Annotated in this window: 50 protein-coding genes and 1 tRNA gene (2 of these 51 running past the window's edge); 22 read left to right on the plus strand and 29 right to left on the minus strand. The window is 69.1% G+C overall.

Going from position 1 to position 57,671, the window contains the following annotated elements:
• A protein-coding gene (locus AOM45_RS31115; protein ID WP_030466633.1) for a Xaa-Pro dipeptidyl-peptidase crosses the window boundary here: on the minus strand, positions 1-526 show its beginning. It extends 1,325 nt beyond the left edge of the window; the window shows 526 of its 1,851 coding nt (coding positions 1-526); its start codon is at positions 524-526; its stop codon lies beyond the left edge, outside the window.
• Positions 527-628: 102 nt separating this feature from the next.
• Here AOM45_RS31115 and AOM45_RS31120 point away from each other — a divergent pair, with 102 nt between their 5' ends.
• The 4 genes from AOM45_RS31120 to AOM45_RS31135 all read left to right on the plus strand — a co-directional run bounded on the left by AOM45_RS31120 (position 629) and on the right by AOM45_RS31135 (position 7,584).
• Positions 629-1,567, plus strand: coding sequence for a maleylacetate reductase (locus AOM45_RS31120; RefSeq protein WP_051783014.1), 939 nt, complete (start codon positions 629-631; stop codon positions 1,565-1,567).
• Positions 1,568-1,659: 92 nt separating this feature from the next.
• Positions 1,660-2,952 (plus strand): alpha/beta hydrolase, encoded by a 1,293-nt coding sequence (locus tag AOM45_RS31125; protein ID WP_030466635.1) that lies wholly within the window; start codon positions 1,660-1,662, stop codon positions 2,950-2,952.
• Entirely contained in the window at positions 2,949-5,402 is a 2,454-nt protein-coding gene (locus tag AOM45_RS31130) for a rhomboid family intramembrane serine protease (RefSeq protein WP_051783015.1), read from the plus strand. Before AOM45_RS31125 ends, AOM45_RS31130 begins: the two co-directional genes overlap by 4 nt.
• A 64-nt stretch (positions 5,403-5,466) precedes the next feature.
• A complete protein-coding gene (locus AOM45_RS31135) occupies positions 5,467-7,584 on the plus strand; it encodes an ATP-binding protein (protein WP_030466637.1) in 2,118 nt (705 codons plus the stop codon).
• A gap of 308 nt (positions 7,585-7,892) precedes the next feature.
• Here AOM45_RS31135 and AOM45_RS31140 read toward each other — a convergent pair whose 3' ends face one another.
• The 5 genes from AOM45_RS31140 to AOM45_RS31160 all read right to left on the minus strand — a co-directional run bounded on the left by AOM45_RS31140 (position 7,893) and on the right by AOM45_RS31160 (position 11,931).
• Positions 7,893-8,501, minus strand: a complete 609-nt coding sequence (locus tag AOM45_RS31140; protein ID WP_030466638.1) for a LysE family translocator — start codon at positions 8,499-8,501, stop codon at positions 7,893-7,895.
• 52 nt (positions 8,502-8,553) lie between these two features.
• The gene (locus AOM45_RS31145; protein ID WP_030466639.1) at positions 8,554-9,039 is read right to left on the minus strand and encodes a GNAT family N-acetyltransferase; all 486 of its coding nucleotides are present in this window, start codon (positions 9,037-9,039) and stop codon (positions 8,554-8,556) included.
• Entirely contained in the window at positions 9,027-9,608 is a 582-nt protein-coding gene (locus AOM45_RS31150) for a DUF4232 domain-containing protein (RefSeq protein WP_162185629.1), read from the minus strand. Before AOM45_RS31150 ends, AOM45_RS31145 begins: the two co-directional genes overlap by 13 nt.
• A gap of 83 nt (positions 9,609-9,691) precedes the next feature.
• Positions 9,692-10,363: a response regulator gene (locus AOM45_RS31155; protein WP_030466641.1), complete on the minus strand. Its 672-nt coding sequence runs from the start codon at positions 10,361-10,363 to the stop codon at positions 9,692-9,694.
• Positions 10,360-11,931 (minus strand): ATP-binding protein, encoded by a 1,572-nt coding sequence (locus AOM45_RS31160; RefSeq protein WP_035909648.1) that lies wholly within the window; start codon positions 11,929-11,931, stop codon positions 10,360-10,362. Before AOM45_RS31160 ends, AOM45_RS31155 begins: the two co-directional genes overlap by 4 nt.
• A 141-nt stretch (positions 11,932-12,072) precedes the next feature.
• Here AOM45_RS31160 and AOM45_RS31165 point away from each other — a divergent pair, with 141 nt between their 5' ends.
• The 3 genes from AOM45_RS31165 to AOM45_RS31175 are packed head-to-tail and all read left to right on the plus strand — an operon-like array spanning position 12,073 to position 15,030.
• Positions 12,073-13,053 carry a Bug family tripartite tricarboxylate transporter substrate binding protein gene (locus tag AOM45_RS31165; RefSeq protein ID WP_030466643.1) on the plus strand — a complete coding sequence of 327 codons (981 nt, stop codon included), beginning with the start codon at positions 12,073-12,075 and terminating at the stop codon, positions 13,051-13,053.
• The gene (locus tag AOM45_RS31170; protein ID WP_030466644.1) at positions 13,050-13,541 is read left to right on the plus strand and encodes a tripartite tricarboxylate transporter TctB family protein; all 492 of its coding nucleotides are present in this window, start codon (positions 13,050-13,052) and stop codon (positions 13,539-13,541) included. Before AOM45_RS31165 ends, AOM45_RS31170 begins: the two co-directional genes overlap by 4 nt.
• Positions 13,534-15,030 carry a tripartite tricarboxylate transporter permease gene (locus AOM45_RS31175; RefSeq protein ID WP_030466645.1) on the plus strand — a complete coding sequence of 499 codons (1,497 nt, stop codon included), beginning with the start codon at positions 13,534-13,536 and terminating at the stop codon, positions 15,028-15,030. Before AOM45_RS31170 ends, AOM45_RS31175 begins: the two co-directional genes overlap by 8 nt.
• Here the strand turns inward: AOM45_RS31175 and AOM45_RS31180 are convergent.
• Together AOM45_RS31180 and AOM45_RS31185 are read right to left on the minus strand one after the other, a co-directional pair.
• A complete protein-coding gene (locus AOM45_RS31180; RefSeq protein ID WP_030466646.1) occupies positions 15,027-15,617 on the minus strand; it encodes a TetR/AcrR family transcriptional regulator in 591 nt (196 codons plus the stop codon). The genes AOM45_RS31175 and AOM45_RS31180 overlap by 4 nt on opposite strands.
• Before the next feature lie 9 nt (positions 15,618-15,626).
• Positions 15,627-16,418 (minus strand): SDR family NAD(P)-dependent oxidoreductase, encoded by a 792-nt coding sequence (locus AOM45_RS31185; RefSeq protein WP_030466647.1) that lies wholly within the window; start codon positions 16,416-16,418, stop codon positions 15,627-15,629.
• Positions 16,419-16,528: 110 nt separating this feature from the next.
• On the opposite strand from AOM45_RS31185, the gene AOM45_RS31190 reads away from it, so the two are divergent.
• Positions 16,529-19,513, plus strand: a complete 2,985-nt coding sequence (locus AOM45_RS31190) for an AfsR/SARP family transcriptional regulator (RefSeq protein WP_059362789.1) — start codon at positions 16,529-16,531, stop codon at positions 19,511-19,513.
• Here the strand turns inward: AOM45_RS31190 and AOM45_RS31195 are convergent.
• Together AOM45_RS31195 and AOM45_RS31200 are read right to left on the minus strand one after the other, a co-directional pair.
• Positions 19,485-20,222 (minus strand): hypothetical protein, encoded by a 738-nt coding sequence (locus AOM45_RS31195; protein WP_156093707.1) that lies wholly within the window; start codon positions 20,220-20,222, stop codon positions 19,485-19,487. The two genes, AOM45_RS31190 and AOM45_RS31195, sit on opposite strands and share 29 nt — an antisense overlap.
• Before the next feature lie 80 nt (positions 20,223-20,302).
• The gene (locus AOM45_RS31200) at positions 20,303-21,106 is read right to left on the minus strand and encodes a calcium-binding protein (protein ID WP_156093708.1); all 804 of its coding nucleotides are present in this window, start codon (positions 21,104-21,106) and stop codon (positions 20,303-20,305) included.
• Positions 21,107-21,253: 147 nt separating this feature from the next.
• Here AOM45_RS31200 and AOM45_RS31205 point away from each other — a divergent pair, with 147 nt between their 5' ends.
• Positions 21,254-21,610 carry a helix-turn-helix domain-containing protein gene (locus AOM45_RS31205; RefSeq protein ID WP_030466651.1) on the plus strand — a complete coding sequence of 119 codons (357 nt, stop codon included), beginning with the start codon at positions 21,254-21,256 and terminating at the stop codon, positions 21,608-21,610.
• Positions 21,611-21,803: 193 nt separating this feature from the next.
• On the opposite strand, the gene AOM45_RS31210 is transcribed toward AOM45_RS31205, so the two are convergent.
• The 5 genes from AOM45_RS31210 to AOM45_RS31230 form a co-directional block, all read right to left on the minus strand.
• On the minus strand, positions 21,804-22,394 hold the full coding sequence (locus tag AOM45_RS31210; protein ID WP_030466652.1) for a ClpP family protease: 591 nt from the start codon (positions 22,392-22,394) through the stop codon (positions 21,804-21,806).
• Positions 22,391-23,005 (minus strand): ClpP family protease, encoded by a 615-nt coding sequence (locus AOM45_RS31215; RefSeq protein WP_030466653.1) that lies wholly within the window; start codon positions 23,003-23,005, stop codon positions 22,391-22,393. The genes AOM45_RS31210 and AOM45_RS31215 overlap by 4 nt, the downstream gene beginning before the upstream one ends.
• 62 nt (positions 23,006-23,067) lie before the next feature.
• Complete coding sequence (locus tag AOM45_RS31220) at positions 23,068-23,271, minus strand: SMP-30/gluconolactonase/LRE family protein (RefSeq protein WP_030466654.1); 204 nt, start codon at positions 23,269-23,271, stop codon at positions 23,068-23,070.
• On the minus strand, positions 23,268-24,035 hold the full coding sequence (locus AOM45_RS31225; protein ID WP_201780099.1) for a hypothetical protein: 768 nt from the start codon (positions 24,033-24,035) through the stop codon (positions 23,268-23,270). Before AOM45_RS31225 ends, AOM45_RS31220 begins: the two co-directional genes overlap by 4 nt.
• A gap of 54 nt (positions 24,036-24,089) precedes the next feature.
• On the minus strand, positions 24,090-24,914 hold the full coding sequence (locus AOM45_RS31230) for a cellulose-binding domain-containing protein (RefSeq protein ID WP_201780100.1): 825 nt from the start codon (positions 24,912-24,914) through the stop codon (positions 24,090-24,092).
• 235 nt (positions 24,915-25,149) lie between these two features.
• Here AOM45_RS31230 and AOM45_RS31235 point away from each other — a divergent pair, with 235 nt between their 5' ends.
• The gene (locus AOM45_RS31235) at positions 25,150-25,914 is read left to right on the plus strand and encodes a GntR family transcriptional regulator (protein ID WP_030466657.1); all 765 of its coding nucleotides are present in this window, start codon (positions 25,150-25,152) and stop codon (positions 25,912-25,914) included.
• Here AOM45_RS31235 and AOM45_RS31240 read toward each other — a convergent pair.
• The 8 genes from AOM45_RS31240 to AOM45_RS31275 all read right to left on the minus strand — a co-directional run bounded on the left by AOM45_RS31240 (position 25,878) and on the right by AOM45_RS31275 (position 37,540).
• Positions 25,878-27,176 (minus strand): hypothetical protein, encoded by a 1,299-nt coding sequence (locus AOM45_RS31240; RefSeq protein WP_030466658.1) that lies wholly within the window; start codon positions 27,174-27,176, stop codon positions 25,878-25,880. The genes AOM45_RS31235 and AOM45_RS31240 overlap by 37 nt on opposite strands.
• Entirely contained in the window at positions 27,173-27,556 is a 384-nt protein-coding gene (locus AOM45_RS31245) for a PTS sugar transporter subunit IIA (RefSeq protein WP_030466659.1), read from the minus strand. The genes AOM45_RS31240 and AOM45_RS31245 overlap by 4 nt, the downstream gene beginning before the upstream one ends.
• A gap of 9 nt (positions 27,557-27,565) precedes the next feature.
• Positions 27,566-29,173, minus strand: coding sequence for a PTS system mannose/fructose/sorbose family transporter subunit IID (locus tag AOM45_RS31250; protein WP_030466660.1), 1,608 nt, complete (start codon positions 29,171-29,173; stop codon positions 27,566-27,568).
• A 6-nt stretch (positions 29,174-29,179) separates the two neighbouring features.
• Positions 29,180-29,656, minus strand: coding sequence for a PTS sugar transporter subunit IIB (locus AOM45_RS31255; RefSeq protein WP_030466661.1), 477 nt, complete (start codon positions 29,654-29,656; stop codon positions 29,180-29,182).
• Positions 29,657-29,795: 139 nt separating this feature from the next.
• Positions 29,796-31,718 (minus strand): tachylectin-related carbohydrate-binding protein, encoded by a 1,923-nt coding sequence (locus tag AOM45_RS31260; RefSeq protein WP_030466662.1) that lies wholly within the window; start codon positions 31,716-31,718, stop codon positions 29,796-29,798.
• Between the two features lies 1 nt (position 31,719).
• The gene (locus AOM45_RS31265) at positions 31,720-33,642 is read right to left on the minus strand and encodes a tachylectin-related carbohydrate-binding protein (RefSeq protein WP_030466663.1); all 1,923 of its coding nucleotides are present in this window, start codon (positions 33,640-33,642) and stop codon (positions 31,720-31,722) included.
• Positions 33,639-35,576 carry a tachylectin-related carbohydrate-binding protein gene (locus tag AOM45_RS31270; RefSeq protein ID WP_030466664.1) on the minus strand — a complete coding sequence of 646 codons (1,938 nt, stop codon included), beginning with the start codon at positions 35,574-35,576 and terminating at the stop codon, positions 33,639-33,641. Before AOM45_RS31270 ends, AOM45_RS31265 begins: the two co-directional genes overlap by 4 nt.
• A gap of 20 nt (positions 35,577-35,596) precedes the next feature.
• Entirely contained in the window at positions 35,597-37,540 is a 1,944-nt protein-coding gene (locus tag AOM45_RS31275) for a tachylectin-related carbohydrate-binding protein (RefSeq protein ID WP_051783018.1), read from the minus strand.
• 532 nt (positions 37,541-38,072) lie between these two features.
• Between AOM45_RS31275 and AOM45_RS31280 the strand changes: the two genes are divergently transcribed.
• Genes AOM45_RS31280 through AOM45_RS51220 form a run of 7 tightly spaced genes read left to right on the plus strand, consistent with a single transcriptional unit; the run spans position 38,073 to position 48,170 of the window.
• Positions 38,073-39,020, plus strand: coding sequence for a vWA domain-containing protein (locus AOM45_RS31280; RefSeq protein ID WP_156093709.1), 948 nt, complete (start codon positions 38,073-38,075; stop codon positions 39,018-39,020).
• Positions 39,017-40,585, plus strand: a complete 1,569-nt coding sequence (locus AOM45_RS31285; RefSeq protein WP_035909651.1) for an Hsp70 family protein — start codon at positions 39,017-39,019, stop codon at positions 40,583-40,585. The genes AOM45_RS31280 and AOM45_RS31285 overlap by 4 nt, the downstream gene beginning before the upstream one ends.
• Entirely contained in the window at positions 40,582-43,119 is a 2,538-nt protein-coding gene (locus tag AOM45_RS31290) for a fibronectin type III domain-containing protein (protein ID WP_030466668.1), read from the plus strand. Before AOM45_RS31285 ends, AOM45_RS31290 begins: the two co-directional genes overlap by 4 nt.
• Before the next feature lie 8 nt (positions 43,120-43,127).
• Positions 43,128-44,231, plus strand: a complete 1,104-nt coding sequence (locus tag AOM45_RS31295; RefSeq protein ID WP_051783020.1) for a TRAFAC clade GTPase domain-containing protein — start codon at positions 43,128-43,130, stop codon at positions 44,229-44,231.
• The gene (locus AOM45_RS31300) at positions 44,228-46,438 is read left to right on the plus strand and encodes a GAP1-N2 domain-containing protein (protein ID WP_030466670.1); all 2,211 of its coding nucleotides are present in this window, start codon (positions 44,228-44,230) and stop codon (positions 46,436-46,438) included. The genes AOM45_RS31295 and AOM45_RS31300 overlap by 4 nt, the downstream gene beginning before the upstream one ends.
• A gap of 11 nt (positions 46,439-46,449) precedes the next feature.
• Positions 46,450-48,036, plus strand: a complete 1,587-nt coding sequence (locus tag AOM45_RS31305; RefSeq protein WP_156093710.1) for a TRAFAC clade GTPase domain-containing protein — start codon at positions 46,450-46,452, stop codon at positions 48,034-48,036.
• Positions 48,033-48,170, plus strand: a complete 138-nt coding sequence (locus AOM45_RS51220; protein WP_156093711.1) for a hypothetical protein — start codon at positions 48,033-48,035, stop codon at positions 48,168-48,170. Before AOM45_RS31305 ends, AOM45_RS51220 begins: the two co-directional genes overlap by 4 nt.
• On the opposite strand, the gene AOM45_RS31310 is transcribed toward AOM45_RS51220, so the two are convergent.
• Complete coding sequence (locus tag AOM45_RS31310) at positions 48,148-48,636, minus strand: nucleotide exchange factor GrpE (protein WP_081901975.1); 489 nt, start codon at positions 48,634-48,636, stop codon at positions 48,148-48,150. The two genes, AOM45_RS51220 and AOM45_RS31310, sit on opposite strands and share 23 nt — an antisense overlap.
• A gap of 108 nt (positions 48,637-48,744) precedes the next feature.
• Here AOM45_RS31310 and AOM45_RS31315 point away from each other — a divergent pair, with 108 nt between their 5' ends.
• A complete protein-coding gene (locus AOM45_RS31315) occupies positions 48,745-50,076 on the plus strand; it encodes a TIR domain-containing protein (protein ID WP_081901976.1) in 1,332 nt (443 codons plus the stop codon).
• Complete coding sequence (locus AOM45_RS31320; protein WP_051783023.1) at positions 50,073-51,395, plus strand: TIR domain-containing protein; 1,323 nt, start codon at positions 50,073-50,075, stop codon at positions 51,393-51,395. The genes AOM45_RS31315 and AOM45_RS31320 overlap by 4 nt, the downstream gene beginning before the upstream one ends.
• Positions 51,396-51,552: 157 nt before the next feature.
• Here the strand turns inward: AOM45_RS31320 and AOM45_RS31325 are convergent.
• Positions 51,553-51,626, minus strand: a tRNA-Leu gene (locus AOM45_RS31325).
• Positions 51,627-51,679: 53 nt separating this feature from the next.
• Positions 51,680-51,961 carry a metal-sensitive transcriptional regulator gene (locus AOM45_RS31330; protein ID WP_030466675.1) on the minus strand — a complete coding sequence of 94 codons (282 nt, stop codon included), beginning with the start codon at positions 51,959-51,961 and terminating at the stop codon, positions 51,680-51,682.
• 325 nt (positions 51,962-52,286) lie between these two features.
• On the opposite strand from AOM45_RS31330, the gene AOM45_RS31335 reads away from it, so the two are divergent.
• A complete protein-coding gene (locus AOM45_RS31335; RefSeq protein WP_030466676.1) occupies positions 52,287-52,628 on the plus strand; it encodes a histone-like nucleoid-structuring protein Lsr2 in 342 nt (113 codons plus the stop codon).
• Between the two features lie 118 nt (positions 52,629-52,746).
• Here the strand turns inward: AOM45_RS31335 and pabB are convergent, their stop codons facing one another.
• From pabB to AOM45_RS31350, 3 genes are all read right to left on the minus strand, one after another.
• On the minus strand, positions 52,747-54,732 hold the full coding sequence (pabB, locus tag AOM45_RS31340) for an aminodeoxychorismate synthase component I (protein ID WP_030466677.1): 1,986 nt from the start codon (positions 54,730-54,732) through the stop codon (positions 52,747-52,749).
• Between the two features lie 96 nt (positions 54,733-54,828).
• Positions 54,829-55,689: a hypothetical protein gene (locus AOM45_RS31345; RefSeq protein WP_030466678.1), complete on the minus strand. Its 861-nt coding sequence runs from the start codon at positions 55,687-55,689 to the stop codon at positions 54,829-54,831.
• Entirely contained in the window at positions 55,686-56,183 is a 498-nt protein-coding gene (locus AOM45_RS31350; RefSeq protein ID WP_030466679.1) for a SigE family RNA polymerase sigma factor, read from the minus strand. The genes AOM45_RS31345 and AOM45_RS31350 overlap by 4 nt, the downstream gene beginning before the upstream one ends.
• A gap of 181 nt (positions 56,184-56,364) precedes the next feature.
• On the opposite strand from AOM45_RS31350, the gene AOM45_RS31355 reads away from it, so the two are divergent.
• Together AOM45_RS31355 and AOM45_RS31360 are read left to right on the plus strand one after the other, a co-directional pair.
• Positions 56,365-57,552: a metallophosphoesterase gene (locus tag AOM45_RS31355; RefSeq protein ID WP_308202621.1), complete on the plus strand. Its 1,188-nt coding sequence runs from the start codon at positions 56,365-56,367 to the stop codon at positions 57,550-57,552.
• Positions 57,553-57,659: 107 nt separating this feature from the next.
• A protein-coding gene (locus AOM45_RS31360) for a type III PLP-dependent enzyme (RefSeq protein WP_030466681.1) crosses the window boundary here: on the plus strand, positions 57,660-57,671 show its 5' portion. The gene runs 1,155 nt beyond the window's last position; the window shows 12 of its 1,167 coding nt (coding positions 1-12); it begins with the start codon at positions 57,660-57,662; its stop codon lies off the right edge, out of view.

A 57,671-nucleotide genomic window follows, 5' to 3' on the forward strand; every position in this document is an offset into this window, starting at 1 on the left:
TGGTCGCACTCCCGGTCAGGGTCGTGTAACCGGTGCGCCGGCCGTTGAGCCAGTCGATCACGGCGGTGCCGGACGCGATCTCCGACTGGCCGCCGACGTCGACGCAGCCGCGCGACCGGTTCGTCCCGAGGAAGTCGACGAGCACGACGGCGTAGCCGCGCGGCACGAAGTAGTTGTCGTAGAAGAGCGGGAACTTCACCGGCACACCGGCGGAGTCGTAGGTCTTGACCTCGCTCTCGTTGCCGCGCCCCGTGCTCTGGTAGTAGGGACTGGCCTCCATGATCACGGGCACGCGCCCGGTCGTGGACGGCCTGATGATGTCGGCGGCCACCCGGTCGCGGGTGCCGTCGCCGTCGAGGTCGAGGCCGGAGTCGACGTAGACGGTCTCGCGGACCGCGTCGGCCATCGAGTGGATCGGGGCGGACACGCCGCCGGACAGGGTGAACGCCGGTGTCGCCGCTGTGGCAGGGATTGGCGTCAAGGTCAGGGCCCCTGCTAACGCCACTACAACACGAACACGCTTCATGAAGTTTCACGCTAAGGAGTGACGAAGTCACCCGTCAGAGCCAAAAGGATTGATCCTAGCCAGGTTGCGGCGGCGACACATCGCGGCGAATAGTCGACCTTCGTGAGCTTCACCTTCGAACCCGCGCGCACACGCGTCGTCTTCGGCCGCGGCACCGCCGCCTCCGTGCGCGAGGAGGCCGGACGGCTCGGCGCGACGAGGGTCCTGCTGATCGCCCGGCACGGCGGCGACAAGGTAGCGGCCGAGCTCGGTTCCCTGCTCGCGACGCGGTTCACGGGCGCCGCGATGCACACGCCGGTCGAGGTCACAGAGCGCGCGCTCTCGTCGTTGCACGAACACGGTGCGGACTGCGTGGTGTCGGTCGGCGGCGGATCGAGCACGGGGCTGTCGAAGGCGCTCTCGGTGCGCGCTGGCGTGCCGCAGATCATCATTCCCACGACCTACGCCGGGCCCGAGGTCACGCCGGTGCTCGGCGAGACCTCCGGGGGACTGAAGAAGACCCGGCGCGACGCCGCGATCCAGCCGGACACGGTGATCTACGACGTCGACCTGACGCTGGACCTGCCGCTCGACGTCACGGTGACCAGCGCGTTCAACGCTCTGGCGCACGCCGTCACCGCGAGAGGCAACGAGAACCCGTTGATCGACGCCATCGCGACGAAGGCCATCGAGGGCGTTTTGCACGCTTTGAGCGGAAACCCGTCCACTGTGGATGCGCGGACGGAGTTGTTGTGCTCGGCTTGGCTCGCGGGCACCTGCCTCGCCTCCGTCCCCATGGGACTGCACCACAAGCTCGCACACGTTTTGGGCGGTACGTTCGGATTGCCGCACGCCGCCACACACACGGCGTTGCTCTCCCACACAGCACCGTCCGACCTCGCTGAACGCATTCACGACACGGCCGTGCGCTTCGGTGTGGCAACATCACTGCGCGAGCTGGGGATGGCCGAGTCCGATTTGTCCCGTGCTGCGGAGATCGCCGAGCACCCCGACGCGCTGCGGGTGCTGACGAACGCGTGGCGCGACGCGCCATCCGGCTGAGCGGTTGTCAACCTTTAGGCTGATGTTCACGCCTCTGAACTAAGACGAACCTCCGATGCACGATGCTGAAGGGTTCCTGAAGAATCAGAGGCATGCTCAGCCCGTTGGATCTGTCGCTGATAAACGGACCGATCCCGAAGGCCGCCACCGTCGCGGCCGCTCTCGCACTGACCTATCTCGCGATCAGGAAGAACCGGACCTGGTGGGTCCGTGTGCTGCCGATCGTCGTGCTGGCGTGCGCGCTCGCTGTCACCGGGCTGACGCTGGTCATCAACCACCTGTGGAAACCGTGGCCCGAGCCGATGCCGATCATCCTTATGGTGTGGCTGGGCGCGGCACTGGTGGCCGTCAGCCTGGGCGTGGCACGGCTGCGCCCGTCGCGCTGGTACGGGCGTGTGCTGACCGTGGTCGCGGCCGTCGCCGTCATCTCCGGCGCGCTGACGGCCACGAACGCGTACTACGGGCTGTACCCGACGTCACGGGCCGCGCTCGAGGTGTTCAACAACCCGAGCGTCGACCTGCCGGACAGCGTCCCGGTCGCAGAGGAGCTCGTGGTGCCTCCCGGCAAGAAGCTGGCCGAGGTCTGGAGTCCGGCGGACCTGCCGGAGAAGGGCACGCTGTCCGAGACCGAGATCCCGGGCGCGCTCAAGGGCCGTCCAGCCTGGGTCTACCTGCCGCCCGCCTACGCCGTGAAACCACGCCCGCGGCTGCCGGTGCTGGTCCTGCTGGCAGGTCAGCCGGGGTCACCTCGCGACTGGTACGACGCCGGCCGGATCTCCGACAACATGGACGAGTTCGCGCGCGCCCACAACGGTCTCGCGCCGATCGTCGTGATGCCGGACTCGCTCGGCTCGCTCACCGCGAACCCGCTGTGCCTCGACTCGAAGCTGGGCCAGTCGGAGACGTACCTGACCCGCGACGTACCCAAGTGGATCAAGGAACGGCTCACCGTCGACGAACGCCGTGAGGCGTGGACGGTCGCAGGACTCTCACAGGGCGGCACGTGCTCTCTTCAGCTCGCAGTGCGCGCGCCTGACGTGTACGGAAACTTCATCGACCTGTCCGGCCAGCGCGAGCCCACGCTCGGGACGCGCGCCGAGACGGTCAAGGCCGCGTTCGGCGGCGACGAGGCGGCATTCCGCCGCGTCAACCCTCTCGACATCCTCGCCAAGCAACGGTTCCCGCAGCTCGCGGGCGTGATCGTGGCCGGCAAGGACGACGGTGTCTACCGCCCGGCGGGAGCCGAGGTGTTCGAGGCCTGTCGCAAGGCCGGAATGGACGTGCTGTGGAAGGAACTGCCGGGAGGACACGACTGGAACGTGTGGCGGCCGGGCCTGTACGGCTCCCTGCCGTGGCTCGCGCAGCGAACAGGACTGGTCAGATGATCACGCGGCTGTTCCGCACCGCTCCCCTGACGTGCGCGTTCCTGATCGTCTTCTGGACGGTCGGGGCGCTGACCGGCGCGATCGGCAAAACGAACGACGAGCTGCTCGCACGCGTCGGGTTCGGCACCGAGAGTCCGTTGTGGACCGTGTTCACCTCGGCGCTGTGGTCGATGGACCTGCTGGGCTACGTGGCGACGACCGTCGTGCTGCTGGTGTTCGGGGTGCTGGCCGAGCGCTCGTTCGGCGCGCTGCGGACCGCGGCGATCTTCCTGTCCTCGCACGTGATCGGCTCGTTCCTCGGCCTCGGGGTGGTGCTGATCGGGCGGGACGTGCACTGGTCGTGGCTCGAGTCGCTCGTGGGCGAGGTGGCCGCGGGGCCGTCGATCGGCGGGGTGGGCCTGGCGCTCGCGCTGACGTTCCGGATGCCGTCGCCGTGGAGGCGTCGCGTACGCCTGATGATGATCTTGTCGGTGCTGGTCCTTACCCTGTACTCGGGTTGGCTCGAAGATCTGCTCCGACTGTCCGGTGGCGTGGCCGGGCTCGTGATCGGGGCGTTGTTCCTGAGGAGCGGCGCGGCGCACAAGGCGCGCTCGTTCCAGGAGACGCGTGTGCTGGTGGCGTTGCTGCTCGCGGCGTCGGCGCTCGGACCGGTGGTGGCGATGATGTCGCCGTCGCCGAACGGGCCGCTGTGGTGGTTCGCGGACGTCGTGGCGGTCGCGCAGCCGGTGCAGGACGACGTCGACGCGGTCTGCGGCTCGGACGCGGTCGAGCTGTGCCGGACGATGATGATCCAGCTGTCGTACGGCCGGTTCCCCGCGCTCGTGATGTCGCTGCTGCCCGCGTTGCTGCTGCTCGTGCTGGCGGAAGGGCTGCGCCGCGGCCGCCGGTTCGCGTGGTGGTCGGCGCTGGTGTGCAACGTGGCGTACGGCTCGTTCATCGGGTGGTACGTCGTGGACGCCGCGCAGATCCCGGACATCGGCGCGTTGGAGGTCGTGTTCTCGTTCAGCATTCCGATGCTGGTGCCGCTCGCGATCACGATCGTGCTGTTGCTGACGCGCGACCACTTCGCCGTGCGTCTGCCTCGGCACGCCGTCAGGAAGTTCTGGCGGTTCACGGTCGGCAGCGTCGCGTTGCTGTCGGCGCTGTACGTCTTCGGCGGGTACCTGGTCCGCGACCAGTTCACGCCGGAGCCGGGTTTCGCCGCGCTGCTCGCGGACCTGCCGACGCGGTTCCTGCCGCCGGGCTACCTGCTCGGCCTGGTGCCGCTGCAGTTCTCGGCGGAGGGCTTCCTCGGCGCGTTGCTGTTCGAGTACACGGGCGTGGTGTTCTGGCTGATCGTGCTGGCCGGTCTGCTGATGGCGTCGTGGCGTGCGTGGCCGTCCTCGTGCGAGAAGGAGGCGGAGCACGCGCGCGAACTGATGCAGCGCTACGGCGGTTCGTCGTTGTCGTACATGACGACGTGGCGCGGCAACCAGTACTGGTTCACGCCCGACGGTGAGACCGCGATCGCGTACCGGGTGGTGGCGACGATCGCGCTGACCGTCGGCGATCCGATCGGTCCGGCGCGCGTCGAGGCCGTGCGCGGGTTCGCGGAGTTCTGCGCGCGCAACGGGTGGACGCCGTGCCTCTACAGCGTGGGGGCCGAGACGAGGGAGGCGGTGGAAGGTCTCGGGTGGTCCGCGGTGCAGGTCGCCGAGGACACCGTGATCGAGCTGGACACGTTGAGCTTCACGGGCAAGAAGTGGCAGGACGTCCGCACGGCGCTGAACAAGGCCGCGAAGGCCGGCATCACCGCCGAGTGGTGCACGTACGCCGACGCGCCGTTCGCGATCACCGACCAGATCCGGTCGATCTCGGCGGAGTGGGTGGCGGACAAGGGCCTGCCCGAGATGGGCTTCACGCTGGGAGGCCTGGAAGAGCTCACCGGCGACGGTGTGCGCTGCCTGATCGCGGTGGACGGCGACCGCACGGTGCACGGCATCACGAGCTGGCTGCCCGTGTACGCCGACGGTGAGGTCATCGGGTGGACGCTCGACTTCATGCGCCGCCGCACGCACGGTTTCCGCGGCTCGATGGAGTTCCTGATCGCCTCCGCGGCGCAACAGCTCCAGGCCGAGGGCGCGCGGTTCCTGAGCCTGTCGGGGGCGCCACTGGCACGGTTGGACCGCGGCGAACGTCCGCGGGCGTTGCAGCGCGTCCTGGATCTGACCGGACAGGTGCTGGAGCCGGTGTACGGGTTCCGCTCGCTGTTCGCGTTCAAGGCGAAGTTCCAGCCGAAGTACCGGCCGATGTTCATGGCGTACCCGGACTCGGCGGCACTGCCACGCATCGCGAACGCCGTGAGCCGCGCGTACCTCCCGCACCTCAACGCGCGCCAGGGACTTCGCCTCGCGACCAAGATGATCATCCGCACCCGTGGACGCGTGGCCACAGCCGGTCGAACTCACTAGACCGAAAGGGTGGAGAGGTGATGCTCGTCCTCACACCGGAGCGCCGCTGAGCGAAGATGCGCCGATGACCGTGCGGGGCGATCTGCCTGCCCAGACCACGACGTTCATCGGCCGCCGTGCCGTGCTCGCCGACACCGAGGGGCTCCTCGGCCGAGCCCGGCTGGTCACGCTGGTGGGCGCCGGGGGCATCGGGAAGACGCGCATCGCCGAGGAGACCGGCCGTGCGATGGCGCGGACTTCGGCGTTCCAGCACGGTGTCCGGGAGGTGCGGCTCGCGGACCTGAAGGATCCCGCGCTGCTCGCCAGGACTGTCGCGGCCGAGCTGCGCATCATCGACAACTCGCAGGACTCCGGGCTCGGCCGGCTCGTGGAGTCGTTGTACGACAAGAACTTGCTGCTCGTTCTGGACCACTGCGAGCACCTGCTGGACGCGGTTCGGCATCTCGTGCACCACTTGTTGCGGGACTGCGAAGGGCTGAGGATCCTCACGACGTCGCGCGAGCCTCTGGGTGTCTACGGCGAGCACCTGCTGCGGGTGCCGCCGATGAGCGACGAGGACTCCTCGGAGCTGTTCCTGGAACGGGCGGGCCAGGGCGTCCCGCCGCGGGTGAGCGGATCACCTCTGGCGATCGACCTCGTGGCCGCGCGGCCGGATGAGGCGCTCGCCGACGACGTGACGCTCGAGCAGGTGCTCGACTGGACCGCTGCACGCTGCACGGCCGAGGAACGACAGCTGTGGGCGACGCTGTCGGTGCTTCCCGCGGACTTCGACCTCGCCGCGGCAGAAGCGGTGGCGGGAACGGACGTGCTGGAGCCGTTGTCGGCACTCGTGCGCGCGTCGATCGTGGTGGCGACAACGAGCCCCGTCACCGGACACACTCGTTACCGGATGTTGGGCAGCGTCTCGGAGTTCGGTGCTCGTCTGCTCGTGGACGCCAACGAGCCGCTACGACGACACGCGCTGTACTACAGCACGTTCGTCGACGAAGCGGCCCGCTCGTGGTTCTCGCCGGACGAGGTGGTGTGGCTGGGCCGGGTGCGCGAGGAGTGGCCGAACATCCGTGCCGCCATCACGTGTGCGTTGAAGACCGCCGAACTGGCCGAGACCGGCGCGACGATGGCGATGAACGTGCAACGCACGCGGTTCACGTCCGTCGCGGGCCTGCTCGGCCAGGCCTGGGACCTGCTGGCGATGGCCCGTGAGGTGATCACCGAGGCACCGTTGCGGACGTCGCTGCTGGCGCACTGCGCGTTCGTGGCCCAGGCGCGCGGCGACATGGCAGCCGCGACCGTCCTGATCACCGAGGCAAGCGCGCTGCCCCGGTCACCGATCACGGACCTGAACCTGGTCTTCGCCGAAGCCACGCATCTCTTCTTCGTCGAGGGATCACCGGACTGCGTGCCGTTGTACGCCCACGTCGTCGAGCTCTGCCGCCAGTACGCGTCGCCGGGTGACACGTACTTCGCCGAGCTGATGCACGCGATGGCGACGTGTTTCCTGCTGGACGTCGAGGCCGCGGACAAGGCCACGACCAGACTGGCCGAGCACGACGACGTGCACTGGTCGCGCGCCTGGGCGTTGTGGCACGAGGGTCTTTACGAACTGCTGCACGGCGATCCGGCACAGGTGCATCCACTCGCGGTGGAGGCGTTGCGGATCCAGCTGGCGCTCGGCGACACCTGGGGCCCGGCGTTCAGCCTGTGGTTGCTCGCCTGCGCGTGCGCCGAACTCGGCGCGTTCGACCGCGCGGCACGGCTGCTCGGTGCGTTGCGGTCGCAGGAACGGGTCACGCGGATCTCGCTGAGCACCATGCGCCCGTTCCACAAGTTGCTGGAACGCACCGACCGCACCGTCCGCCGCGCGCTCGGCGACGACTACCCGGTCATCACGACGCTGGGCGCGGACCTGCGGCAGGAACAGGCCATGGAGTTCGCCCTCGAACCGGTGCCCGACTCGGAACGCCGCCCGGCCAAGCCCGCATTGCCAGGAGGGTTGAGCAGGCAGGAGTTCACCATCGCGGGACTGGTCGCCGAGGGGCTCACGTCGAGGCAGATCGGTGCCCGGCTGTTCATCTCGCCGCGGACGGCGGACCGGCACGTGGTCAACATCCGCGTGAAGCTGGGACTGCCGAACCGGATGGCGCTCGCGGCGTGGCACCGTTCGGCGACCGGCGAGGCCTAGCACGCCGGTTTCAGACCCAATGCCACGACCACGGACGCGGTGAGGCTGTCCAGCAGAACCTGTTGCCGCAAAGGGAAAGTGCGGGCGCGACCAGGATCGGCAGCCGCACCAGGCCGGATGGCGACGCGGGCCGCACCTCAGCCGGGCTGACCGGCAGGCATGAACTGCAGCAGCAACGACACAGGTAGAAGACGCCGACCTCGGGTTGAGCACGATTCAGGCCCACGCACAACGATGCACCACACACACGGCGCCCGCCGGGTTCCCCCAAAATCAATACTAGCGAGGAGGTCTGACAGGTTGCGGGATCAGCGCGCGTCCGCAGCCGTTTTCAGCCCGAACGCGATCAGCGCCGACGCGGACAGGCGGTCGAACAGAACCCGTTGGCGCAGCAGGAAAGCACGGGCGCGACCTGCCGCCGTGATCAGGATCGGGAACCACACCAGGCCGATACCGAGGTGGATCGCCACGAGCACGCCGCCCCACGCGGGCTGTCCCACGGGCAGGAACTGCGGCAGCAACGAGATGTAGAAGACGCCGGGCTTCGGGTTCAGCAGGTTCGTCAACAGTCCGACGCGGACGGCCGCGCGCACCGAAGGCACGGGTGCGGGTTCGTCCAGTTCGACCGGACGCCGCGACTTCCACAACGCCTTGACGCCCAGGTAGATCAGGTAGCCCGCGCCCAGCCAGCGCACGATGTCGTAAGCCAGTTCGGACGCCTGCAACAGAGCCGTCAGGCCGACCAGGCCCGCGGTCGCCCACACCAGGCATCCCAGCGTGCTGCCCACCACCACGCCCATCGCGGCACGGCGGCCGACCAGCAGCGCCGTTCGCAGCACCAGCAGGGTCTCCAGGCCCGGCGTCACCACGGTCAGCAGCGCGACGAACGTGAAGCTCAGGAGTGCGGTGGTCGACATGCCGTCATGAGAACACGAGAACGTCCCACCACCGGAAGAATTAACACGCCGGTCACGGGCGCACGGCCTTGGTGTAGCGGTGCGCGGGGACCGGGATCGGGCCGTCCGGGTGGGGTGCCTGGTGGCCGAACAGACCTTCGTCGGTCCACCCCTGCCGCTCGTAGAAGCGGCGTGCCCGCACGTTGCCCGCGACGACCGCGAGCCAGGCGCTGGCGTGCCCGTTCGCCGCCACCTCCTGCTCGGCGGCGGCCAGCAACGCCCGCGCGACACCGGAACCGCGGTGGTCGGCGGAGACGTAGACCTGCTCGACCTCGTCGCCGACGACCATCACGAACCCGGCGACCTCGCCGTCCACCGTCGCAACGGTGGTGTGCTGGACGTGCTCCAACGCGCGTGGCTCGAACGTCGTCTCCGGCCGTGCGTCGACGAGCTGCTGCGGCACGTTGCCGAGGTGCGCGTCACACCAGCCGGGGTACCAGATCCTGGCGACGGCCCGGGCGTCCTCCGGCGTCGCTCGCCGCACGGCTACCGGTGCCACGCCCGCACGCCCAGACGCCCGGTGCTGCCCAGGTCGATGAGGATGCCCCGCTCCTGCGACGCCGGGAGCAACGACTGCCACGTGCCACCCGGCCCGGCCGCGATGTCGACGTGGCTGCCGACCTGCGGCGGGTCCATCGAAGTGTGCGTGTTCCGCCACATGAACGCACTCTGCGCGCGCTCCCCCGGCTGGACCGTGACCGGCTGCGGCGGGTCGTCGAAGCCCTCGACCGACGCGATCCCGCCCGAACCGTGAACGATCTCGGTGTCCAGCTGCTGCCACTTCTCGTCGAGCAACTTGACCTGCGGGTATCCGTTGAGCTCGACCGGCCGCGTGCCGCAGTTGACGACCTCGACGGACATCACGCGCAGGCCCGCCGCCACGTCGGTGTACCCCGCGCTGAACCGCACACCGGTGTCGCACGACGGTTCGTCCGAGGTCGGCGTGGTCAGCGAGAGCGGTCGCGCGCGGACCGGATCCGGGACCGGCAGGGCCTCCGGACGTGTGCCGCACGCGACCAGGCCGACGAGCGCAGCCAGCAACACGAGAATCCTGCCCCCAGTTCTCATGTCCTCGATCATGCCATCTGGCCCGTGCAGAACTCGATCCACGCCCGATGAGCAGGCACGCGATGGGACCGAAGAACGGAACCTCAGGTCAGCCGGTACCCGTGCGCCGGCCGGTTCGCCATGCCGTAGCGCGGCTGCACCTCCGCCTTGCCGATCGTCACCAGGTGCTCCAGGTACCGGCGCGCGCTGACGCGGGACAACCCCGCCTTGTCGCCGACCTCCTGGGCCGAGAGGTCGCTGTCGCAGTCCCGCAACGCGTCGATCACGAGCCGCAGCGTGACGGCGGACAGCCCCTTCGGCACCACCTGCGGGCGCGGGCGGTGGTGCATCAGCTGGTCGACCTCGTCCTGGTCCAGCACCTGCCCGAGCCGCTGCACCTCGATGCGCTGGGCGAGGTACTCCCGCATGCGGTCCATGAACGCCGTGCGCGTGAACGGCTTCACGAGGTAGTTGTCGACGCCCCTGGACATGGCCTGCCGCACGGTCTCCCGTTCCCGCGCGGCCGTGACCGCGATGACGTCGACCGGCGGGCCGTTGCGGGCGCGCAGCCTCGCCAGCACCTCGAGCCCGGACATGTCCGGCAGGTGGATGTCCAGCAGCACCAGGTCCGGTCGCAGCGCCTCCACGGCACGCAACGCCTCGCCGCCGCGGTGGGCCTCGCCGACCACCTCGAACTCCGGCATCGCCTCCAGGAACCCGCGGTGAATCGCGGCCACGGCGAAGTCGTCGTCGACCACCAGCGTCCGCACGCTCATCGGTTCCCCGTTTCCGGCAGCCACACCTCGAACGACGCGCCGCCGAGCTCCGAGTCGGTGATCGCCACCCGGCCACTGCGCCGGGTGACCACCCTAGACACCAGGGCAAGTCCTATGCCCCTGCCGTGTGCGCCCTGGACGTCCTTCGAGCTCACGCCCAGGTCGAAGATCCTGCCGCGTTGCGACTCCGCCACGCCCGGCCCGTCGTCGTCCACGACCACCCGCACCCCGCTGGCCGACGAGCGGACCAGCACGCGCACGGTGCCGCCGGTCTCCACGGCGTCCACCGCGTTGTCGACCAGGTTGCCCAGCACGGTCAACGCGTCGTCGCCCGCGCGGGTGTCCACCGAACTGTCCGGGTCGAGCCTCAGCTCCACACCGCGTTCGTGCGCGGTCGAGGACTTCGCCAGCAGCAACGCCGCCAGCGCGGGATCCGCGTTCGCGCCGTCGATGATGTCCGCGGTGACCGAACCGGCGCCGCCGACCCGTTCGATGTAGGCGACGGCGTCGGCACCGCGGTCGAGGTCCAGCAGGCCGCCGATGACGTGCAGGTGGTTCGAGAACTCGTGGGCCTGCGCGCGCAGCACCTCGGTGACGGTGCGCTGGCCGTCCAGTTCGCGCAACGCGTCGTGCAGCTCTGTCCTGTCCCGCAACGTGAGCACGACGCCGACGGCACGGTCGTGGGTCTTGGCCGTCATCCTGTTCGCGACCAGAACCCGTTCTCCCGCCAGGACGAGCCGGTCCGCCACGTCGTCGTGGTCGCGCGCCAGGTCCAGCAGGCCGTCGTCGAGCACCTCCGCCGCGGGAAGTCCGCTCGGGTCGTCCACCAGGCCGAGCAGGCGCATCGCCTCGTCGTTGACCAGCGCCAGCTTCTCCTGGTCGTCAACGGCGACAACGCCTTCGCGGATGCCGTGCAGCATCGCGTCCCTGGTCTCCAGCAGCTGCGCGATCTCCGCCGGTTCGAGCCGGAACGTGCGGCGCCGGACGTGCTGCGTGACCAGGGCCGCGCCGAGCACGCCGACCAGTGCCGCGGCGGCCAGCCAGCCGATCAGCTCCGGCAGGTCCTCCGCGAGGTCGTCGGACAGCTGGCTCTCCAGGACGCCGACGGAGGCCATGCCGATGATCCGCCCGTCCTTCGCGCGCACCGGAACCTTGGCGCGCAACGACGTGCCGAGCGTGCCCGTCTCCGTGCCGACGAAGACCTCGCCGGACAGGGCGGCGCTCGGGTCGGTGGAGACGCGCTCGCCGATGCGTGCCGGATCGGGGTGGGCGTAGCGGACGCCCTGCCGATCGGTGACGACCACGTACGTCACGCTGGACGCCTTGCGGATCAGTTCGGCCAACGGCTGAATGGTCGCCGCGGGGTCACTGGAATCGAAGGCCTCGACAACGGTCGGTAACTGCGCCACGCTTTCCGCGACGGACAACATCCTGTCCTTGTAGGCCTCCCTGATCCGGTCGCTCTGCAGTTTGGCCGCCAGAAAACCTGCCGCGCAGGTCGTCACCAGCACGATGACCACCTGCAACGCCAGCACCAAGGCACCGAACGAGACAGATCGACGGAACATGGATGGAATTCTGACTCATCATCTGTGAAACAGGTCACGAACTAAACGACCAATACGGACCTTACGACCGAACCCTTACGAGCCCGTCGGCAGTTACCTAGCGTCCCCGCCCAACGTTCGCAACGAAGCGAGGAGTGCTCGATGGGTACGGGCTGGAGACGAGCGGTGGCGGTCACCGCTGTCGGACTGGTGCTCGCCGGATGTGGGCAGGGCGCGAAGAGCGCGGGCGGCGGTGACTCCATCGCGAAGCTGGAGATCATGGCTCCTGCCGACCCCGGTGGTGGCTGGGACCAGACCGCGCGGTCGATGCAGTCGGCGGTGAGCGGGGCCAAGCTCGCGAACTCCGTCCAGGTCAGCAACGTCGGCGGCGCGGGCGGCACGGTCGGGCTGCAGAAGCTCGCCAACGAGAAGTCGACCTCGTTCCTGATGATCACCGGCCTGGTCATGGTCGGCGCCGTGGAGACCAACTCGTCCAAGGCGCGGCTGGAAGAGACGACACCGATCGCGCGGCTCACCGCCGAGGACGAGGTGCTCGTCGTGCCGGCGGACTCGCCCTTCAAGACGACCGACGACCTGCTCGCGGCCGTGGCCGAGAAGGGCAAGGGCGTGTCGATCACCGGCGGTTCGGCCGGCGGCACCGACCACATCCTCGCCGGCATGCTGCTCAAGGCGAAGGACATCTCGCCGGACAAGCTGAACTACGTGCCCTACTCCGGTGGCGGTGAGTCGCTGGCCGCGTTGCTGGGCAAGAAGGTCGACGCCGGCATCTCCGGTGTGGGCGAGTACCGCGAGCAGATCAAGGCGGGCAAGCTGCGCGCGCTCGGCACGTCCGGGCCCAACCAGGACGCGACGCTGAAGGTGCCGACGTTCAAGGAGCAGAACCTGGGCGTCGAGCTCATCAACTGGCGCGGGGTCGTGGCGCCGGGCGGGATCACGCCCGAGGCCAAGGACCGGCTGACCAAGCTCGTCACGGACATGCACGCGAGCCAGCAGTGGAAGGACGAGCTCAGCAAGAAGGGCTGGACGGACACGTTCCTGACCGGCAGCGAGTTCTCCACGTTCCTCAACAAGGAGATCGGCCGCATCCGCCCTGCGCTGCAGAACATCGGGCTCGTGAAGTGATCTCTGAGAAGGTCGAGGAGTACGCGTTCGGCGGTCTGGTCGCGGCGATCGGGGCGTTCACCCTGATCGACGCGACCACGATCGTCGCGCGTGACGACAACGCCGTCGGCCCGCGCGCCTTCCCTTACGCCGTGGGGATCCTGCTCGTCGTGACGGGCGTGGCGGCGATCATCGCGACGGCACGCGGGAAGCTCGGGCAGGCCGAGGAGGGTGAGGACGTCGACTCGGACGTCCGCACCGACTGGGTCACCGTGGGCAAGCTCGTCGCGTTCCTCGTCGCGCACCTGGTTCTGATCGACCTCGTCGGCTGGCCGGTCGCGGCGGCACTGCTGTTCTTCGGTGCCGCCTGGACGTTGGGCGCGGTCTGGTGGCGCGCGCTGCCGATCGCGGTGGTGCTGGCACTGGTCGTGCAGGTGGTGTTCGCGTCCGGTCTCGGACTGTCGCTGCCCGCCGGGATTCTCGAAGGGGTGCCGTTCCTCGATGGATAGCATCACCGCTCTGCTGGAGGGTTTCGCCACCGCCGCGCAGCCCGCCTACCTGCTCTACGCGCTGCTGGGCGTCACGCTCGGCACCGCCGTCGGTGTGCTGCCGGGCATCGGACCGGCGATGACGGTGGCGTTGCTGCTGCCGTTGACGTACTCGCTGGACCCGACGGCCGCGCTGATCATCTTCGCGGGCATCTACTACGGCGGCATGTACGGCGGCTCGACGACGTCGATCCTGCTCAACACACCCGGTGAGTCCGCGTCCATCGTGACTGCCTTAGAGGGCAACAAGATGGCGAAGGCCGGACGTGGTGCGGCGGCACTCGCGACGGCGGCGATCGGGTCGTTCGTGGCGGGCACGATCGCCACGGTGCTGCTGACGTTGCTGGCACCCAGCATCGCGGACATCGCCGTGCAGCTCGGCCCTGCCGACTACGTGGCACTGATGGTGGTGGCATTCACGACCGTGGCCGCGCTGCTCGGATCCTCACCGTTGCGCGGGCTGGCGTCGTTGGGGCTCGGGCTGTTCATCGGCCTGGTCGGCACCGACACGTTGTCCGGGCAGCAGCGCTTCACCCTCGGGGTGACGACGCTGGCCGACGGGATCGACGTGGTCGTGGTGGCGGTCGGGGTGTTCGCGGTCGGCGAGGCGCTGTACGTGGCGTCGCGGCTGCGGCACGGGCCGATCGAGGTGATTCCCGTCGGTGGCAAGTGGTTCACGCGGGACTTCTGGGCCCGCTCGTGGAAGCCCTGGCTGCGCGGCACGTTCATCGGCTTCCCGATCGGCACCGTGCCGGCCGGCGGTGCGGACGTGTCGACGTTCCTGTCGTACGCGGCGGAGAAGAAGCTCTCGAAACGGCCGGAGGAGTTCGGTCGCGGCGCCATCGAGGGCGTGGCGGGTCCGGAGGCGGCCAACAACGCCGCCGCGGCAGGCGTTCTCGTGCCGCTGCTGACGCTGGGCCTGCCCACGACCGCGACGGCCGCCGTGATCGTGGCGGCGTTCCAGAGCTACGGCATCCAGCCGGGACCGTTGCTGTTCACCAACAACTCGGCGATGGTGTGGGCGCTGATCGCGTCGCTGTACATCGGCAACCTGATGCTGCTCGTGCTGAACCTGCCGCTGGTGAAGATCTGGGTGAAGGTGCTGCAGATCCCGCGGCCGTACCTGTACGCGGGCATCCTGCTGTTCGCGGCGCTGGGCACCTACGCGGTGAACTTCGTCGTGGACGACCTGATCGTGCTGCTGGTGATCGGTGTCGTCGGGTTCTTCATGCGGCGGCACGGGTATCCGGTCGCACCGCTCGTGGTCGGGTTGATCCTCGGGCCCATGGCGGAGGAACAGGTGCGCCGCACGCTGCAGATCAGCGAAGGTTCGCTCAGCGCGTTGGTCACGAGTCCGTTCGCGGCGGTCGCGTACAGCATTCTCGTGGTGCTGCTGGTGACGGCGGTCGTGCTCCGGTTGCGCCGCAAGAAGACCGAGGTGACCGTCTAACCTCGCACGGCGGCAAGCGCTTGTTCGTACAGCTCGAACGGATCAGCCTTGCCGCCGTGCCGGACCCACAGCTCCGACGCCGCGTCGACGCACGCGAACACCGTGACGATGACGCCCATCGCACGCGGATCCGGCAGCTCGCCCGGCTCGATGCCCATCCGCTGCTCGACGACGGGCACGAGCGCCCGCTGCCACTTCAACCGCTTCTCGAAGTACCTGGCGCGCAGCGGCGGGTTCGTGAAGATCAGCCTGGAGATCTCCAACAGCCGTTCCGGCTCGTGGTCCGACGCGGTGACGATCGTGACGAACCCGGCCTTCAGAGCGTCCCAAGTGGACACTTCGGCGGGCTGGGCCGCCACGGTGGACACCAGCAGGTCGCCCAGCGCGTCCTGGTCGCCGCAGACGAGGTCTTCCTTGGTGCCGAAGTACCGGAACAACGAACGCTGCGAGACGCCCGCCCTCGTGGCGACCTGGGCCATCGTGGTCGACTCGTAGCCCTGCTCGGCGAACAACGTCAGCGCCGTGTCGACGATCTCGGCCACCACGGCCTGACGCGACCGGTCCCACAGCGTCGCCGGCTTCTCCATGACCCCACTCTATCGGCGCTGCGCCATTCGCCCGACCATCCTGGCGTTCAGCGCGCGCGAGGCCAGGTGCCGCGAGGCGAACGCCAGCGTCCGGTTCATCCTGCCCGGGATGACGGTGGGAGGCGTGACCCGGCGGTCCAGTGCGCGCAACGCCGTCGCGACGACCTCGCCTGCGGTCTGCATCGGCATCCCTCCCGTCATCTCCTCACTGCCCGCGACCTCGAAGAACTCCGTGCGCGTCGCGCCAGGTGAGAGGGCCATGACCCGCAGACCCGTGCCACGCGACTCGACCCACAGGCCCTCGGTGAAGTTCACCACGAACGCCTTCGTCGCGCCGTAGACCGACATCCACGGACTCGCCTGGTAGGCGGCCATGCTCGCCACGTTCACGAGGAAGCCGTCACCGTTGGCGCGCAACGACTCGATGAACGCCCTGCTGATCTCGACGACGGCGTTGACGTCGACCGCGACCTCCTGCCGCAACCGTTCGGGCTCCTCCTCGTGGAACGGCCCGTAGTTCCCGAACCCGGCGTTGTTGATGACGCTGGTGACGCCGAACCCCGCGACCTCTCGCGCCAGCCGCTCACCGATGCCCGGTTGCGCGAGGTCCGCGGCCACGACGTGCACGGTCACGCCGTGCGCCGCCCGCAGCGCTTGCGCCAGCTCTTCCAGCCGGTCCTTGCGGCGCGCGACGAGCACGAGGCTCGATCCGCGCGCCGCGAGCTGCCGCGCGAACTCCGCGCCGATGCCCGCGCTCGCCCCGGTGACCAGCACCGTTTGCTTCCCGAAGTCGACTCCCATGCTGCCACCGTACGCCAGACTGGCAGTCACTGCCAACCTGTCGTTATCTGCCCAAATACGTCTGTAACGTTGCCTGAGGTGCGACGATCTTGGGGCGTGGGAGGACAACGGTGATCCGGCGGCCCCGGTTGGAGGGGCTGCTCTGCACGACGAGGCTCACGACGCTGGTCGCACCAGCCGGTTACGGCAAGACGACGCTGCTGACCCGGGCGCACACCGACCGTCCGGTCGTGTGGCACACCTGCCAGGAAGGCCATCGGCTGGTGCAGCCGATGGCGTCCGCGCTGGCAGCCGGGTGGACCAGCGTTCCCGCCGTGTCCGGAGAGGACGAAGCCGGGCGGGCGCACGCCGTCGCGGGACTGCTGGCCGACGCGTGGCCGGAGGACGTGCTGATCGTGCTGGACGACCTCCACGTGCTGAGACCGGAAGATCCGGCCTCGGTGTTGCTGGAAGCGCTCTGCCTCCAGCTGCCGCCGAGCGCCCGGCTGGTGTTGTCCGGACGCACCCCGCCGCCGTTCTCGTTGCGGCGCCTGAAGGTCGACGGCGAGCTGACCGAGATCACCGCGGCCCAGCTCGCGTTCACCCCCGAGGAGACAGCTGTGGTCGCCGGCCACGACGTGCAGGACGTCACCGGCGGCTGGCCGATCGCGGTGCGGCTGGTCGCGGAGACGGGCACCGTGGAGGAGCTCGGCGATCTGGTCGAGGAAGTCGTTGGCAGAGAACCGGAACAGACGCGGGAGCTGCTCAGGACCGCCGCCGCGTTCGACCGGTTCACGGTCGACCTGCTGATCTCGTTGGGGCACGAGGAAGCCGGGGCGGTTCTGCCGCAGCTCGCGCGGCGCGGGTTGTTCGTCGAGCACGTGCGCGCCGAACCGGGGTGGTTCGCGCTCGTGCCGCTCGCGCGGGAGTTCCTGGAACCGGCGGTGGACGTGCACGCGGAGGCGGCGCGCTGGTTCGCGTCCCGCGGTGAGTACGTGCGTGCGGTGGATTCCCTTGCCGCGCTGGAGGATTGGCCCGGTGTGACGGCATTGCTCGGCGACGTGCTGCGAACGGCGGGCGCGGACGCCGTGCTGACCGCGACCCGGCGAGTGCCGGAAGACCTGCGCACGGCCGAGGTGTGGCAGCTCGAAGGCGTCGCGCACCAGTTGCGCGGCGAGTGGCGGCAGGCGGCCGACCGGTTCACCCGCGCCACCGAGGACGGGCTGACCGCGGAGCTCGCGTGGCGGATGGCGTGGATCCAGCACCTGCGCGGCGGGCCGCAGGACGCGTTGAAGATGTGCGACGACTACGTTCCCGACGGCTCGGACCCCACCGCGGAGTCGATGGTCCTGAGCACGGCCGCGAGCGCGCACTGGGCGCTGGGTGATCTGGAAGCCGCGTCGGCCAAGGCTTCGACGGCGCTGGAGACGGCGACCGGTGACGCCGCGATCGGCACCGCGCACACCGTGCTCGCGATGGTCGCCGCGGCACGGGGAAAACGCGACGAGCTGACCGAGCACTACGACATCGCGCTGGACCACGCGCAGAAGGCCGGCGACGTGCTCGGCGTCATCCGCATCCGCTCGAACCGCGCGTCGCACCACGTCGAGGCGGGTGAGCACCGGGCGGCGTTGCAGGAGATCGAGGAGATGCTGCCGCTCGCGGACGTCACGGGGTTCGCGACCTACCGGGCCATCGGGCTGCACAACCGCGGCGAGGCGTTGCTCGGTCTCGGCAGGCTGGACGAGGCGGCGGCCGACTTCCACGCCGCGCAGCAGGTTTTCGACCAGGCGGGCAGCTGGCTCGCCGCCGCACCACTGGTGTACCTGGGCGAGGTGCACCGGTTGCGCGGCGACCGCGCGCTCGCGGGGTTCGCCTTGCAGGAGGCGTTGCGGCTCGCGTCGGCCAAGAACACGGTGCCGCACCTGGTGCTGGCGCACGTCGGGCTCGCCGAGCTGTTCGCCTGCGACGATCCCGAGCTGGCACGTGAGCACGCCCGCAAAGCGTTGGAGCTGGGCGAAAGCGTGTCGGCGCTGCTGGTGCTGGCACGGCTCGATGCGGCCAAGGACCTCTGTCAGGAAGCGGCGGAGATCGCGACCAGACGCGGTGACAGGGCGGGGTTCGCACGGGCGTTGCAGCTGCGGGGAGCCCTGGAGAACGACTCGGTGCTGCTCGACCAGGCGCTGGCGCTGTGGCGCGAGATCGGCGACCCGCTCGGCGAGATTCGCGTGCGCACGGCACAGGCGGCGCTGGTCGGTGGTGCGGCGGGAGAACAGCTGGCCGGTGAGGCACGGCAGCAGGCCGCGGATCTCGGTGCGCGGGTGCTCGCCGAGGCCGCCGCGGCCGTTGCCGAGACGTGCCGGAAAGCGAGCAGGCCTGCGTTGTTCATCCAGACGCTGGGCGGGTTCCGGGTGCTGCGCGACGGCGAACCGCTGCCGCCCGCCGCGTGGCAGTCGCGCAAGGCGAGGGACCTGGTGAAGATCCTCATCGCGCGGCGCGGACGGCCGATCACCCGTGAGGGATTGGGAAACCTGCTGTGGCCGGACGAGGAACCGGAGAAGGTCGCGAACCGGCTGGCGGTGGCGCTGTCCACGGCGCGCAGCGTGCTGCGGGCTGGGACGGGAATCGTGGCGGAGGGTGACGCGATCCGGCTCGACCCGGACGTGCTGCCCGTCGACGTGGTCGCGTTCCTCGCCGACGCACGCGCCGGACTCGCTGCGGCGCAACGGAACTCGTCCGAGGCGCAGTCACTGCTGGCGGCCGCCGAGTCCGCGTACCACGGCGACTTCCTGGAGGAGGACCCGTACGAGGACTGGGCGGCGCGGTTGCGCGAGGAAGCCCGGTTGATCTACCTGCAGGTGGTGGCGGTGCTCGCCGCACGGGCCGAGTCCGGTGGGGAGTACGCGCTGGCCAGCAGGTATTGCCTGCGCGTACTGGAACGCGACCCGTACGACGAGCCGGCGCACCTGATGCTGGTGCGCGTCCTCGCCGCCGCAGGGAGCCACGGCGAGGCTCGGAGGTGCTACCAGACCTACGTCACCCGGATGCGGGAGATCGAGGTCGATCCGCGGCCATTTCCCGGAGTTTTCATCGGGAGCACACGACGTAGGGCGTGATCGACCAGCGGATGGCCTGGCCCTGCGCGTCCGTTCCCTCACCGGAGACGACCGCGCCGGGGCCGGCCGGGACGACGTCGTCGATGATCGCGCCCGCGACCGCACCGCCGGCGCTGACGACCTGCTCGTCGTCCTGACACGCAACGGACTTCGAGGCCGTCTTGGTCGTCACGACGGTGGGGGTGCCGCCACGCAGGACGAGTCCCGGCCGCGTCCCGCAGATCACGTGCGCCGTGACGTCGGTGTTGCCGGACGTCTCGATCACGCCGCCCTTGAGGTTGTTCTTGGGCGCCATCTTGGTGAAGTGCCCGCCGCCGGTCTCTCCCCCGACGCCGAGCGCCTTCTGGTTGCCGGGGCAGGCCGCCTCGGCGTTCTTGGTGCCGCTCTTGGACACCAGCGTGAACTCGCCGGGCGCGCAGGTGGCCCGCGCTGTCACCGTCCACGACTGCACGGTCCCCGCGCCGTGCTCGACCGCGGTGACCTCGACGCTCGTGAGGTCGTCGCTCGGCCGCACCCGCGTGATCGTCGTCCGCTCACCGGTCACCGAACCCCCGGTGCCCACGACCTTCGTGCCGTCCGGGCAGGCGACCGAGACGGTCTTGCCGCTCGACGTCGCCACGCTGGTCGCGTGGACAGCCACGACCTCGTCGCTCTCGGCGTGCGGACTGGTCAAGCTCAGCACGAGCAGCGCCGTGCTCATCACCTTCACGTCCATCCCCCTTCGGATCCGCGGGCCGTCTCAGCCCGCGGACCCGAAGGATGCCGCGCTCGCTTAAAGCCGTCTTAAGGTCAGGGGCAGCTGATCAGGGTGTCGCCGTCCTCGGCGTCGAGGCAGGTGTCCACGCCGAGGCCGCCGTTGAGCGTGTCGTTGCCCGCGAGGCCCCAGATGAGGTCGTTGGCGCCCAGCGCGACGATGTTGTTGGCCGCCGCGCTGCCGACCAGGTGGTCGACGAAGTTGGTGCCAGTCAGGTTCTCGACGTCGCTCGCGACGAAGTCCTTCAGCGCCAGCGTGTCGTAGCCGTCGTCCGTGCCGGAGCCGATGGTCACCGAGACGCCCGAGTTCGGGTGCAGCGAACTGCCGCTGTTGTAGTCGACGCGGTCCACGCCGGCACCGCCGTAGACGTTCACGCCACCGCGCTTGGGCCGCAACGTGTCGACGCCGTCACCACCGCTGATCGTGCCCTTGGCGCGGGTCTCGATGACGTCGTTGCCCTCCTCGCCGTACACGTAGGCCGGCATCGCGTCGGCGTTCGTGTTGTCGTAGTTGATCGCGATGCGGTCGTTGAGGTCACCGGCGTTGACCCGGACCGACGTGATCAGCTTCGTGGCACCGGTCTCGTAGGTGCAGTACACGGTCGTGCCGCTGAGCGAACAGCCGGCGCCGACGGCCAGCAGGTCACCGGAGTCGGTGACGCTGAGCCGGTGGTTCGCGGTGTCCAGCGCGACCACGACGTTGTTCGTCTTGCCGGCCTCGGCGTCGATGACGAGCTGGTGGTTGTTCACGTACACGGTCGTGTGCGGCGCGGCGTGCGCGACAGCGGGCATGGCGATCGCGGCGAGCGTGGCGGCGCCCAGACCGATGAGCATTCTCATTGCTGTGTCTCCCCTTGGCGGTCGTTGCCGTGCGGGGAACAGCCTGCTCAGAGCTCTTTCGGTCACCTTCGGGTGGTTTTAGGGCCGTCTTTCTGCTGACAGCAGAACCCCCCTTTGCCACGGTCCCGCTGCTGTCACCATGACGACATGGCGGAGATCCTGGACTTCAAGCGCACTCCCGAACCGTTGTGGCGTGAGGCCCTGGGCCGGAAGCTGCGCGAGACCAGAGAGGACCGGGGCGACCGCCTGGTCGACGTGGCCGAACGGGCAGGCATCTCGGTGCAGTACCTTTCCGAGATCGAACGCGGCCGCAAGGAACCGTCGAGCGAGATGATCGCCGCGGTCGCGGGCGCGCTGGAGATCGACCTGGCCGACCTGCTCATCGGTGTCGCAGGCCAGGTCCGCCACCTCCGCGTGCAGCAGGTCAGCCACTTCCACACCTCACGTCCGACCGGCCGTCCGTCGGGACCGGTGGCGATGGGCGCGGTGTTGATGGTGGCCTAGCGTTCGGCGACGTTTTTGGCGGTGGGCGCCCCCGGTTCGTCTGGAGGCATCGACCCGCGTGGGACAGGCTTTGCCCGCCGTCAGAAGCCGTGGCCGCGTCGGAGATCCGCCCACCCCGCCACCAAGCCCGCTGCCCCTCCTCACAGCCACGCCGTGCCCAAGCCCGCCCACCCCCAGGCTGGGCGGGCCGCACCTACGCCCGCTGGTCCAGCACCCGGTCCGCGAGCCCGTACTCGACGGCACCCGGCGCGTCGAACACGCGGTCCCGGTCGGTGTCGTGGCGCAGTTCGTCCACGCTCCGGCCGGTGTGCCGGGCCAGGATGTTCTCCAGCTGCGTGCGCACCCGCACCACCTCGTCCGCCGCCAGGATGAGGTCGGGGATCGTGCCACGCCCCTGCGCCGCCGGCTGGTGCAGCACAACCCGCGAGTGGGGCAGGACCGACCGGCGTCCTTCCGCCCCCGCCGCGAGCAGCACGGCGCCCGCCGCCACTGCCTGACCGACACACGTCGTGGCCACCGGCGCCTTGATGTAGCGCATCGTGTCGTACAGCGCGAGCATCGCGGACGGATCGCCGCCCTCGCAGTTGATGTAGAGGTTGATCTCCAGGTCCGGGTTGTCCGCCTCCAGGTGGAACAGCTGCGCGATCAACGCGTTGGCCACGCCCGAGTCGATTCCGGTGCCGAGGTAGACGATCCGCTCGGACAACAGGTGCGAGTAGACGTCCATGACCCGCTCGCCGCGTGCGTCGCGCGTGATGACGTTGGGAATCGTGTAGCTGCTCATGCGACGGCCCCCGAGTGAAGTCCCAGCTTGTGCATGCGGACGGGCACGACCTGCCCGAGGTCGCTGACGACGTGGTCGATGAACCCGTACTCACGCGCCTGCGCCGTGGTGAACCACCTGTCGTGCAACGAGTCGGTGAAGATCCGGTCGAACGGCTGCCCGGTGTCCTCGGCGATGAGCCCGAGCACGGTGTCCCTGGTGTGCCGCAGGTCGTCCGCCTGCACCTCCACCTCGACCGCGGAACCCCCGATGCCCGCACTCCCCTGGTGCATCAGGATCCGCGCGTGCGGCAAGGCGAACCGCTTGCCCTTGGTGCCCGCCGACAGCAGGAACTGCCCCGCGCTGCACGCCAACCCGAGCGCCAACGTCGCCACGTCGCACGGCACGAGCCGCATGACGTCGCGAATGGCGAGCATCGCGGGCACCGAACCACCCGGCGAGTGGATCCACAACGCGATGTCCTGCCGCGGATCCTCACTCGCCAGCGACAGCATCTGAGTCGCCAGCACCGTGCCGTTGTCGTCGTCGAGCGCACCGTCGAGAATCAGCACCCGCTGACCGAAGAACCGTTCTCGCAGCCCTGGGCTGAAGAGCTTCTCGTTGTTCGTCATGGCACCGACGATGCCGGTCGGCGCGGAGGGTGCGCCGCTTTCTCTGCTGTGGGCAGATCAGCTCACAGCAGCCCTCCGTCGCGGATCGGAGCGACCGCGCCCACCGGGACCGGGAGGTGGGCGATCTCCCGGAACAGGGCGGGGACGTCGCCGGGCGTTTCCAGCACGCGTCCGGCCAGGAGGTCGACCACGACCAGCCTGCCGTTGATCCAGCGCGCCCCTTCGCCGAGTTCGAGTTGCTCGAAGTTCCACTGCGTCAGCGTCATGCCTGTCCTTCCACGAAGGCGGTGATGGTCAGGCGCCAGCGCACGGTTCCCGACGCGGGCACGACCGCGACCGGACGGGTGGGGTCGTCGCGGTCGAAAGTCCTGCCCAGCATGGGTTCCACGCCGACGCTGCGGTACGGGTCGCCTTCCGGCCAGCCCCGCAGGTTGCGCCACAGGGCGATCGACACGGGTTGATCGGCGCACTCGACGCGCAGGTCGAGCTGATGATCTCCATCCACCACGCGGATCTGGCCGTGCTCGACGATCGCGCCGACAGCCGTGCCGTCGTCTGGGCCGAGATCGGCAAGCCCCGCAGGCCATTCGTCGTGCGCCGGTGTCGGATCGGTGATCAGTACCGGAGTGCCGTGAGGTGCGACGAGACGAGCTGAAACACCGACGTCCAGCAACGCGTGCGCCGCCCACACGAACCGGTAGCCCGGCTCTGCGGTCAGCTCGTAGTCCGCGACGACGGCGCCGTCCCGCGAGCCGATCACCCGGCGGAGCGTGAAGTCCGGACAGTCCACACCGGTCTCGTGCCACGGCCGGCTCCAGGCGTCGCCGTGATCAGGCGTGCCGCGGACGGTCGGGACGCACTCCTCCAGACCACCCGCGTCGACGAACGGATCACCCGGCGCGACGTGGCAACGAGCGGGGGCGGCGCGGTGCCACAGCCACTCGCGGTGGGCCGTGCGCAGCGTTGTCCAGCGACCGCCGAGGTCTCGATCGACTTCGGTGTACAGCGGCACCGCCGTGATGACCCGCACGTTCCACCTTCAGCAAGACCAATCAGTTAATTACTAATTTATCTTGCCGCACCTTCAGCCCTTCGCACAGACCGTTCCGTTGAGCGTGAACGACGCAGGAGCCGCGTTCCGGTCGCGCAACGACCCGAGGAAGCCGATCTCGACCTCACCGCCGGGCGCGATCGTCGCCGTGTAGAACACGTTGGTCGCGGTGACGGCCGCACCTCGCTGCGACGACGTCGCGTTCCACATGTTCGTCACCGTCTGGCCGTCGCCGAACGACCACCGCAACGTCCACCCGTTGATCGCGGCGGGACCGGTGTTCCTGATCCTGATGCCACCCTGGAAGCCGCCCGGCCACTGTCCGCTGACCCGATACGTGACGGTGCACGGCGGCACGGACGGTGCAGGCGAGGGCGAAGGCGGCGGTGGAGGCGGAGGCGGCGGAGTCACGACCGAAGACGTGGTGGTCACGACCGGCTTCGTCGGCTGCACGCGTTTCGGAGGCGGCGTGGTCGTCGTGACGTCCAAGCCCTCACAAGGACTTCCCCACAGACCGCGGTTCTCGCGCGCCGCGGCAACTTCCGCATCGGCGAACGCGCCGGCCGCACCCTGCGCCCGCAGCACACCCTCCCGCACGGCGAGCAACGCGTAGTCGGTGCCGTCCTCGAGCCACAGGTTCACCTCGCCGGGAATGAGGGACGAGACCCGGACAGGCCTTCCGAGCAAGGTCTTCCTCGCGAACGCGACCGCCGCGGCGGCCCAGCACTCCGCGGGTGCGGCGAGCAGCGAGATCCGGACGCGGTCGCCGCCGTCCAGCTCGACCGTGCGGGCGTCGATCACCTCGCGGACGATCACGGGCATCTGCCGCGCGTCGGTGACCAGGGTGGGCGTGGGCACGACAGACTTCACAGGAGGAGCCGGACTCTCCACAGTGCACGCACACGTGAGGAGAACCATGAGAAAAGACAAGGACTTCCGCAGCACCAGAAGCTCCCGACGCGTCGTTGAAACTTTGACGACCGTAGCGCCCCAACGGCGTTGCTCAATCCGCCGTTCGGCCTTGATCAACTAGGCAGACGGAGCCTCCGACCGGCCGCGACCATTTCACCGATCAGTGAGGCATAATGGCAAAGTGCCACGGCCCAAACACGTCCCCGCGGACGATCTGAATCTGCCCGACGCGCTGGCGCCGGACCGCCCCAAGGGCGACCAGCTCAGGGAGATTCTGGAGACCGTCGCGACCGACGCCGGGCCTGGCAGGCTGATTCCGTCGGAACGTTTTCTGGCCGAGCACTACCAAATCTCCAGAAGCACGGTCCGGCTGGTGATAAACCGGTTGGTGGCGGACGGGCAACTGTACCGCCAGCACGGCAACGCCACCTTCACGGCGGAGCGTCCGCCCAGGCAGATCGACATGCTGACCTCGTTCACCGAGGACATCAAGGCACGCGGCGCGGTACCTGGAACAAAGGTGTTGCTGGCACTCGTGGAATCCGCGGGCGCACAGATCGCGGGCCGTCTGAACATTCCTCCGGGTGCGCCGATTTTCCGCCTGGAACGACTCCGTCTGGTCGATGACGAACCATTCGCGCTGGAACGCACGAACCTTTCGCTCGACCAGTTCCCCGGAATCGACGAGCTCGACTGGGCCGCGATGTCGCTGCACAAGACGCTCGAAGAGCGGTTCGGCGTCGTTCCGGAGTGGAATGACACGGCCATCAGCGCCGAATTGCCGCAGCCACCGGACGCCGCGCTGCTGCAGATCGAGCCGAGCCAGCCGTGCCTCGTGCTGAGCGGCACGCTGCACTCGGCGGACGGCCGGGTGATCGAGGCGGGACGTTCGCTCTACCGGGCCGACCGCTACACCGTGTTCACCACCGCGCGCCGCTCGCGGTGAGCGTGCAGCAGCTCCGCGCAGCGATTCACCACCACGTCGGCTGAACCCTGTTCCACCAGCGCGATGTAGGACTCGTAGAGCCCGTCGCGGTAGGCGTCGTGGTCCGGCAGGTAGCCGAAGTAGCCGTTGGTGTAGCCGATCACCCTGGTGTGCGCGAACGGGCTGGCCGCCCTGATCCGCAGCGCGATCGAGGAGAACAGCTCGAACGGCGTGTGCAACCAGGCGATCTCACCCAGCGACACGACGGTGACCGGTATTTCCGCCTCCCCGGCCAGACCTTCCGCGGCCAGGGTCGAGAGCATCAGCGTTCCCTCGTACCGGGTGCGCGCGACGCGGACGGCCGGGTCGTTCTCCCCGCCTGACAACACCTTCCGCCACCCGAGTTCCGCCCCTTCACGCAGCCGCCGGCACTCCGGGATCGAGGGCAACGCGCGGTAGGGCAGGCGCAACGTGGTCCGCGTCAGCCGGACCGGGCCGTCGACCGGACGCCCGGACGGCAGCAGGCGCGTGATCGACTCGGCGAGCAGGCCGCCGAGCGCCGTCATCTCGGCGTAGCCGCGGCCGCGCCGGACGAACCGTGAGCTGGCGTCGCCCGCCGCGCCCTGCAGGAACGCGACCACCGGGGCGTGCGCGGCCAGCTCGCGGCGGGCGACCCCCGGCCAGTCCGCCGACCAGGCGAGGTTGTCGGGACCGAGAACGGTCGGGTGGCTCGCGTAGTCGAAGAGCATGGCCGCCACACTGCCGTCGAGGTGGTGCAACGTGAGCACCCCCACCGATCCGTCGTGCGGTCCGTCGTGCCGGTGCCGGTTCGCACCGATCCGCGCGGCCATCCCCTCGTTCCAGCGCGCGACCACCGGTGTCCGCTGTGGACAGAGCTGGCGCGCAGCCTCCCGCACCTGGTCCACCAGGCGGCCGACCAGCTCGGGTTCCAGCTCGGCAGGCAGTCCCGGGTGGATCGACCCGGTCCACCCGTCCGGCCCGGAATGCGTGTGTGAGGCGCACACCAGCACGCGCTCGGCGGGCACGCCCGTCTCCGCCGCGACCGCGGCGGTCAGTGCGTCGGTGAGCGCGACGTCGGCCGCCAGCGCGTCGAGCGTCACCCAGACCACGCCCGGATCGTCGTCCGAGGACAACCAGACCAGCGTCGCCTCCAGGTCGTCGTGCACGCCGGTGGCGACGCCCTCCCTGGCCAGGTAGCCGCCCATCGGGTGGCCCGGTCCCGGTGTGATCACCGTGCGCCCGGCCGCGAGCAGGAGCGTCATCGGGTCAGCACCGGTTCGACCAGAACCCCGTCCCGTCCCGCCGACAGCGCGCGCCCGGCCAGTTCGTCCACGTCACCGTTGCGCACCAACACCTCCAGCACCATCGGCAGGTTGAGACCGGTCACGATCCTCATCCCCTCCCGGCGCGCGGCGAGCAGCTTCGCCCGGTTGGCGGGCGTGCCACCGGGTAGATCCACCAGCACCAGCACGGCAGCATCGCCGGTCAGGGCCGCGAGCCGTTCGCCGTAGGAGTCCGGGTCTTCTGCGGGGCCGAGCTCGCAGACGGCGAGCCGGGACTGCGGGCCCAGCACGAGCTCGGCCGCGCCGGCGACTCCGGACGGCAAGGCGCCGTGCCCGGCCAGGACGACGGGGATGGTCATCGGCGGTTCCTAACTCTTCGGCACGGCGGGTGCGAACCAGCCCAGCCAGCCCAGCGTCACGCCCACGGCGACGACAATGCCGATGACCAGCACGGGCTTGAGCCTCGCCTTGGTCAGCAACAGGTACGCCCCGGCGGTGACCAGAACAGGAAGCAGGTGGGGCAGCAGGTCGTCGAGCCGCTCCTGGATCGGCACGGTCTGCGTGACCTGCTGACCGTCGACGCTCGTGGTCTGCCGGTAGGTCAGCGTCGTGACGACCTTGACGCTCAACGGGATGAAGCCTCCGAGCACGACGAACCCGAGCACGGTCGCGCCCTGCGAGAGGCGGTCCAGCGCACCGATGGCGAAGCGGGCGGCCAGCCTCTTGCCCTCGCGGTAGGCGAAACGGAACTGCCAGCGGCGCACCAGCGCGTACGGCACCAGCACCATCACCATCGCGAACGCGGGCCCGAACCAGTTGCCCTGCAACGCGAGCGACGCGCCGATGGTGAAGACGATGCTGTTGTACAGCGCGAAGACGAGCGTGTCACCGATCCCGGCGAGCGGCCCCATCAACGCGACCTTGGTGCCCTCGGCGGACTCGGGCGACCGCGCCTCCTCCAGCGCGATGGCCGACCCGAGGATCAACGGCCCGCCCACCAGCACCGAGGTGTTGAAGAACTGCATGTGCCGTTGCAGGCCCAGCGCGTAGTCCTGCTTGTCCGGGTAGAGCTTGCGCAGCACGGGTTCCATGGCGTACGCGAAACCGAGCCCCTGCATCCGCTCGTAGTTCCACGAGATCTGGCTCGACCAGAAGTACCGGCGGAACGACCTCCTGACGTCCTGGTCCGTCAGCCGCCTGTCCACTTCGGACACCTCTTCCGGCACGGGCGCCGGTGCCGGCCGATCAGCCCTGCCGACGACCAGGAACGCGATCGCGACGCCCAGCATCGCGATGCCCAGCACCGGGACGTCCATGTACGCGAACGCCACGAACCCGATGAGCAACAGGTACCAGTACCTCGACAGCTGCATCATCGACAGCAGCAACGCGAAGCCCACCGCCGGCAACAGCGACCCGGCGAGCGTCATGCCGTTCACGAAACCCTGCGGAATCCCCTTGGTGAGGTTCTCGACGACACCGCTGGACGCGGTCAGTGCCGCGAGGAACGTGGGAATCGCGCGAACCCCGCACCACGGCACGAGACCGAGCCAGTGGATCCTGGCCAGACCACGCGCGTCCCCCGACGCGGCGTAGTGGTCCGCCCGGTGCACCAGCCCCGTCGTGATCATCTTGCCCACGGGGTCCAAGGCGGACAACAGGATCGCGGCGGGCAGGGCCACCGCGATCCCGACCGCCACCTGAGCGCTCAGTGGTCCGGCCGCACTCCCCGCGAGCGCGGTGCCGACGATGGCTCCGGTCTGGTAGTCCGGAATCGTCGCGCCGCCGTACTGGTAGACCCCCAATGCAACCAGTTCGAGCGTCGCGCCGATCGCCATGCCGAGCAAAGGGTCACCGATGATGAGACCGGCCACTGAGCCCGCCACGAGGGGACGTCCCGCGAAGAGCAGGAACGGCCCCAGAACGTCGTACGTGCAGATGATTGCCCACAGCGTCAAAGCCAGCGCGACGATCATCCGCGGTTACAGCCCTTTCCGGTCGAGCAGCGAGGTGAAGTCGGCTGCCTTGTCGCGCGGCATCATCTGCGCCACCACGGGAATCCCCGCCGCGGCGAGCCGGCGGTAGCCTGCCGCGTCCTGCGGGGTCACCGCGATCGACCGGGTGACCATCGTGTAGCTCTCGCCGGGGCGGGGTGCGACGTTCCCGACGTTGACCACCCGTGGCCGCACCCCACCCTCGACGAGCCGGAACGCGTCTGCCGGATGCTTCGCGATGAGCATCACGTCCTCCCCCCAGACGCGTTCCACCACCTCGGCGACCGTGAGCACTTCGGTCGGCAGCCCCCTTGCCGCCTGCGGGAGCAACATCCGCTGCAGATCGTCACCGGCCACCTCGTCGTTGCAGACGACCAGCCGCCGCACTCCGAGACCCCCCGTCCACGCGACCGTCACCTGTCCGTGGATCAACCGGTTGTCGACGCGCAGATGTGCACCCGCCATGCCCACTCCCCCTGGTCAACCGAGCAGGTTCGATACTGGTGTAAACCAGTATTGGCTGTCAATGGGAACCGCGGAAACCGCCCGATCGACGACGGCCCGGTACCTCGCCGAGGTACCGGGCCGTGGGTCGTGCGGCAGATCAGCCGAGCTTGCCGCCGGTGAACTGCAGCGGCGCCGCCGGATCAGGCGTCACCGACGCCGTCCACAGGTGGGCGTTGGTGTCGTCCCTCGCAACGAGCGCGACGTCGCCCGCCCGCGTCAGCCCGAGGCCTGGCAGGAAGCGGAACGCAGGCGGGTCCGGCACGACCCGCGCCCACGGGTGGAAGTCCCGCCCGCCCGCGGCCTTCGAGGTCGTCACCAGCGGCCGGCCGCCGGCGAGCACCGTCACGGCCGTCGAACCGTTCGGCAGCACCTGAGCGTCCATCGAGGTGCTGTCGAGCCAGTCGGGGAGCGCCCCGCCGACGAGCTCCCAGGTGGCCTCGAACCCCGACCGGTCCGCCTTCTCGCGCAGGAGCCCGATCTCGTTCTTCTCGTTCTGGATGAAGGTGCTGACGGCGAGGATGCCGTCCTGCCCGTCCCCGGCCAGTGCGACCACGGCGGACCTGTTGATCAGAGTGCCCTTGCGCACCGGAATGGCGCCAGGGGTGTGCCGGAACCACTCCGTCGAGCGATCGGTCGTGAAGGCGATCGTCGTCTCGTCGCCCCGGCTGATCACCGACGGCGTGATGAGGTAGTTCGAGCTGACCTCACCGAACGGGCGCCACGCGCCGAACTCGCCACTGGGCAGCTGCTCGCGGACGAACCCCCTGCCGCGCCGCGGGTTTTCGTTGTTCTGCCCCATGGCGTACAGCGCGAGGGTGCCGTCGGACCTGCGCACCACCGCCGGGGTCCCCGACAGCCCGCCCTTGAGGGACACCGGCGCTTGCCACTGGCCGTTCTTCAACGTGAAGAGCTTGGCGTCCCCCGTCTCGTACTCGGTGACGCCGATGACCGCGGTACCGGCCTCGTCGTCGTACACCGGGGACGAGACGCCGCCGAACTGGCTGCCGACGACGCGCGTGGCCCAGCCCGATCCGGTCGAGTAGGTGTCGACGACCTCCCTGTTGCCGTTGACCCCCACCACGTGCGTGCTGCCCGATCCGGGCGTGATGTACCGGGCCGGGCTGCTGGGACTGCCCCAGCCACCCACCGGGGCGGGTTGCCTCAGGCCGTTCACCGCGCAGTCGTTCGTCGTGGCCGTGATGTCGATGTCGGTGCCCCACCCGGAACCGACCACCAAGCCCCCGGACGTCCACTGGCCGTAGCTGTCGGACTCGTCGTACTTGTTCCACAGCAGCTGCCCGGTGTCCGGACGCACCGCGTAGTAGGCGTCACCGCCCGCGGAGAACAGCTTGCTGTGGCCCTGCCACCCTGCGGCGGACTGGTCGTACGCCATGAACCGCTCGGTGCCGCGGTGGTAGCGGAACCGGTGCAGGGCGCCGGAGCTGTCCCGTGCCTGCAGGCCGCCGCTGCCGCTCGCGGCGATCAGGTCGAACCGGCTCCAGCCCACGTCGAGCACTCGTCCGCTGCCCGGCGCCCACTGGCGCGCGTCCTGCTCGTAGTGCCACCAGCGCAACTGGTCGCCTTCGAGCGTGTAGAACGAGCCGTCGACATCCACCGTGATCTTGCCGCGGTTCGCCGGCTCGACGAACTTCTGCCAGCCCCAGCCGAACGTCTCGTACTGTCCACCGCCGGGGAACGTGTCCCAGCCGCTGCCGTTGTAGCGCAACCGCCGCAGCTCACCGCCCGTGGTGATGTTGAACAGCCAGCCGTTCGGACCGGCGAAGGTCTTGCCGCCCCAGCCCCAGCCGACCTGCGTGGCACCCGTCCAGTTGAACGACCCGTCGGCAGCCCCCGCGTGCTGGTAGCGCCACAGGTCACCGTCGGCCTGCATGGTGAAGATGTTGGCGACCGGCTTGCAGGACAGGTACGCCGCGGTGGCCGTGCCTGCCCCGCTGACCACCGCGGTGACCGTCGTCGCGATCGTCGCCGCGGCGAGCCCCAGCGCCTTGAACCTCTTCACGTCACGCCACCTGCCTTCCGTTGAACGACAGCGCGGCTGCCGGGTCCTGCGGGACGCCCGCCTCGAACAGGTAGTAGGAGCCGTTGCCGGTCACCGCGGCCACGGACACGAACCCGCCGGTCATCCGGATGCTGGTCGGCTCGGTGAACTCGGCGTTCAGGCCCTCTGCGCTGACCTGCTGCCACGGGTGGAACTCGGTGCTGGTGGCAGCACCCTTCGACGTGGTCACGTAGACCTTGCCGCCGGCGGTCAGCGAGACCGCGAGCGCTCCGTTCGGCAGGACCACCGCGTCGAGTTGCCCGCTCTCGGAGTCGGGTGCACCCGGCAGGTCGGGCAGGAACCTCTCGGTGTCCTCGAAGTCGCTGCGGTCGGCCAGCTCGTGGATCACGAAGGCACCGTGACCGGCGCCTTCGCCGAAGCGGGGACCCACGTCGACCAGCAGCATGCGGTCCTGCGCGTCCTTCACGAGCTTGGGCCTCGGGCTCACCACGGACGGGAGCGGGCCCAGCCAGCGCACCACACCGTCGGACTGGGTGCGGAACAACGAGCTCCGGCCGTCCGCACTCCGGCCGACGACCGTGACCTGGTCGCCGCGTCCGATCACGCTCGGCGTCTCGGTGAAGGACCCGGTGCCGAACCTCCTCCACGCCAGGAAGTCGCCGTTCGGGAGCTGCTCGCGGTAGTGGAGCTGCCCTTCGCCCATCGCGTAGACGACCAGCGTGCCGTCCGGCCGGCGGACCAGCGCCGGAGCCACCTGCATCGCGCCCTTGAGCGACTGGAAGCCCTGGAACGAGCCACCCACCAACGTGTTCACCTCGACGTCACCGGTCTGGAGCCGGGTGGCGCCGAACGTCTCCGTGCCGGAGGACGGGCCGGGCACCACGTTCGAGACGCCGCTGAAGCTGCCGCTGAACGGCTCGAAGACCCAGTAGCCCATGCCGCTGTCACGCAGGTCGGTGACGCGGTTGTCGGGCATGACCCGGACGAGGTGCGTGGCACCGTTCGGGCTCACCTGCGAGATCGGCATTGCGCCCTGGTCCGCGACCTCCGGGTTCCTCGGCACCCAGTTGCCGGGGGACGAGCAGTCCGACGTGGTCGCGGTGATGTCGACGTCGGTGCCCCAGTCGTGGCCGATCACCCGGCCCAGGGTGACCTTCCACCCGTTGTCCGAGGTCTCCGAGTAACTGTTCCACCTCAGCTCTCCGACGCCTGGCTGCACCGTGTAGTAGATGTCGCCGCCGGGGGAGAACAGCTTGGTGGTCGCCTGCCAGGTGTAGTTGTGCTCCTTCTTGTAGAGGACGAAGCGCTCGCTCACGCGGTCGTAGCGGAAGTGGTGCAGCACGTAGCTGGCGTCACTCGCCTTGAGGCCGCCCTGACCGCTGGCGGCGATCATCCTGAACTGGCCCCAGCCCGTGTCGAGCACCCGTCCGCTGCCCGGCGCCCACGTGCGCGCCTGGTGGTCGAAGAACCACCAGCGCAGCTGGTCGCCCTCGAGCGTGTAGATGGAGCCGTCCGAGTCGACGGTGATCTTGCCGCGGTTCGCGGTCTCGACGAACTTCTGCCAGCCCCAGCCGATCGTCTCGTACTGACCACCGCCCGGCTGCGTGTCCCAGCCGTTTCCGTTGTACCGCAACCGGCGCAGCTCGCCGCCCGTGGTGATGTTGAACAGCCAGCCGTTCGGACCGGCGAACGTCTTGCCGCCCCAGCCCCAGCCGACCTGCTTGGCACCAGCCCAGCTGAACGACCCTCCGGTCGGGTCGGCGTGCTGGTACAGCCACAGGTCACCGTCCGCCTGCGTGGTGAAGATGTTCGCGACGGGACCGCACGACGCGGCGGACGCGGTGCCCGTGCTCATCGCGGCCGTCGCGGTGATCGTCGTCGCGAGCGTCGCCGCGGCGATCCCCAGTGCCTTCAACCTCTTCATGCCACCTGCCTGCCCGTGAACGACAGGGCGGCTGCCGGATCTTGTGAAACGCTTGCCTCGTAGAGGAAGTAGGAGCCGCCGCTCGTGACCGCCGCCACGGACAGCGACCCGTTGATCATCCGCATGCTGGTCGGTTCGGTGAACTCACCGTCGCCGCTCACCTGCTGCCACGGGTGGAACTCCGTGCTGCCGGCACCCTTCGACGTGGTCACGTAGACCTTGCCGCCGTTGCCCGTCAGCGACACGGCGAGCGCACCGTTCGGCAGGAACACCGCGTCGACCTGCCTGCTTTCGGAGTCGGGCGCGCCCGGCAGGTCCGGCAGGAACGTCCAGGTGCTCTCGAAGCCGCTGCGGTCCGTCTTCTCCTCGAGCACGAAGACACCCAGTCCGGCGTTCTCACCCGGCCGCCAGCCGACGTCGACGATCATGATGCGGTCCTGCGCGTCCTTGACGAGCTTCGGCCGCTGGCCGACCACGTACGGCGTCCTCTCCACCTCGACGGGAGCGCGGTCGCCCACAGCGCGGAACACGGTGTTCATGTTGCCGACCGTCCGCGCGACGATCGTCACCTCGTCGCCACGGGTGATCACGCTCGGCGTCTCGACGACGAGCCCGGAGCTGAACCGCTTCCACGCCAGGAAGTCACCGCTCGGCAGTTGGTCGCGGTAGTAGAGCTGGCCTTCCCACGGACCGCGGTCGCTCGCGTGGTCGCCCATCGCGTAGACGCGCAGCATGCCGTTCGGCCGGCGGATCAGTGTCGGAGCCACCCGCATCGCGCCCTTCAGCGACTGGAAGCCCTGCCACTGTCCGTTGGCGCCCAACGTGTTCAGCACGACGTCACCGGTCTGGAGCTGCGTGGCCCCGATCATCTCGGTGCCGGGGGCCGCGCCTGCTACCACGGTCGAGACGCCGGTGAACGTGCCGTCGAACGGCTGGGCGCTCCACCCGGCGGTCCCGTTCTCGTGCAGGTCGGTGAGGCCGTTGTCCGGCGTGACGCGCACGAGGTGCCTGGTGCCGCTCGGGTTCACGTACGAGATCGGCATGGCCCCCTGGTCCTGGACCACGGGGTTCCTCGGCGTCCAGTAGGTGCTGTCGTACTTGCAGTCCGACGTGGTCGCCGTGACGTCGACGTCGGTGCCCCAGCCGGTGCCGACCGTCGAACCCGCGGACGTCTTCCACCCGTCGCTCCAGTACTCCGAGTAGGAGTTCCAGACCAGCCGGCCGTCGCCGAGCACGGTGTAGTAGACGTCACCGCCGGCCGACAGCAGCCTGGTGTGCGTCGTCCACGTCAGGTTGTGCTGCCACGTCTCGTAAAGCGCGAACCGCTCGCTCACCCGGTCGTAGCGGAAGTGGTGCAGCACGCCCTGTTCGTCGCGTGCCTTGATGCTGCCCTGGCCACTGGCGACGATCGCGTCGAACCTGCCCCAGCCGGTGTCGAGCACGCGACCGCTGCCCGGCGCCCACCCCCGCTGCTGGTGGTCGAAGAACCACCAGCGCAACTGGTCGCCCTCGAGCGTGTAGATCGAGCCGTCCGAGTCGACCGTGATCTTGCTGCGGTTCTGGACGAACTTCTCCCAGCCCCAGCCGATCGTCTCGTACTGCCCTCCGCCGGGGAACGTGTCCCAGCCGCTGCCGTTGTACCGGAGCCTGCGCAGCTCACCGCCGGTGATGTTGAACAGCCAGCCGTCCGGACCGGCGAACGTCTTGCCGCCCCAGCCCCAGCCGACCTGCGTGGCACCCGCCCAGCTGAACGACCCGTCGCGCACGCCCGAGTGCCGGTAGTGCCACAGGTCACCGTCCGCCTGCACGGTGAAGATGTTCGCCACCGGACCGCACAGCCCGGCAGACGCGGTGCCGGCGCCCGCGGTCAGCGCGGTGACCACGCTCGCCGTCAGCGCAGCACTCAGCGCGAGTGGTCTCAGCTTCTTCGTCAAACTTTCCCCCAGCGAGGCGATCAGTACCCGTACAGCGGGCCTCCGGCGAACCGCAGCGGGGTCGCCGGGTCGGCCGGTACTGACACGCTGAAGAGGTGCCGGCGGTTGCCTTCGGATTCCGCGGAGAGGAGCACCTCTCCCGTCCTGCTCATGGCCAGCACCGTCGGGGTGTTGAACCAGAAGTCACCCGAGACCTCGACAGGCGTCCACGGGAACGCGAACTCGGTGCTGCCGGGGCCTTTCGACGTGGTGACGTACGGCTTGCCGTCAGCGGGTACCGACACCGCCACCGTGCCGTTCGGCAACAGCAGCGCGGACACCGGCTCGGAGAGGACACCGCGCCTGCCGAACTCGCCGAGTGACTGCCAGGTCTCCTCGAAACCGGTGCGATCGGCCTTCTCCCGCCGCACGTGCACGATGAAGATGCCGTCCTCGGTGCGCAGAACGGCGAACACGAGGACGGTGCCGTTGCTGTCCAGGACGGTCGTCAACGGGCCGGGGACCCTGGCACCGGTGAGCTGCCCCGCCGGCACGGGAGCCGTTCCCGGAGCGTGCCGGAAGACGTGCGGCACACCGGACTGCTCGGTGGCCAGCACGGTCGTCTCGTCGCCACGGGTGATCGCGTTGATGGCGAAGTAGTCCGCGGCCGGGTCGCCGAACCGGCGCCAGGCGAGGAAGTCACCGTTGGGCAGCTGTTCACGGACGTACAGGTGGCCGACCTCGTCACCGGCCGAGGCGAGCGCGTACACGGCGAACGTTCCGTTGGCCCGCCGCACGAGCGTCGGCGGAGCACTCATGGCACCGCGCAACGGGACCTTGGTGGTGGCCTGCCAGTTGCCCCCGCGCAGCGTCACCAGGTCCACGCCGGAGGAACCGACGCCGGCGGCGAACGTCACGGTGCCCGCGGAGCGGTCGACGAACGGCGCGTAGATGCTGCCGTAGGTGCTCGCCTCCCACGTGGGGCGCCAGTTCTTCTCGACCGGGTCGTACCAGTCGGTGACGAACCCGGTGTGGTACTTCCTGCCCAGCACGTACCGGCCACCGGAGTTCAGGTCCGCGACGTGCGGCGCGTCGACGCCGCCGCCCACGTGTCCCGGCTCCGCAGGGCCGGGAAGTGCGACCGAGCAGTCGGACGTCGTCGCCGTGACGTCCACGTCGGTGCCCCAGCCGGTGCCGATCACCGAGCCGGTCGCGGTGCGCCAGCCGGTCGTGTCTTCCGTGAACTGGTTCCACCGGAGCTCGCCGGTGTCGGGCCGCACCGAGTAGTAGATGTCGCCGCCCGGCGAGAACAACGTTCCGCGGCCGTTCCAGCCGACCGCCGGAACGGCGTCGAAGGCGACGAACCGTTCGCTGGCCGTGTGGTACCGGAACCGGTGCAGCGCACCCGCGGCGTCACGCGCCTGGAGGCCACCGTCGCCACTCGCCGCTATCAGGTCGAACCGGCCCCAGCCGACGTCGAGGACCCGTCCGCTGCCGGGAGCCCAGCCACCGGCCTGCTCGTCGTGGCGCCACCACCGCAACTGGTCGCCCTCGAGGGTGTAGAAGGAACCGTCGGCGGCCACGGTGATCTTGCCGCGGTTCGCGGTCTCGACGAACTTCTGCCAGCCCCAGCCGATCGTCTGGAACTGGCCGCCGCCGGGATACGTGTCCCAGCCGCTGCCGTTGTAGCGCAACCGCCGCAGCTCACCACCCGAGGTGATGTTGTAGACGCGCCCGTCCGGCCCGGCGAACGTCTTGCCGCCCCAGCCCCACCCGATCTGCTTCACGCCCGCCCACGAGAACCCGCCCGTAGTGGGGGCCGAGTGTTCGTACAGCCACAGGTCGCCGTCGGCCTGCGTGGTGAAGACCTTCGCGACCGGTCCGCACGCGGCGTCGGCGGCAGCGGCGGTCGCGGTGACCGACGCGGTCAGTGTTCCCGCGGTCAGGGCAGCGGCAAGGCAGAGCGATCTCAGCTTCCCGTTCACAGTGGATCCCCCCCAGGTATCTGTGGTGCCGGGGAAGCATACGACGCAGTACCGACAATTCCGGCGTGCTCGGCGGGCGCCGGGGAGCCGGCCCACCCGCCCAGGCGGTAGCCGGTACGCCTCTGCCAGAAAGCACGCGAACGACATCGGAAACCGCTGGTTATTGACGTTCGCTCACGTTTCGTCCCGCAGTGAGCACTTGACCCCGGGCGATAGAAGAAATACAGCTTTCGACTCGCCCACGCTCATGCAGCAGGGCCTGCGGAATTGCTGCACCGACTCGTTCACATGCTGCGCAGACGGGCCCGTGTACATCAATCAGCGCAGGCGATTCGCGTTGTGGACATAAACGTGACAGAAAGTTGCACAACCGTACGCCGACCTGCTCGGACCACTATGCTCCACCTCCGCAGATCAGGCTCGTCCTAATCGAGGGCCTGCACGCGGTCTGCCTTTTGGTTCTGCGAAAACCGCATGTCGCCAGGGAGAATCGCCGTTGGAGTCGGAGATCCGCCGGTCCAGCCTCTTTTCAGTGGTTGTCGCCGTGTTGCTGCTGTGCGCACCGGCGGCCGCGGCTCAACAGGGGAACCCGCCGTGGCCTTCTCGGTGTCCGCTCAAGCTCGGGCTGCTCATCGACCAGTCGGACTCGATGGGCAGCCGGTTCGGCGAGGTGCGCGAGGCCACCAGAAACGTGATCGACGCGTTGCGGGACAAGCCGTCCGAGGTCACGATCATCGGCTTCGGCACGACGGCGCGCACGATCAGGTCGGGCGTGGACGTGTCCGATGCGGACCGCAGACGGTCGCTCAAGGCCGACGTCGACGAGCTGTCCGCCGGGGACGTCACCGGTGGCGCGACGAACTGGGATGCCGCGATGGCCGCCGCGCTCCCTCTCGACCTCGACGTCGTCGTGCTGATCAGTGACGGCCTGCCGACCGCGTACGGAGATCCGGCGGCGGACGCGCCCGAGCAGCCGTTGGCCGTCGCGGTCGCCACCGCCAACCGGTTGAAGAGCTCCGGAACCCGGATCGTGGCGGTCGGCATCGACCTGCAGGCGGGCGTCGACGAGAACCTCGAAGCGATCACCGGCCCGACCGCTGGCCAGGACTACTTCACGAGCGACACGCACGGCCTGTTGCACATGCTGTACGAGATCGTGGCCAGCTCCTGCGGTGTCCCGCTCACGGCACTTCCCACACCCGAGCCCGGTGTGTTCCCTTGGCTGGAAGCAGTTCTCGGCGTGCTGGCCGTGTCCGCGGTGATCGTGCTGGCCGCGATCGTGCGGCACCGCAGGCGAAAAGCGCCCACGGCACCTCATCCTCCGCGGCGCGCGCCGTCCTCACCCGCTCCGGCCGAGGCGATCGACCACGGCGGCATCGCGGACCGGTTGCGCGAGAAGCCGAGCCCGCCCGCTCACCGCTCGATGTCACTCGACTTCCTCCATGACTCCAAGCCGCCCACCACGAAGGAAAATCCATGACCCGTCGCCCTGTGCTCGGCATCGACCTCGGAACGACCTACTCGTGCGTCGCGTCGCTCGACGAGAACCAGCGGGTGTCGGTGCTGCCGAATCAGGAAGGTGACCTCACCACACCGTCCGTGGTGTTCTTCGAGCACACCGGCAACGTCACGGTCGGCAAGTTCGCGAAGAACGAGCTCAGGCACGAACCCGGACGTGTCATCTCACTGATCAAGCGCCACATGGGTGAGGAGGGCTACACGGTCGACGTCGACGACAAGCAGTTGTACCCGCAGCAGGTGTCAGCGATCATCCTGCGCCAGGTCGTCGAGGACGCGCTGAGCGTGCTCGGCCTCGAGGTGCCCGCGAGCGGCCCGCTCGCCGAGGTCGTCGTCACCGTGCCCGCCTACTTCGGCGCCGCCGAACGCCAGGCCACCCGCGACGCGGGCGAGATGGCGGGACTGACGGTCGTCAACATCATCAACGAGCCCACCGCGGCGGCCATCGCCTATGGGCTGATCTCGTCGGGAGGCGGCGAGCGCAACGTGCTCGTGTACGACCTCGGCGGTGGCACGTTCGACGTCACCATCATCAAGGTGTCCCAGACCGAGATCCGCGTCGTCGCGACGGGCGGCGACCACCAGCTCGGCGGCGCGGACTGGGACACCCGGATCGTCGAACTGATCTGCGACAAGTTCGCTGAACAGCACTCGGGTGCCGACCCGCGCACCGACCTGGACGCGGCGGGCACGATCGAGCTGCTCGCCGAGGAGGCCAAGAAGGCGCTGAGCAGGCGGGACAGCTACACCACCACGGTGATCGCGAACGGCGAACGGGCCAAGGTCGAGATCACCCGCACCGAGTTCGAGGAGGCGACCGCCGATCTCGTCGGCAGGACCCTCGACTTCACCAAGGACGTGCTCGGGCACGCACGGGACAAGGGCGTCGACCGCATCGACGAGCTGCTGCTCGTCGGCGGCATGTCGCACTCCCCCGCCGTCAAGGAACGGCTGGTGCGGGAGTTTCCCGAGCTGCCGACGCCACAGCTCGCGGACCCGGACCAGATCGTCGCGAAGGGCGCGGCGCTGTTCGCCGCGAGCACCGTGGCGGAGACCGACGGCACCGAGCTGATCGGCCTGCCGGGCGGCGGCGCACTCCCCCAGATCATCAACGTCACGTCCAAGGGGTACGGCATCGCGGCGGTCCGGGACGTCAAACGTCCCGACGACCTGACCGTGGCCTGGCTGATCAGGCCGAACGACGAGATCCCCAGCTACCCGCAGAAGACCTTCTACACCATCCAAGACAACCAGCGGACTGTCGAGATCGCGGTGTACGAGTCGACCACCGACGTGCTCAGCGAGGTGCTGGCGGACAACCTCGAACTCGTCAAGGGCGATCTGGTCGACCTCCCGCGCGGACCGGCGGGCGAGCCGCTGGAGGTCGCGTTCAAGCTCGAAGGCGACGGGATCCTGCACATCAAGGCGACCGCCGCCAACGGCAAGGAGATCACCCTCCAGGCGAAGATCAGCGGAATGATCCCCGAGGAGGTCAAGCGGGCTCCGCTGCCCGCGCTGCTGCGGTGACCGGCTGGCGGTTCGACCCGGCGCGCTTCGTCGACGAGGTGCTCAAACCGGTGCAGGACGGCTGGCGGCCGGACGAGAACCTCTTCCGCGTCTACCTGCTTCCGCTCGACGCCGACGACACGCACGTCATCACGACCGCGCTGGAGGAGGTCGGCAGGCAGTTCACCAAGCAGCAGTACCGCGCGTTCCGCCGGGCCACGGAAATCCTGCGCGGCCAGCACAAGGAGGCCTCCGCGACGCTGCTCGACCCGGCGCGGAGGGACAGCCACCGCGCCGTGGTCAGGGCGAGCCACGGCAGACTCGCCGCCGCGGTGCGGCAACGCCTCGGCGGCGCGCCGGGCCTGCCGCCGGCCGAGGTAACCGCACTGGCGCGGACGCTGAAGGTGTCCCGGACCGCGATTCTGGCCGTGTTGAGGGAGGTCGGCGGCCGCGAGCAGGCACCGGCCGAGCTGCCCGACACCCCGGAACCCGGCCGGTGGGCGGAGGTGCGCGGGTACCTGGTGCAGCTGCGCCACGACTCGCTGTGGGACTACCTCTCGGGTCTCGGCGGAGTCGCCACGACACAACTGCACCTGTCGGAACGCCGGGAGAAGCTGCGCGTGTCGCGCTCGGCCGACTCGGCGGCGGAAACGACGCTCCTGCGGCTGGTCCAGCAGTGGATCGAGACCGGCGGCCTCACCGCGGCACTGCGGCACGAGCTGCTGAGCCGGCTCACCGACCAGGCCGCGTACGGCTACGCCGAGGCCGTGAAGGCGGCCAGGGCCGCACGACACCTGAAGGCCGTCGGCCTCGACCTGGATCCCGACGCGGTCGCCTTCGCCGTGTGGTGCGCCCACCAGTTCACCGCGACCGAACGCCAACCGAGCTGGCAGGAGCACTACCAGCGCGCGGTGCACGATCTGAGGCTGCGTGCCGCCCTGACCGTGCTGAAGCAGCAGCCGGCGCTTCCGGGCGAGTGGTCGGGACACCTCGCCGCACTGGAGCTTCGACTGTCCACTCTGGACGCCGAGTTGGAACGCTGCCGTGCGCTCGAGGCGACCGACGTGGAGGCAGCGGTCGCCGGCTACCGCAAGGTCCGGGAAGAACTGTTCGACGAGAAGATCGACACCGCGCTGGAACGCTGCCGCCCCGCGGCACCGGCCGGCGCGACGGCCGAGGTGCGCGACGGCCGGGTCGTCGTGTCCTGGCCGCCCAGCACGGCCACGGCGGGCCGCATCAGCTACCGGGTGAGTCGCGGGAACACGGTGGTGGGCGAGGACATCACGGTCCTGGAGTTCGCCGACGACCACGTGCCCACCGGAACCCCGCTCGTGTACTCGATCCACGCGCTGCGCGACGGCAACCCGTCGGCCGGGGCCGCTCGCACGAACACCGTCGTGGTGCTGGGCGAGGTGCTCGACCTGGAGGCGCGCGGAGAGCCCGACGCGATCTCCGGCCGGTGGCGGCTGCCCGGCGGCGCGATCGGGGCACAGGTCACGAGGTCCGGCGGGACGCTGCGCGAGGTGCACTCCACCACCTTCACCGATCACGACGTCGAGCCGGGCAGGGCGTACGACTACCACGTCCGCGCGAAGTACCGCCTGCCGGACGGAACGGCGGCACTCAGCACGGGTCTGCACGTGACCGCGAGCTGTCAGGAAGTCCCTCGAGGTGTCACCGATCTCACCGGTGCGTTCGACGGGGACGAACTGGTGGTGCGCTGGACACCGCCACCGCGCGGGGACGTCGAACTGCTCGAGCTCCGTGCCGGGGAGGAACCTCCGGACCCGGACGTCGTGTCGGTGGCACGGGCACGACGACGTGGAACTCCGTTGCGGGTCATCGGGTTCATCGGCCGGGGAGAGTTGCGAGGACGCACCGGCTCGCAGGGCAAGCGGCTGACGCTGGTGCCCGTCACCATCCTGGGCGAGCTGGCCGCGATCGGCCGTTCGTGCGAGGTGGACGCGCGGCACAGTTCGGTGCGCGGGCTGAGAGCCGACCGGCTGGGCTCGACCGTGCGACTCACCTGGGAGTGGCCTGCCGGGGTGTCCGCGGCTCGTGTGGTTTGGCGGAAGTCGGTCAGGCCCACCGCACCGACGGATCCCGAGTCGAGCTGCGAGGACGTCACGCGCGTCGCCTACGACGGCGCCGGAGTCTCGATCTCGGTGCCCGAGGGCGACTACTGGTTCGGTGTCTGCACCTCGTCGTCGACGAACGGGGTGCTCGGCTTCGGGCCGATGGTGCTGTGCAGGCAGTCGACCACGGGAACCGCGCGGTACACCGTCCGCCGCGCCGGGATCCGGCGGCGGCGCCGCACGCTGGTCGTCGAAGGAGAGCAGGACGTGCCGTCCGTGGTGCTGGTGGCCAAGTCCGGTGTCCGCCCGATGAACCAGGACGACGGGGAACAGTTGCTGCGACTGGACGGTGGGACGTCGGTGCTGGAGGCGGAGTTCGAGGTGCCCGCGCACCTGCGCCGTCCCGTGCACCTGCGCGCGTTCTCCCAGGACGAGCGCGTCGTCCTCGTTCCGTCCCGCCCCGATCAGCTGATCGTGTGAGGAGCTCATTGCCTGCCACCACGACCTGCCCGTACTGCTGGACCCGGCACAAGAACGCCGACCTGCGGATGCGTTGCGGGGACCAGTGCGCGAACAAGGGGGAGATGTTTCCCCAGCGACAACTCAGGAAGGGACGCTGCCCGCACGGCGAGCTGCCGCAGACGCGGCGGGCGTGCCCTGCGTGCGACGGCGACCTCCTGCGCGAGTACGTCGACAGCGGCGGCCGCAACATCGCGGTGATCGGGTCCGCTGACTCCGGCAAGAGCACGTGGGTCGGTGTGCTCGTGCACGAGTTCCAGCGGGGCCAGGTGAGCCGGCGGTTCACCGGCATGTCGCTCGACCTGCTCGGCGAGAAGTCACGCGTCCGGTACAAGGACGACTTCGAGGTCCCCCTGTTCGAAGAGGGGCGCCCGGTGACGAAGACGAGGTCCGCCCGTGCGAGCACACCAGAACCGTTGATCTTCAGCCTGCGCTTCCCGCGCACGCGGTGGTACGGCACGAACGGCGTGGCACAGGTGGTCACCGTCTTCTACGACACCGCGGGCGAGGACGTGGCCCGGGCGGAGGCGATGGACCTGCTGATCCGCTACCTGGACGCGGCCGAGGGAATCATCCTGCTGCTCGACCCGATGCAGATGCCGAGGGTGCGCGACCAGGCCGGGGCGACCGGTGCGACCGTCATCGACCAGCTGCACGTGGTGAACAGGCTCGGTGAGCTGCTGCGGGAACGCAGCCACAGCTCGGTCGACAAGCTGCTGCGGACACCACTGGCGATCGCGCTCACGAAGCTCGACCTGCTGCGCGACACGTTCGGCCCGGAGTCCCCGTTGCGCCAGCCTTCCCGCCACGACGGCGTCTACGACGACAACGACGGCCGCGATGTGCACGAGGAGGTTCGCGGCTGGCTCGACCAGTGGTACGACCCGGCGTTCGACCGCACGATCGCCAACACGTTCCAGAACTACCGGTACTTCGGCATGTCGACGCTCGGCGCACCGCCGGTGGACGGCACGCGGCTGTCGCCGAGCGGCGTGCACCCCTATCGCCTGGAGGACCCGATGTTGTGGCTGCTGGCTCGGTTCGGGGCGATCAAGACGAAGGGAAAGCGATGAGCGTGCGCCAGCTGCACTACACGTCGTGCGAGAACGGACTCGAAGGCATCCAAGGCTTTCAGGTGAGCGCGCTGACGCCCGGTGCACCGAAACCGTTGGTGGAGCTCGCGGTCAGGGCCAGCGCCTACACGACCGGCCCCGGGCTGGCGGCGAACGGTGACCTGAGCAGGTTCCCCGTGGCGTTCGGCTACGTGCCGTCCGGGACCGCGGCGACGGTGTTCCAGAGCCGCTACACGGGCGCGGACTTCACCGGCAGGATGGGCAACTACTTCGCGCACGCGCTGCTGATCGACGACGTGGCGCGCGAGTTCGCTGACGGACTGCCGATCGACCTGTGGCGCAACCCGGCGTGGGTGCACGTATCACAGGGCACCCGCGACCTCCCGGAGCTGCCCGGCGTACCGCTCGGCGCCGGCACGGACGTCACGACCACGCGGCGGTTCGTGACCGGGGAGGGCAGGCTCGCGACACTGGAGCAGGTCCTCAGCGCCGTGCAGCGGGTGCTGACCTCCGGCCGGGGACGGCTCGTACTCGTGGTGCCCGACGACGAATCGGCCGCGCGCTGGCTCGCCGCCGCCTGCCGGTCGCTGCCGCGTTCACTGGCACTGCGGATCTCCTTCATCACCTACACCGCGCGGCCCGAGGACACCGACGTGCTCATCGGCTGCACCACACCGGACGTGCGGTTGCCGTCGTACGGCGAGTTCACCCCGCTCGACCTGACGGCCGGCACGTCTCCTGACCCGGACGGCACGCGGTACGCCTCCGTGCTGACCCGGCTGTGGGACCGCGACGCGGTGGCGGTGGCGACACACCTTGCCGCGCAGGCGGATCCGCAGCTCGCGGCCGCCGATCTGGAACCGTTCGCGGTGTTGCTGGAGATGGCGACGGACCTCCGAACGGCCGCACTGCCGGACGAGCCGCTGCTGCTCGACGCGGTGCGGCTGGCGGTGAACAGGTTGGCGAACGCACTACCCGAACAGGCCTGGCAGCGAATCTCCGACCACGTGCTGGACTGCGGCGGTCCGGCCGACGTCGGCGCCTGGTGCGAGGTGTTGCGCGCCGCGAGGCAGCAACGTGAGCCGGTGCCGTCCGCGTTGTTCGGCACCTACTTCATCGCGGCCCTCAAGTCGCCTGAACGCCTGTGGCTGCCTGCGCTCACCGCCGCCGAACTGGAGGACGTCGCCGAGAACGTGGTGTTGCCGGGGCTCGGCAACACACAGCTCGTTGAACGGCTGGGTGAGCACCGCGACCTGTTCGAGGCGCTGGTGCGGGTGCTCGACCGCCGGCTCACCGACCAGCGGGAGAGCCTGCGACTGGCCACGACGCTGCCGGTCGCCGCGGCCAGGTTGCTGGCCGGTGCCGGCACGCACCGGATCGCGCTGCTGACCGATCTCGTGCTCGCCAGGCACGGCGCCATCGACCCGGTGAAAGTGCTGTGCGACGCGTCGCGGGTGCCGGCGATCGAGTGGAGGCACCTCGGCACCGTCCTGTGGCCGGAAGATCTGTCCGTTGAGGACTGCCGGCGACTGCTCAAGGCGGTGCCACCCGACGTGCTCGGTGGCACCGGCCTGACCTCGCGGATCACCGAGCAGGCGCTGAAGGAGAGCACACTCGCCGACGAGCTGCTGCGATCGCCCGCGGCACGTCAGCTGTCGGCGAAGGACGAGGCCACGTTGCGCGCGGCGACGCGGATCCAGCACTTCCGGACGTCGTCTCCCACCCGCACCTCCGGCCGGCTCGTGCAGTCCAGTCTGGACATGGCGGCGTCGTTGCCGGAGGAGGTCGCCGCCGCGCTGCTGGCGAGCATCGCGGCCTTCACCCTGCGCGCGGATCCCTTGCTGCACAGCGAACTGCTGGACCTCGCGATGGACGGCCACGCGGACCGGTTCCTGCCCGTGTACCACGACACCGCCCGCACCGACCTCGCCACCGCGCGGCCGGAACTGGTGGCGGCCGCGATCATCGTGTGGCGCGACGTAGAGCACGCCAGGACGCGCCAGCGGCTCACCGAGGAGACGCTGGCCGCGGCGGTCGCGCACCGCAAGCGCAAGCACCTCGACCGGATCGGCGACCTGCTCAAGCCGACAGCGGACAAGCTCGGTGTCTCGCCGCCGAAGCAGGGCTGGGGCCAGTGGTGGCAGAGCTGGCGCGCCGTGCACGAACGACGCGGGCTGCTCGCGCGGTTCGGGCTGGGGAGGCGCTGACCATGTGGTACTTGATCGTTTTTGCCTTCGTGGCTGCGGTGGTCTGCTGGGTCGGCCCGTTCGTGGTCATGGGAGCGGCGATCTTCGCGTTCTGCGTCGGCGCGGTGGAGTACGTGACGTCCGCCCTGGCCGGGTTCACACCGTACGGTGACACCAAGCACCTGAACATCGCCCCACCGGCGGCGTCCGATGACGGGCCTGATCCCGCCTACCGCAGCTATTACGCCGGCCCGATCCTCCTCGACTACCAGAAGGTGCTCGCGGCGACCTTCAAACAGATCTGGGCCAAGATCATCGAGGCCAAACCGGACGAGCGCACGGGGATCGCGCCGCCGTCGTGGATGAACCGCCTCTGGAACTGGCAGAAGATCACGGCGCCTGGACCGTTCGGCGCGGTGAGCGCCGTCGTGGTCAGCATCGGGCTGGTGATCGGCACGGCCGCCGCGATGGCGTTCGTCGCCGTCACCTCGCTGATCTTCCTTTTGCTGCTGCTCGGCCTCGTGCTGGGCGCACTGGGAGTCGCTGGTGGTTCGCGCCTGGCCGAGCTCGGGCTGCTCTTCCTGCGCGGCATCACCCTCGAGTGCCCGACCTGCCACGAGAAGGTCATCCGGCCGATCTACCGGTGCCCGCAGTGCAACGCCGCGCACCGGCGGCTGGTGCCCGGCACGACGGGTGTCCTGCACCGGACGTGCGGCTGCCACACGCCGTTGCCGACGCTGCTCCTGCTGGGCAAGACCAAGCTCCGTTCGTACTGCACGAGGCACATGCATCCGTTGCCGTTGGGCGGTCTTTCGGCGCCGACCGTGCACATCCCGGTGATCGCCGGCCCCACGGCGGGCAAGTCGGTGTTCATGTTCTCCGCGATGTCACGCCTGATGTTGCGGGGAAACGGGTTCGAGTTCGCTGACGAACGCGCGAAGGACGAGTTCGAGGACAAGGTCAAGCAGGGCCTGCACACCGATCCCAGCCGTGCCGTCAAGACCGTCGTCACCCGTCCACGCGCGTACAACGTGTACGTGGGCGCTGAGGGCAGCCGAAGCAGGCGGCTGCTGTACCTCTACGACCCCGCGGGAGAACACGTGGAGAGCGTCGAGCTCCTCGCGAACGCCCAGTTCCTCGGCTTCACCAAGGGAATCGTTTTCGTCGTGGACCCCTTCTCGTTGCGGCAGGTTCGTTCGGAGACCGACCGCACGGTGCTCGGCAAGGTGCGCGCTTCGAACACCGCACCCAAGGACGTGCTGGAGCGGTTCGTCGAAGCGTTGGTGGAGAAGGGGATCTCCCGCAGCGGAAAGCGGATCACCATCCCGGTGGCGGTCGTGCTGACCAAAGCGGACGGGCTGCATTTGTCCGGTGTCCGCCACCCGTACACCGGACTGCAGGACGAGTCACGGGAAGGCAGGGACACGGCGGTGCGGTCGTGGCTGGACGAGGTGGGCCAACGGGACCTGATGTCCTCGTTGGACAACCACTTCTCGACCGTGTCGTGCTTCGCGGTCAGCTACGAGGACGCGGTCGACGTGTCGGTGCACGGTTCTCTCACCAACGACGACCCGGCCGCGCCGGTGATGTGGTTGCTGGACAAGAAGGGCAGACCATGACGAACGAGGTTCCCCGCTCGATCGCCACCGGGCGTCAGGTCGCGATCGGCCTGCTGATCACCGCGATGGCGATCACCGTGCTGCTCGTGCTGTGGATCGTGGCCGCCGGCGTCACGGCTCCACCGGTGGTGTGAACTTGAAGACGTCGACCTCGGCGAACCGCACGACCCTGGTGTCGGCGCGGTATCCGGGCCTGCGCACCTCGGCGATCCTCCCTTCGAGCGCGGGGTCGTCGACCGGCCTGGCGCGGATCACCCGGTGCTCGTGCCGGTCGAACGGCGCGCCCTCCTCCGCGTGGAACTCCTCGACGCCTTGGCGGTCCAGGACGAGCGTGACGTCCTCGACGATCTCGTCGCACAACCGGGCCGCGTCCGCGCCGGACTGTTCCCGCAGCGACGCGGCCCGGCTCCGCCAGTCGTCGGCGAGCTTGACCAGCTCGCGCAGGGCGGGCTGGAGGCCGCGCTGCGACTCGGCGTTGCGCAGCCGTTCGTTCTCGGCGTGCAGCCGGTCGATGACCTCGTTGAGGAACTTGCTTTGCGCGTGCAGGCCGGCCAATTCCGTGTTGATTCCGTTCAGCACTGCCTCGAGCTCATTGTCCACATCTCCAAGATAATGAACAGGAGCCTGTCCGGCAAGTAGTTCACAACCCCATCAGATAAGGCCTGACCTGCGGTTAGGCCTTCTTTCGCCCTCCACGAAGAAAGTCCCATGAGCGGAGTTTTCGTCAATTATCGCAACGGTCCACATTCGGTTTCCGTGGGCGCGCTGGCAGATCGGCTGGTACGGCATTTCGGCAGGGACCTGGTCTTCGTCGCCCATCGGATGTCCCCCGGCACGCGCTATCCGGACGAGCTGCGCGCCCAGGTCGAGGCCCGCGACGTCCTGATCGCGGTCATCCACGACGGGTGGGACGAGGACTGGCGTGACGACAAGGACTGGGTGCGCTACGAGATCGCGACCGCGCTCGCGAAAAGCAAGCACGTCGTGCCGGTGCTGCTCGAGAACACCGCCCGGCTGACCCGGGAGCGGCTGCCGGGCGACATCGCGGAGCTCGCCCTGCGGCAGAGTGTTCGATTGCGGGCCGCGCATTGGCCCGAGGACGTGGAGAACCTGCTGTCCCAACTGGATCTGATGGTCCAACCGGCGGCAGCGGAGCGGGTCGTTCCCAGGCCGAAACGGCAGTGGCCGGCGCTGCGGGCGCTGGGGTGGGCGTTCCCGCTCTCCATGCTCGCGTTGACGAAGTACCACGACACCGACCCGTGGTGGTTGATCTACCCGTTCCTGGCGCTGATGTCGTTGACCGCGATGATCGTCGCCGTGCTGGCGACGTCGGCTGTCCGGCTGCTGAACCCGCGGTTCCACGCGGTCGAGCAGCGGCTGGGGAACATGCCGTACCGCCGATACGCGCAGCGATCCTGGATCCTCGGGGCGGTCATCCTGATCTCCGTAGCCGTCTCCCTGATCGATTTCGCGACCGCGGGTGGCCACTGGCGGATCTGGGTGGCACTGGTCGTTCTCCTCGCGCTGGCGTACCAGTGGCACTGGCTGTGGCTCAAGCACTCCGAAGAGGACAACGCGTGGCCGCCGCCGGTGTCACCGGACCCCTTGATGTTCCGGCGCGCCGCCGTTCGCCTGCACGAGCGGCTGACGGAGTGGAAGCCGCAGCGTTCCCGTTCCCAGCAGCAACAGGCCGTTGGCGTGTACCTGGACCTGGCAGAGACCAGGCTCGCGCTGTGCGCCCGCGCGGAGCTCGGCTGGCGGCCGTGGCTCACCGCCGGGCACCACCGCTTCGCGGTGTTCTTCCTCGGCTGGGCCACGAGTGCCGTGGCGCTGGACCTGATCGCGCTTCCCGCGATGCTGCGGGATCGCGCCTCGACAGGTGCCTACCTGGTGTGCGCGACGATTTCGTTGCTGGCACTGGGAGTCGCGGCCCTCGCGATCTGGCTCGAGCTGCGTGCCGACCGGGCCCAGACCCGGCGGCACGTCGCCGAGCTGACCGGGTGGCAGGCGGAGCTGGGCCCGCTGGTGTTCGAACGATGATCTTCATCAACTACCGCAACGGATCCCACTCGGTCGCGGTCGCCGCGCTCGCTCAGCGACTCGCCCACCACTTCGGTGACGGCGTCGTGTTCGTCGACCACAACATGCCGTCCGGGAGCCGCTACCCGGACGAGCTCCGCGGCCACCTGATCGCGAGCAACGTCGTCCTCGCCGTCATCCACGACGGCTGGGTGGACACGTTCGACCGCGAAGTCGACTGGGTGCGCTGGGAGATCGCCACCGCGCTGCACATGGAGAAGCCGGTCGTGCCGGTACTGCTGGGCACGACCGCGCCCCCGACGAGGGAACAACTGCCGCCTGAGATCGGGGAGCTCGCGGTGCGGCAAGCATCCCGGCTTCGCGCCGCCCACCTCGAGGAGGACATCAACCACGTCATCTGGATGCTCGAACGGCACGTCGCCCCGGCACGGCCGGCACCCGCGAAGCAGGCTCTCAAGACGAAACCCTGGTGGCGCAAGGTGATGTGGCGTGCCCTGATCGCGTTCGCCGCACCGCTGCTGATCGCCTTGCCTGCCGGCCTGAACTGGCTCATGTTCGCAACGGCGGCGGTGCTCTCATACGCCGCCATGGTCTACACGACGCTGCTCCTGGGTGTGCAACTCCTGACACGGCACCGGACCTACCGATGGGAACGACGAACGCAGACGATGCCCTACCGCGACTACGTCCGCCGCGACTGGATCCTCGTCGGCGTGCCGGTGGCCATCATGCTGACGGTGTTCGCCGAGTTCGTGATGCAGGGTGGCACGTGGCGAATCGGGTTCGTGCTGACCGCGCTCGTGCTACTGGTCTACTTCACTCAGCGCCTGTCGAACCGGCGCGACCTGCAGGAGCGCGAATGGCCGCCGGAGGCCTCACTTGAGCCGTACCTGTTCCGCCGGGCCGCGGCCCGGCTGCGCGAGAGGTTGCTCTCCTGGCCCGACTGGCGCCCGCCGCGCTCTCGCCTGCAGCAGGAGCAGGCCGTCGGGGTGTACCTCGACCTCGCCGAGACCCGGCTGGCCCTGCGCGCCCGGACGGAGTGGGGCTGGCGCCAGTGGGCGACGACCGGCCCGTCCAACGTGCCGTGCACCTACCTGGGATGGACGATCGGCCTGGCCGCACTGCAGACGATCGTGGTGGTGCTGCGGTTCGACCCGATGGTGTGCCTGCTGAGCGCCGGGATCGTGCTGCTGGGCCTGGGGCTTGCGGCCGCCGCGGTCGCCATCAACCGCCGCACCGAGCGAAACCACGACACGTGGCTGGTGCAGGAACTAACCGAATGGCAAGCAAAAGTCGGGCCCCTGCTGTTCGAACGCTGACCACAGTGCGCGGATCTCGGGTCGAGCGAAGCGACGACCCGAAGCCGGGGTCCGGGGGCGCAGCGCCCCGGCTGGGGTCTGGAGGCTCGGCCCCCAGAAAACACCACGGGCGAGGCATGGTCTGCGCTTTCCGCAGACACACCTCACCCGAAGTCCGTGCCCCCGGTGCGACTCGAACGCACACTGGACGGATTTTGAGTCCGCTGCCTCTGCCGATTGGGCTACGGGGGCGTAGCGGGGTGAACTCTAGCGGATCACCCCAACAGGTTTCTTGTGGGGACCCCTCAGGACTTCACCAAACGGCCGATCGCGGCTGACGCCTCGGCCAGCTTCTCCTCGGCCACCGGGCCGCCTTCGGCTGCCGCCTGGGCCACACAATGCTTCAGGTGCTCGTCGAGCAGTCCCAGCGACACCGCCTGCAGCGCCTTCGTGGCGGCGGAGATCTGAGTGAGGACGTCGATGCAGTATTCGTCGTTCTCGACCATGCGCTGGAGGCCGCGGATCTGTCCCTCGATGCGGCGCAGTCGCTTGAGGTATGCGTCCTTGTCCGCGGTGTACCCGTGCATCGGCTCCTGACCTTCCCTACCCCTGGTGGGTATGTCGAGGATACCTGCACCGGATGGGGGTGCGTTATGTGCAACGCTGCTCCGTCAGCGGGAATGGTGAAGCGGCCAGCAAGCCCAGCAACGGTCCGAAGTGAGACGACTAGCAGCACATTTTGGACCCATAACACCCGTGCGGTTTACCGGGGTAAATGACCCGACCGGGGGGTTGGGGTCACATTTTAGCGGCGAAAGGTTCGCCGTTTTTCGTCATGTGGACTATGGTGTTGTCGGAGCACGTGGTTACGTCGAGGATCCGCGTGCTATGTGAGTACCCAACGGAGGAACAGTGGCACAGCAGACCGTCGTCCAACTCATCGACGACCTCGACGGCGGAGAAGCCGACGAGACCGTGACCTTCGCACTTGACGGTGTCGAGTACGCCATCGACCTGTCGAAGGGAAATGCGGAGCGGCTTCGCGAGTCGCTGGCGGACTTCGTCGCCAAGGCTCGTCGTGCGGGGGGCCGCAAGCAGCGCAAGGGCACCGGCAAGTCCACGGTGAAGGCCAGCGACAAGGCTGAGGCGCAGCGCATTCGTGACTGGGCCCGCGCGCAGGGGCACCAGATCTCGGACCGCGGTCGCATTCCGCAGAACCTGGTCGTGCAGTTCCAGGAAGCACACGCCTCCTGACCTGCGCGAACACGCGAGGTTTCCACACGTCGGCCGGGTTGCCGGCCGACGTGTTAACCACCAAGGATCAAACACGATCCTGTTGGATTCGCACTCGTTCTCGATCCGGAACGCGGGATCAACGACCGGGAAAGTGCGCTCCGAACAGGCGTAACACGGCAGTGGCCTTGACCGCTGTCTCCTCGAATTCCTCGTCAGGGTCGGACAGCGAGATGACAGCTCCGCCGACACCGAAACTGACCTGGTCGCCGTTCGTGACCAGCGTTCGGATGACGATGCTGAAGTCGGCTGCTCCGTTGAGCGAGAAGTAACCGAGCGCTCCCGAGTACACCCCACGTGGACCGGCTTCCAACCCATCAAGGATCTGCATGGTTCGGATCTTCGGTGCACCGGTCATGGAACCACCGGGAAACGCTGCTCGAACACATCTGACGGCAGAACTGTCCGGGCGAAGTCTGCCCCTGACGGTGCTCACCAATTGGTGGACGGTCGCGTAGGTCTCGACGTCGAACAACCGCGTCACCTCGACCGAACCCACTTCCGCGCACGTGCCGAGATCGTTGCGGACGAGGTCCACGATCATCAGGTTCTCGGCCCGGTCCTTGACCGAACGGGCCAACGCCGTGCGCAACATCTCGTCGTCCGCCGCATCAACACCTCGCGGACGTGTGCCCTTGATCGGCGACGACTCGACGACGCCATCTCGGTCAACCCTGATAAATCGTTCGGGTGACGTGCTGAGCACGGAGAGGTCACCGAAACGCAGCAACGCCCCGAACGGAACGGGATTAGCGGCACGAAGCAGCCGATAAGTGTCCCACGGGTCGAGCGAGGCACGCCACGACATCATGTTCGTCAAGCACGCCTCGTACGTCTCCCCGGCGGTGATCGCTTCCTGGCACGCGCTGATCAGCTTCAGGTAGTGCGCACGCGGATGGCGCAACGTCACGTCGGACACGACCGGCCGCGAAGGCTCGTCCAAACGCGTCAGATCCGCCAGAACGGCCGAAACGTCGGCGAACCAGGAGTCATCGGTCAGCGACAGCAAATAGACACAATCGTCAACGTGATCGATGACCACCGCACGGTCCGTGAACACGAACGACGCGTCGGGCTGTTCCGCGCGGTGTGCGAAGTCGCCGCCGCACTCCGCCTTCAGTTCGTAGCCGAGGTACCCCACCCACCCCAGCGCGAAGTCGAACGGCACGTCTGGCTGTTCGACGCCCCACGACGACAGGTCGTCGTCCAGCCAGGAGAAGAACGAGGGGCAGGGCAGCCGCACGCCGTCCAGGGTGAGCACCTGGTCCGGCACGGAGTACTGCGCAACGCGCGCGAGAGGACCCGAGGCGTCACCCATGAACGAGAACCGCCCGCCGGTGCCGCTGTCCAGCCAGAACGCGGTCTCAGAGGCCGCGTAGAGGGCTGCGAACGTCTCCTCCGCATTCGCCGCCACGGCGAGCTTCCGGACGTGCACAGGGCGCTTCTGAGGCTCTGGGCGAACCAGCACCGGTTCGGGCACCGCGGATGTCCTGGTGGGGGTCAGCGCGGCGAAGTTCGCGAGCATCTCGCGGCCGAAGTCGGTGCAGATCGACTCCGGGTGGAACTGCACACCCCACGCGGGTCGGTCGAGAGCGCGCACACCCATCAGCACGGAGTCATCACTCCACGCGATGGCCTCCAAAGAAGAAGGAAGCTCCGTCACGGCCAAGGAGTGGTACCGCACGACGTTCAACGGCGACGGCAGCCCTGCGAACACATCAACGCCCGTGTGTGTAACCGGGGAAACGATCCCATGGCGCGGCACAGGCGCAGGGCCGACAACGGCGCCGTACGAGAGACACAGACCCTGATGGCCCAGACACACGCCCAGCAACGGAATGGCGGCGTGCTCGATCACCGCGCGGCACACGCCGAAGTCGGCGGGGTTGCCCGGCCGGCCGGGGCCAGGCGAGATCACCACGTTGTCGAACGACCGCAGCGAGGCAAGCCGGAAGCGCGGGTCGTCGTTGTGGACGACCTCGGGCTCGACGCCGTTCACCTCAGCGAGGTGCTGGAAGAGGTTGAACGTGAACGAGTCGTAGTTGTCGATGAGGAGAGTCCGCATTGCAGGACGGCACTCTACCTGCCAAAACACCCGAAAAGAGCAACGAGAGAGGGCGGTCACGACAACGCGTGACCGCCCTCCTGACGCGAAGTGGGCTCAGCTGTCGAGCAGGAACTTCGGATCCGCCGCCACTGCCGCCAACGCCGGCGTGAAGAACGGCTGCGCGTCCAGCTTCGGATAGCCGCTGTAGGCGTACTCCTCCTCCTGCGTGACCATCACCGTCCAACCGTTGGCCGCCCGGTAGGCCGCCACGGTGCCGGCGGGTCGGCCGGGTTGCACGGAAGCAGCGGTCCCGACCTGCTTCCCGTCGACGTCCATGATCTTGCAGCCGCCGGAGCCGCCCTGGTACCGCGTGACGAGCGCGCACGGGTCGGTCGGGGCCTTCGGGTTCGGCGTCGACACCTCCACCGTCAGCTGGCCGACCTTGTCGCCCTTGCGCACCGGCACGTATGCCGTGTACTGCCAGACCTCCGGCGTCTCGCCCTTGTTCGTCGAGATCTGCGCCTGCGCGCGGAGCATGCCGCCGTACATGGTGGGGTCCTTGTACTTCAGATCAGGCGTGTCGTACCCGGCCGGAACGGACGCCTTCGCCAGTTCCAGCAGCTGGGTGCCGCGATCGGCCTGCGGCCCGTTCGTGGCCGTCCGGTCGCTCTGCCCGACCGGCCACTCCTCGCCCCACTGCGTATCGGGCATGCCGGAGCTGGGGCGGGAGCTGGAACTGCTGCTCGGCCCCGCGCCCGTGATGTATTCCTTCGTCCCCTGCGGGTTCAGCGCGAACGCAGACCCGAGGCCGATACCGACCACGAGCACCGCGACCACGGCTCCCGTGATGGACGACCGACGCCGCGACCTGGCCTTCCGGGCCGCGTCGAGCGCCCGTCCGGGGTCCATGGCCGGCGGCGGGCTGCTCGCCACCACCACATCCTGAAAAGCCCTCTTGAGGTCCTGTTCGTTCATCGAACCCTCTCCTGCTCCGAGAGCAGGCCGCGCAGCGTCTGCAGCCCCCGCGCGGCCTGACTCTTGACCGTTCCTTCCGAACACTTGAGGACGACGGCCGTCTGCTCGACGGACATGTCCTCCCAGTACCGCAGGACGAGGCACGCACGCTGCTTCGGAGGCACCTTCGCCAACGCCTCCAGCAGCACCATCCGTTCCTCGGGGTAGACCCCTGGCGGAGCAGCCGAGTCGGTGATGTCGTCACTCGCCGACTCGAACCGGAACCACCCGCGCCGTCGCTCGGACAGGAACGTCCGCACCACGATCTGCCTGGTGTAGGCGTCCAGTGCCTCGTGCCGCTCCACCCGGCGCCAGGCCAGGTACAGCTTCGTGAAAGCTTGTTGCACGAGGTCTTCCGCGCGATGCCAGTCACCGCACAGCAGGTATGCCGTGCCGCGCATGGCGTCGGAACGGGCCGCGAAGTACTCCTGGAACGCGGCGTCCCGATCACTCATCAGGTCTCCCCCTTCTGCGGTGCCGGGTTAGTCACGCCACCTCACGCCCGGCGGGTTGCATCGACCTGAGGACGAGTTCAGGGTGCCACCGCCTGTGACGGTTCGCGTGCCGACCGTGAGCGCGCTCCCCCGCGGCCCCTCCGACGATCACGCCGGCAAGAGCGAAAAGCATACTGATGTCGTGATTTTCCTGTTGCTCCTCGGAGTTCCGACCGCCCTGGGCCACCTGTACCTGTGGCGCCGGCTGGTCGTGAACACGACGCTTCCGCGCACGCTCGGCCGCCGCATCGGCACGATCGCCGTCGTCGGCGCGTTCGTGCTGCTGATCAGCGCGCTGGTCGTGACGCGGAGGGTGCCGCCGGAGTACGGGAAGTTCTTCGCCTGGCCGGGGTTCGTCTGGCTCGGGCTGCTGTTCTACCTGGCGATCGCGCTGGGCATCGCGGAGATCCCGCGGCGGATCCTGCTGCGGCGCGCGACCACCCTCGCGCCGGTGGCCGTCGGCGCCGGGCCGGAGCCCGTCGAGCCGGTCGAGGTCGTGCCGGACCCGTCGCGGCGGCTCTTCATCGCACGCTCGGTGGCGATCGGTTCTGGCATCGCGGCGAGCGGCGTGGTCGGTTACGGCATGACGCAGGCGCTGGGCGCGCCGCAGCTGCTGACCGTGCCGGTCACCCTGGACAAGCTCCAGGCGTCGCTGTCGGGCTTCCGGATCGCGGTCGTGAGCGACATCCACCTCGGCCCGCTGCTGGGACGTTCGCACACCGAGCGGATCGTGCGGATGATCAACGAGCAGGAGCCGGACCTCGTCGCGATCGTCGGCGACCTGGTGGACGGCACGGTCGCGGAGCTGGGTGAGGCCGCCGCGCCGTTGCGGGACCTGGTGTCCAGGAACGGCAGCTTCTTCGTGACGGGCAACCACGATTACTTCTCCGGTCACGAGCCCTGGCTGCGCGAGCTGGACAAGCTCGGCGTGAACCCGTTGCGCAACGAGCGACTGACGGTGGCGGGCGGCATCGAGCTCGCCGGCGTGAACGACGTGACCGGGAAGTCCTACGGAGACGGGCCGGACTTAGAGAGGGCCCTGAACGGCCGTAACCCGAACAACCCTCTCGTTCTTCTGGCGCACCAGCCGGTGCAGGTCGCCGACGCGTCTTCACGTGGCGTCGACCTGCAGTTGTCCGGCCACACACACGGCGGGCAGATGGTGCCGTTCAACTTCGTCGTGCCCTTGCAGCAACCCAGCGTCGCGGGGCTGTCGAAGGTGGACGACACGTGGCTGTACGTCAGTCGTGGCGCGGGTTTCTGGGGGCCGCCGGTGCGGGTGGGCGCGCCGCCGGACATCACGATGATCGAACTGAAGTCTGCTGGGTAAATCACACTCGGCCCGACGGATTGCGCACTTCCGGTGTCGAGGCCGTAGAGTGGACGGCCGTGCCCGCGTACGGACCGCGAGGCGGATGAAGGGGGAACCCTGGGGAAATGACCGAGAGC

The organism is Lentzea aerocolonigenes (assembly GCF_000974445.1).
Taxonomy (GTDB): Bacteria; Actinomycetota; Actinomycetes; order Mycobacteriales; family Pseudonocardiaceae; genus Lentzea; species Lentzea aerocolonigenes.

What these genes read in the sequence shown, in the direction of transcription:
- AOM45_RS31205 (WP_030466651.1), top strand. Translation starts at nt 21,254, where the DNA reads ATGGCGGAGATCCTGGACTTCAAGCGCACTCCCGAACCGTTGTGGCGT.
- AOM45_RS31125 (WP_030466635.1), top strand. Translation starts at nt 1,660, where the DNA reads ATGCTCAGCCCGTTGGATCTGTCGCTGATAAACGGACCGATCCCGAAG.
- AOM45_RS31345 (WP_030466678.1), bottom strand. Translation starts at nt 55,689, where the DNA reads ATGAACGAACAGGACCTCAAGAGGGCTTTTCAGGATGTGGTGGTGGCG.
- AOM45_RS31330 (WP_030466675.1), bottom strand. Translation starts at nt 51,961, where the DNA reads ATGCACGGGTACACCGCGGACAAGGACGCATACCTCAAGCGACTGCGC.
- AOM45_RS31250 (WP_030466660.1), bottom strand. Translation starts at nt 29,173, where the DNA reads ATGATCGTCGCGCTGGCTTTGACGCTGTGGGCAATCATCTGCACGTAC.
- AOM45_RS31165 (WP_030466643.1), top strand. Translation starts at nt 12,073, where the DNA reads ATGGGTACGGGCTGGAGACGAGCGGTGGCGGTCACCGCTGTCGGACTG.
- AOM45_RS31320 (WP_051783023.1), top strand. Translation starts at nt 50,073, where the DNA reads ATGATCTTCATCAACTACCGCAACGGATCCCACTCGGTCGCGGTCGCC.
- AOM45_RS31215 (WP_030466653.1), bottom strand. Translation starts at nt 23,005, where the DNA reads ATGACGAACAACGAGAAGCTCTTCAGCCCAGGGCTGCGAGAACGGTTC.
- AOM45_RS31350 (WP_030466679.1), bottom strand. Translation starts at nt 56,183, where the DNA reads ATGAGTGATCGGGACGCCGCGTTCCAGGAGTACTTCGCGGCCCGTTCC.
- AOM45_RS31240 (WP_030466658.1), bottom strand. Translation starts at nt 27,176, where the DNA reads ATGACGCTCCTGCTCGCGGCCGGGCGCACGGTGATCACACCGGGACCG.
- AOM45_RS31155 (WP_030466641.1), bottom strand. Translation starts at nt 10,363, where the DNA reads ATGAGCGTGCGGACGCTGGTGGTCGACGACGACTTCGCCGTGGCCGCG.
- AOM45_RS31210 (WP_030466652.1), bottom strand. Translation starts at nt 22,394, where the DNA reads ATGAGCAGCTACACGATTCCCAACGTCATCACGCGCGACGCACGCGGC.
- AOM45_RS31265 (WP_030466663.1), bottom strand. Translation starts at nt 33,642, where the DNA reads ATGAAGAGGTTGAAGGCACTGGGGATCGCCGCGGCGACGCTCGCGACG.
- AOM45_RS31315 (WP_081901976.1), top strand. Translation starts at nt 48,745, where the DNA reads ATGAGCGGAGTTTTCGTCAATTATCGCAACGGTCCACATTCGGTTTCC.
- AOM45_RS31130 (WP_051783015.1), top strand. Translation starts at nt 2,949, where the DNA reads ATGATCACGCGGCTGTTCCGCACCGCTCCCCTGACGTGCGCGTTCCTG.
- AOM45_RS31135 (WP_030466637.1), top strand. Translation starts at nt 5,467, where the DNA reads ATGACCGTGCGGGGCGATCTGCCTGCCCAGACCACGACGTTCATCGGC.
- AOM45_RS31180 (WP_030466646.1), bottom strand. Translation starts at nt 15,617, where the DNA reads ATGGAGAAGCCGGCGACGCTGTGGGACCGGTCGCGTCAGGCCGTGGTG.
- AOM45_RS31160 (WP_035909648.1), bottom strand. Translation starts at nt 11,931, where the DNA reads ATGTTCCGTCGATCTGTCTCGTTCGGTGCCTTGGTGCTGGCGTTGCAG.
- AOM45_RS31245 (WP_030466659.1), bottom strand. Translation starts at nt 27,556, where the DNA reads ATGACCATCCCCGTCGTCCTGGCCGGGCACGGCGCCTTGCCGTCCGGA.
- AOM45_RS31185 (WP_030466647.1), bottom strand. Translation starts at nt 16,418, where the DNA reads ATGGGAGTCGACTTCGGGAAGCAAACGGTGCTGGTCACCGGGGCGAGC.
- AOM45_RS31140 (WP_030466638.1), bottom strand. Translation starts at nt 8,501, where the DNA reads ATGTCGACCACCGCACTCCTGAGCTTCACGTTCGTCGCGCTGCTGACC.
- AOM45_RS31300 (WP_030466670.1), top strand. Translation starts at nt 44,228, where the DNA reads ATGAGCGTGCGCCAGCTGCACTACACGTCGTGCGAGAACGGACTCGAA.
- AOM45_RS31200 (WP_156093708.1), bottom strand. Translation starts at nt 21,106, where the DNA reads ATGAGAATGCTCATCGGTCTGGGCGCCGCCACGCTCGCCGCGATCGCC.
- AOM45_RS31150 (WP_162185629.1), bottom strand. Translation starts at nt 9,608, where the DNA reads ATGAGAACTGGGGGCAGGATTCTCGTGTTGCTGGCTGCGCTCGTCGGC.
- AOM45_RS31220 (WP_030466654.1), bottom strand. Translation starts at nt 23,271, where the DNA reads ATGACGCTGACGCAGTGGAACTTCGAGCAACTCGAACTCGGCGAAGGG.
- AOM45_RS31175 (WP_030466645.1), top strand. Translation starts at nt 13,534, where the DNA reads ATGGATAGCATCACCGCTCTGCTGGAGGGTTTCGCCACCGCCGCGCAG.
- AOM45_RS51220 (WP_156093711.1), top strand. Translation starts at nt 48,033, where the DNA reads ATGACGAACGAGGTTCCCCGCTCGATCGCCACCGGGCGTCAGGTCGCG.
- pabB (WP_030466677.1), bottom strand. Translation starts at nt 54,732, where the DNA reads ATGCGGACTCTCCTCATCGACAACTACGACTCGTTCACGTTCAACCTC.
- AOM45_RS31285 (WP_035909651.1), top strand. Translation starts at nt 39,017, where the DNA reads ATGACCCGTCGCCCTGTGCTCGGCATCGACCTCGGAACGACCTACTCG.
- AOM45_RS31255 (WP_030466661.1), bottom strand. Translation starts at nt 29,656, where the DNA reads ATGGCGGGTGCACATCTGCGCGTCGACAACCGGTTGATCCACGGACAG.